58 protein-coding genes and 2 pseudogenes (1 of these 60 only partly in view) are annotated in these 52,645 nt (G+C 70.1%); 31 read left to right on the top strand and 29 right to left on the bottom strand.

Annotated elements, in window-relative coordinates; genetic code table 11:
- Positions 1 to 455 (top strand): annotated as a pseudogene (locus tag HUN58_RS01830) (integrase core domain-containing protein); the annotation flags it as partial.
- A gap of 13 nt (positions 456 to 468) precedes the next feature.
- On the opposite strand, the gene HUN58_RS01825 reads toward HUN58_RS01830, so the two are convergent.
- Together HUN58_RS01825 and HUN58_RS01820 are read right to left on the bottom strand one after the other, a co-directional pair.
- A complete protein-coding gene (locus HUN58_RS01825; RefSeq protein ID WP_180224689.1) occupies positions 469 to 1,287 on the bottom strand; it encodes an aldo/keto reductase in 819 nt (272 codons plus the stop codon).
- Positions 1,288 to 1,334: 47 nt separating this feature from the next.
- Positions 1,335 to 2,540: an MFS transporter gene (locus HUN58_RS01820; protein WP_058741110.1), complete on the bottom strand. Its 1,206-nt coding sequence runs from the start codon at positions 2,538 to 2,540 to the stop codon at positions 1,335 to 1,337.
- A gap of 415 nt (positions 2,541 to 2,955) precedes the next feature.
- Between HUN58_RS01820 and nrdH the strand changes: the two genes are divergently transcribed.
- From nrdH to HUN58_RS01790, 6 genes are all read left to right on the top strand, one after another.
- Positions 2,956 to 3,189: a glutaredoxin-like protein NrdH gene (nrdH, locus tag HUN58_RS01815; protein ID WP_058727719.1), complete on the top strand. Its 234-nt coding sequence runs from the start codon at positions 2,956 to 2,958 to the stop codon at positions 3,187 to 3,189.
- A 111-nt stretch (positions 3,190 to 3,300) separates the two neighbouring features.
- The gene (gene nrdI / locus HUN58_RS01810; RefSeq protein WP_058741109.1) at positions 3,301 to 3,717 is read left to right on the top strand and encodes a class Ib ribonucleoside-diphosphate reductase assembly flavoprotein NrdI; all 417 of its coding nucleotides are present in this window, start codon (positions 3,301 to 3,303) and stop codon (positions 3,715 to 3,717) included.
- Positions 3,718 to 3,734: 17 nt separating this feature from the next.
- Positions 3,735 to 5,840, top strand: coding sequence for a class 1b ribonucleoside-diphosphate reductase subunit alpha (gene nrdE, locus HUN58_RS01805; protein ID WP_180224690.1), 2,106 nt, complete (start codon positions 3,735 to 3,737; stop codon positions 5,838 to 5,840).
- Between the two features lie 108 nt (positions 5,841 to 5,948).
- A complete protein-coding gene (gene nrdF, locus HUN58_RS01800; RefSeq protein ID WP_058725585.1) occupies positions 5,949 to 6,950 on the top strand; it encodes a class 1b ribonucleoside-diphosphate reductase subunit beta in 1,002 nt (333 codons plus the stop codon).
- Positions 6,951 to 7,140: 190 nt separating this feature from the next.
- Positions 7,141 to 9,246 (top strand): ATP-dependent endonuclease, encoded by a 2,106-nt coding sequence (locus HUN58_RS01795; RefSeq protein WP_180224691.1) that lies wholly within the window; start codon positions 7,141 to 7,143, stop codon positions 9,244 to 9,246.
- A complete protein-coding gene (locus tag HUN58_RS01790; RefSeq protein WP_180224692.1) occupies positions 9,239 to 10,963 on the top strand; it encodes a UvrD-helicase domain-containing protein in 1,725 nt (574 codons plus the stop codon). The genes HUN58_RS01795 and HUN58_RS01790 overlap by 8 nt, the downstream gene beginning before the upstream one ends.
- 320 nt (positions 10,964 to 11,283) lie before the next feature.
- On the opposite strand, the gene HUN58_RS01785 is transcribed toward HUN58_RS01790, so the two are convergent.
- Positions 11,284 to 12,465 carry an FAD-binding domain-containing protein gene (locus HUN58_RS01785; RefSeq protein ID WP_180224693.1) on the bottom strand — a complete coding sequence of 394 codons (1,182 nt, stop codon included), beginning with the start codon at positions 12,463 to 12,465 and terminating at the stop codon, positions 11,284 to 11,286.
- 433 nt (positions 12,466 to 12,898) lie between these two features.
- Here HUN58_RS01785 and HUN58_RS01780 point away from each other — a divergent pair, with 433 nt between their 5' ends.
- Positions 12,899 to 13,213, top strand: coding sequence for a hypothetical protein (locus HUN58_RS01780; RefSeq protein ID WP_141862854.1), 315 nt, complete (start codon positions 12,899 to 12,901; stop codon positions 13,211 to 13,213).
- Between the two features lie 19 nt (positions 13,214 to 13,232).
- Positions 13,233 to 13,904, top strand: a complete 672-nt coding sequence (locus HUN58_RS01775) for a hypothetical protein (protein WP_180224694.1) — start codon at positions 13,233 to 13,235, stop codon at positions 13,902 to 13,904.
- A gap of 180 nt (positions 13,905 to 14,084) precedes the next feature.
- Here HUN58_RS01775 and HUN58_RS01770 read toward each other — a convergent pair whose 3' ends face one another.
- Positions 14,085 to 14,510: a PRC-barrel domain-containing protein gene (locus HUN58_RS01770; protein ID WP_180224695.1), complete on the bottom strand. Its 426-nt coding sequence runs from the start codon at positions 14,508 to 14,510 to the stop codon at positions 14,085 to 14,087.
- 68 nt (positions 14,511 to 14,578) lie between these two features.
- Here HUN58_RS01770 and HUN58_RS01765 point away from each other — a divergent pair, with 68 nt between their 5' ends.
- Positions 14,579 to 15,838, top strand: a complete 1,260-nt coding sequence (locus tag HUN58_RS01765; RefSeq protein WP_180224696.1) for an MFS transporter — start codon at positions 14,579 to 14,581, stop codon at positions 15,836 to 15,838.
- Between the two features lie 27 nt (positions 15,839 to 15,865).
- On the opposite strand, the gene HUN58_RS01760 is transcribed toward HUN58_RS01765, so the two are convergent.
- Positions 15,866 to 16,219 (bottom strand): SdpI family protein, encoded by a 354-nt coding sequence (locus HUN58_RS01760; protein ID WP_180224697.1) that lies wholly within the window; start codon positions 16,217 to 16,219, stop codon positions 15,866 to 15,868.
- On the opposite strand from HUN58_RS01760, the gene HUN58_RS01755 reads away from it, so the two are divergent.
- The 3 genes from HUN58_RS01755 to HUN58_RS01745 all read left to right on the top strand — a co-directional run bounded on the left by HUN58_RS01755 (position 16,218) and on the right by HUN58_RS01745 (position 18,509).
- Positions 16,218 to 17,087 carry a serine hydrolase gene (locus tag HUN58_RS01755; RefSeq protein ID WP_208745326.1) on the top strand — a complete coding sequence of 290 codons (870 nt, stop codon included), beginning with the start codon at positions 16,218 to 16,220 and terminating at the stop codon, positions 17,085 to 17,087. The two genes, HUN58_RS01760 and HUN58_RS01755, sit on opposite strands and share 2 nt — an antisense overlap.
- Positions 17,084 to 17,956 carry a hypothetical protein gene (locus HUN58_RS01750; protein WP_208745325.1) on the top strand — a complete coding sequence of 291 codons (873 nt, stop codon included), beginning with the start codon at positions 17,084 to 17,086 and terminating at the stop codon, positions 17,954 to 17,956. Before HUN58_RS01755 ends, HUN58_RS01750 begins: the two co-directional genes overlap by 4 nt.
- A gap of 103 nt (positions 17,957 to 18,059) precedes the next feature.
- Entirely contained in the window at positions 18,060 to 18,509 is a 450-nt protein-coding gene (locus HUN58_RS01745) for a hypothetical protein (protein ID WP_180224700.1), read from the top strand.
- Between the two features lie 60 nt (positions 18,510 to 18,569).
- On the opposite strand, the gene HUN58_RS01740 is transcribed toward HUN58_RS01745, so the two are convergent.
- Together HUN58_RS01740 and HUN58_RS01735 are read right to left on the bottom strand one after the other, a co-directional pair.
- A complete protein-coding gene (locus HUN58_RS01740; protein WP_180224701.1) occupies positions 18,570 to 19,619 on the bottom strand; it encodes a methionine synthase in 1,050 nt (349 codons plus the stop codon).
- Positions 19,620 to 19,639: 20 nt separating this feature from the next.
- Positions 19,640 to 20,692, bottom strand: a complete 1,053-nt coding sequence (locus HUN58_RS01735) for a putative oxygenase MesX (protein WP_180224702.1) — start codon at positions 20,690 to 20,692, stop codon at positions 19,640 to 19,642.
- Positions 20,693 to 20,764: 72 nt separating this feature from the next.
- On the opposite strand from HUN58_RS01735, the gene HUN58_RS01730 reads away from it, so the two are divergent.
- Entirely contained in the window at positions 20,765 to 21,706 is a 942-nt protein-coding gene (locus tag HUN58_RS01730; protein ID WP_058741093.1) for a LysR family transcriptional regulator, read from the top strand.
- 111 nt (positions 21,707 to 21,817) lie between these two features.
- On the opposite strand, the gene HUN58_RS01725 is transcribed toward HUN58_RS01730, so the two are convergent.
- Positions 21,818 to 22,558 carry an SGNH/GDSL hydrolase family protein gene (locus HUN58_RS01725; protein WP_254631595.1) on the bottom strand — a complete coding sequence of 247 codons (741 nt, stop codon included), beginning with the start codon at positions 22,556 to 22,558 and terminating at the stop codon, positions 21,818 to 21,820.
- A 94-nt stretch (positions 22,559 to 22,652) separates the two neighbouring features.
- A complete protein-coding gene (locus HUN58_RS01720) occupies positions 22,653 to 23,642 on the bottom strand; it encodes a nuclear transport factor 2 family protein (protein ID WP_180224704.1) in 990 nt (329 codons plus the stop codon).
- Between the two features lie 63 nt (positions 23,643 to 23,705).
- On the opposite strand from HUN58_RS01720, the gene HUN58_RS01715 reads away from it, so the two are divergent.
- Positions 23,706 to 24,089 carry a helix-turn-helix domain-containing protein gene (locus HUN58_RS01715; protein ID WP_141862828.1) on the top strand — a complete coding sequence of 128 codons (384 nt, stop codon included), beginning with the start codon at positions 23,706 to 23,708 and terminating at the stop codon, positions 24,087 to 24,089.
- Between the two features lie 31 nt (positions 24,090 to 24,120).
- Here the strand turns inward: HUN58_RS01715 and HUN58_RS01710 are convergent, their stop codons facing one another.
- The 3 genes and pseudogenes from HUN58_RS01710 to HUN58_RS20995 form a co-directional block, all read right to left on the bottom strand.
- On the bottom strand, positions 24,121 to 24,519 hold the full coding sequence (locus tag HUN58_RS01710) for a hypothetical protein (protein WP_058741089.1): 399 nt from the start codon (positions 24,517 to 24,519) through the stop codon (positions 24,121 to 24,123).
- Between the two features lie 95 nt (positions 24,520 to 24,614).
- Positions 24,615 to 24,965: a hypothetical protein gene (locus HUN58_RS20400; protein ID WP_254631594.1), complete on the bottom strand. Its 351-nt coding sequence runs from the start codon at positions 24,963 to 24,965 to the stop codon at positions 24,615 to 24,617.
- Between the two features lie 24 nt (positions 24,966 to 24,989).
- Positions 24,990 to 25,268: pseudogene (locus HUN58_RS20995) on the bottom strand (alpha/beta hydrolase); the annotation flags it as partial.
- A 33-nt stretch (positions 25,269 to 25,301) separates the two neighbouring features.
- Here HUN58_RS20995 and HUN58_RS20880 point away from each other — a divergent pair.
- Positions 25,302 to 25,424 (top strand): hypothetical protein, encoded by a 123-nt coding sequence (locus tag HUN58_RS20880; protein WP_257222048.1) that lies wholly within the window; start codon positions 25,302 to 25,304, stop codon positions 25,422 to 25,424.
- Positions 25,425 to 25,502: 78 nt separating this feature from the next.
- Here HUN58_RS20880 and HUN58_RS01700 read toward each other — a convergent pair whose 3' ends face one another.
- From HUN58_RS01700 to HUN58_RS01660, 10 genes are all read right to left on the bottom strand, one after another.
- On the bottom strand, positions 25,503 to 26,150 hold the full coding sequence (locus HUN58_RS01700) for a class F sortase (protein WP_141862822.1): 648 nt from the start codon (positions 26,148 to 26,150) through the stop codon (positions 25,503 to 25,505).
- On the bottom strand, positions 26,151 to 27,683 hold the full coding sequence (locus tag HUN58_RS01695; protein WP_141862819.1) for a tyrosine-protein phosphatase: 1,533 nt from the start codon (positions 27,681 to 27,683) through the stop codon (positions 26,151 to 26,153). It abuts the gene before it with no gap.
- Between the two features lie 132 nt (positions 27,684 to 27,815).
- Positions 27,816 to 28,244: a hypothetical protein gene (locus HUN58_RS01690; protein ID WP_141862817.1), complete on the bottom strand. Its 429-nt coding sequence runs from the start codon at positions 28,242 to 28,244 to the stop codon at positions 27,816 to 27,818.
- Between the two features lie 103 nt (positions 28,245 to 28,347).
- Entirely contained in the window at positions 28,348 to 28,815 is a 468-nt protein-coding gene (locus tag HUN58_RS01685) for a hypothetical protein (protein ID WP_141862815.1), read from the bottom strand.
- A 276-nt stretch (positions 28,816 to 29,091) separates the two neighbouring features.
- Complete coding sequence (locus tag HUN58_RS01680) at positions 29,092 to 30,147, bottom strand: BLUF domain-containing protein (protein WP_180224705.1); 1,056 nt, start codon at positions 30,145 to 30,147, stop codon at positions 29,092 to 29,094.
- A 118-nt stretch (positions 30,148 to 30,265) separates the two neighbouring features.
- A complete protein-coding gene (locus HUN58_RS01675; protein WP_141862811.1) occupies positions 30,266 to 31,012 on the bottom strand; it encodes an ABC transporter permease in 747 nt (248 codons plus the stop codon).
- The gene (locus HUN58_RS20390) at positions 31,009 to 31,716 is read right to left on the bottom strand and encodes an HAD family hydrolase (protein ID WP_167510142.1); all 708 of its coding nucleotides are present in this window, start codon (positions 31,714 to 31,716) and stop codon (positions 31,009 to 31,011) included. Before HUN58_RS20390 ends, HUN58_RS01675 begins: the two co-directional genes overlap by 4 nt.
- A 140-nt stretch (positions 31,717 to 31,856) precedes the next feature.
- Positions 31,857 to 33,464 (bottom strand): glyceraldehyde-3-phosphate dehydrogenase, encoded by a 1,608-nt coding sequence (locus HUN58_RS01670; RefSeq protein ID WP_180224707.1) that lies wholly within the window; start codon positions 33,462 to 33,464, stop codon positions 31,857 to 31,859.
- Positions 33,464 to 35,335, bottom strand: a complete 1,872-nt coding sequence (locus HUN58_RS01665) for a phosphoenolpyruvate carboxykinase (GTP) (protein ID WP_180224708.1) — start codon at positions 35,333 to 35,335, stop codon at positions 33,464 to 33,466. The genes HUN58_RS01670 and HUN58_RS01665 overlap by 1 nt, the downstream gene beginning before the upstream one ends.
- 26 nt (positions 35,336 to 35,361) lie before the next feature.
- Positions 35,362 to 36,804: a cation:dicarboxylase symporter family transporter gene (locus HUN58_RS01660; RefSeq protein WP_180224709.1), complete on the bottom strand. Its 1,443-nt coding sequence runs from the start codon at positions 36,802 to 36,804 to the stop codon at positions 35,362 to 35,364.
- A gap of 188 nt (positions 36,805 to 36,992) precedes the next feature.
- Between HUN58_RS01660 and HUN58_RS01655 the strand changes: the two genes are divergently transcribed.
- Positions 36,993 to 38,651 carry an ATP-binding protein gene (locus HUN58_RS01655; protein ID WP_254631593.1) on the top strand — a complete coding sequence of 553 codons (1,659 nt, stop codon included), beginning with the start codon at positions 36,993 to 36,995 and terminating at the stop codon, positions 38,649 to 38,651.
- On the top strand, positions 38,648 to 39,328 hold the full coding sequence (locus tag HUN58_RS01650) for a response regulator (RefSeq protein WP_180224711.1): 681 nt from the start codon (positions 38,648 to 38,650) through the stop codon (positions 39,326 to 39,328). Before HUN58_RS01655 ends, HUN58_RS01650 begins: the two co-directional genes overlap by 4 nt.
- Before the next feature lie 87 nt (positions 39,329 to 39,415).
- Here HUN58_RS01650 and HUN58_RS01645 read toward each other — a convergent pair whose 3' ends face one another.
- The 3 genes from HUN58_RS01645 to HUN58_RS01635 form a co-directional block, all read right to left on the bottom strand.
- The gene (locus HUN58_RS01645) at positions 39,416 to 40,183 is read right to left on the bottom strand and encodes an SDR family NAD(P)-dependent oxidoreductase (protein WP_180224712.1); all 768 of its coding nucleotides are present in this window, start codon (positions 40,181 to 40,183) and stop codon (positions 39,416 to 39,418) included.
- A gap of 228 nt (positions 40,184 to 40,411) precedes the next feature.
- Positions 40,412 to 40,792 carry a hypothetical protein gene (locus HUN58_RS01640; RefSeq protein ID WP_180224713.1) on the bottom strand — a complete coding sequence of 127 codons (381 nt, stop codon included), beginning with the start codon at positions 40,790 to 40,792 and terminating at the stop codon, positions 40,412 to 40,414.
- A gap of 140 nt (positions 40,793 to 40,932) precedes the next feature.
- Entirely contained in the window at positions 40,933 to 41,349 is a 417-nt protein-coding gene (locus HUN58_RS01635) for an HIT family protein (RefSeq protein WP_180224714.1), read from the bottom strand.
- 33 nt (positions 41,350 to 41,382) lie between these two features.
- Between HUN58_RS01635 and HUN58_RS01630 the strand changes: the two genes are divergently transcribed.
- Both HUN58_RS01630 and HUN58_RS01625 read left to right on the top strand, forming a co-directional pair.
- Positions 41,383 to 41,859, top strand: coding sequence for a GNAT family N-acetyltransferase (locus HUN58_RS01630; RefSeq protein ID WP_180224715.1), 477 nt, complete (start codon positions 41,383 to 41,385; stop codon positions 41,857 to 41,859).
- A 79-nt stretch (positions 41,860 to 41,938) separates the two neighbouring features.
- Complete coding sequence (locus tag HUN58_RS01625) at positions 41,939 to 42,289, top strand: VOC family protein (RefSeq protein ID WP_180224716.1); 351 nt, start codon at positions 41,939 to 41,941, stop codon at positions 42,287 to 42,289.
- 21 nt (positions 42,290 to 42,310) lie between these two features.
- Here HUN58_RS01625 and lepB read toward each other — a convergent pair whose 3' ends face one another.
- The gene (gene lepB, locus HUN58_RS01620; protein WP_254631592.1) at positions 42,311 to 43,024 is read right to left on the bottom strand and encodes a signal peptidase I; all 714 of its coding nucleotides are present in this window, start codon (positions 43,022 to 43,024) and stop codon (positions 42,311 to 42,313) included.
- 173 nt (positions 43,025 to 43,197) lie between these two features.
- Here lepB and HUN58_RS01615 point away from each other — a divergent pair, with 173 nt between their 5' ends.
- The 4 genes from HUN58_RS01615 (at position 43,198) to HUN58_RS01600 (ending at position 46,097) form a co-directional block, all read left to right on the top strand.
- Positions 43,198 to 43,353: a hypothetical protein gene (locus tag HUN58_RS01615; RefSeq protein WP_180224717.1), complete on the top strand. Its 156-nt coding sequence runs from the start codon at positions 43,198 to 43,200 to the stop codon at positions 43,351 to 43,353.
- A gap of 283 nt (positions 43,354 to 43,636) precedes the next feature.
- Complete coding sequence (locus HUN58_RS01610; protein ID WP_180224718.1) at positions 43,637 to 44,398, top strand: phosphatase PAP2 family protein; 762 nt, start codon at positions 43,637 to 43,639, stop codon at positions 44,396 to 44,398.
- The gene (locus HUN58_RS01605) at positions 44,395 to 45,435 is read left to right on the top strand and encodes a sensor histidine kinase KdpD (protein ID WP_180224719.1); all 1,041 of its coding nucleotides are present in this window, start codon (positions 44,395 to 44,397) and stop codon (positions 45,433 to 45,435) included. Before HUN58_RS01610 ends, HUN58_RS01605 begins: the two co-directional genes overlap by 4 nt.
- Entirely contained in the window at positions 45,432 to 46,097 is a 666-nt protein-coding gene (locus tag HUN58_RS01600) for a response regulator transcription factor (RefSeq protein WP_180224720.1), read from the top strand. Before HUN58_RS01605 ends, HUN58_RS01600 begins: the two co-directional genes overlap by 4 nt.
- Positions 46,098 to 46,157: 60 nt before the next feature.
- Here the strand turns inward: HUN58_RS01600 and HUN58_RS20875 are convergent, their stop codons facing one another.
- Positions 46,158 to 46,280 carry a hypothetical protein gene (locus HUN58_RS20875; RefSeq protein WP_257222049.1) on the bottom strand — a complete coding sequence of 41 codons (123 nt, stop codon included), beginning with the start codon at positions 46,278 to 46,280 and terminating at the stop codon, positions 46,158 to 46,160.
- A gap of 108 nt (positions 46,281 to 46,388) precedes the next feature.
- Between HUN58_RS20875 and HUN58_RS01595 the strand changes: the two genes are divergently transcribed.
- From HUN58_RS01595 to HUN58_RS01580, 4 genes are all read left to right on the top strand, one after another.
- On the top strand, positions 46,389 to 46,958 hold the full coding sequence (locus HUN58_RS01595; RefSeq protein ID WP_180224721.1) for a DUF2127 domain-containing protein: 570 nt from the start codon (positions 46,389 to 46,391) through the stop codon (positions 46,956 to 46,958).
- Entirely contained in the window at positions 46,955 to 47,581 is a 627-nt protein-coding gene (locus tag HUN58_RS01590; RefSeq protein ID WP_180224722.1) for a DedA family protein, read from the top strand. Before HUN58_RS01595 ends, HUN58_RS01590 begins: the two co-directional genes overlap by 4 nt.
- Positions 47,578 to 48,318: a phosphatase PAP2 family protein gene (locus HUN58_RS01585; RefSeq protein ID WP_114851381.1), complete on the top strand. Its 741-nt coding sequence runs from the start codon at positions 47,578 to 47,580 to the stop codon at positions 48,316 to 48,318. Before HUN58_RS01590 ends, HUN58_RS01585 begins: the two co-directional genes overlap by 4 nt.
- Positions 48,319 to 48,445: 127 nt before the next feature.
- Positions 48,446 to 50,041: an MFS transporter gene (locus tag HUN58_RS01580; protein ID WP_208745324.1), complete on the top strand. Its 1,596-nt coding sequence runs from the start codon at positions 48,446 to 48,448 to the stop codon at positions 50,039 to 50,041.
- Positions 50,042 to 50,207: 166 nt separating this feature from the next.
- Here the strand turns inward: HUN58_RS01580 and HUN58_RS01575 are convergent, their stop codons facing one another.
- Complete coding sequence (locus HUN58_RS01575; protein ID WP_208745323.1) at positions 50,208 to 50,429, bottom strand: PLDc N-terminal domain-containing protein; 222 nt, start codon at positions 50,427 to 50,429, stop codon at positions 50,208 to 50,210.
- A 124-nt stretch (positions 50,430 to 50,553) separates the two neighbouring features.
- On the opposite strand from HUN58_RS01575, the gene HUN58_RS01570 reads away from it, so the two are divergent.
- Positions 50,554 to 51,015, top strand: coding sequence for a GNAT family N-acetyltransferase (locus HUN58_RS01570; RefSeq protein WP_058740535.1), 462 nt, complete (start codon positions 50,554 to 50,556; stop codon positions 51,013 to 51,015).
- Positions 51,016 to 51,026: 11 nt separating this feature from the next.
- On the opposite strand, the gene HUN58_RS01565 is transcribed toward HUN58_RS01570, so the two are convergent.
- Positions 51,027 to 51,683: an NAD(P)-dependent oxidoreductase gene (locus HUN58_RS01565; protein WP_208745322.1), complete on the bottom strand. Its 657-nt coding sequence runs from the start codon at positions 51,681 to 51,683 to the stop codon at positions 51,027 to 51,029.
- Positions 51,684 to 51,743: 60 nt separating this feature from the next.
- Here HUN58_RS01565 and HUN58_RS01560 point away from each other — a divergent pair, with 60 nt between their 5' ends.
- Both HUN58_RS01560 and HUN58_RS01555 read left to right on the top strand, forming a co-directional pair.
- Positions 51,744 to 52,343: a TetR/AcrR family transcriptional regulator gene (locus HUN58_RS01560; RefSeq protein ID WP_208745321.1), complete on the top strand. Its 600-nt coding sequence runs from the start codon at positions 51,744 to 51,746 to the stop codon at positions 52,341 to 52,343.
- A gap of 25 nt (positions 52,344 to 52,368) precedes the next feature.
- Positions 52,369 to 52,645 carry the 5' portion of a DUF1349 domain-containing protein gene (locus HUN58_RS01555; RefSeq protein WP_208745320.1) on the top strand. Its footprint extends 341 nt past the window's final position, so the window shows 277 of its 618 coding nt (coding positions 1-277); it begins with the start codon at positions 52,369 to 52,371; its stop codon lies off the right edge, out of view.

Raw genomic sequence — 52,645 nt, 5'->3', positions numbered from 1 at the left:
AGTTCCGGGGGCGCGGCATCGGGTTCGACTACGTCCACGCGGCCGTCGATGATCACACTCGACTCGCCTACGCGGAGATCCACCCAGATGAGAAAGGCGCGACCGCAGCAGCGTTCCTGACACGCGCGGCGGCCTACTTCGCTTAGCACGGCATCGCAACGATCGAGCGCGTGATCTCGGACAACGCGTTCGCCTACCGGCACTCGGCCGCGTTCAAGGACGCCGTCGCCGCGCTCGGGGCGAAGCAGAAGTTCATCAAACCCCACTGCCCATGGCAAAACGGCAAGGTCGAACGATTCAACCGGACCCTCGCGACCGAGTGGGCCTACCGGCAACCTTTCACCAGCAACCAAGCACGCGCCGACGCGCTTGCGCCCTGGATCGAGCACTACAACACTGGCCGGACCCACTCAAGCCACGGACTCACACCTGCAGCCCGAGTGTCACCAACCTAACGGCCTAGTACAGCTAGGACACGCTGTCCGGGTGGGAGCCGGTGCGCTGCCCGGACTCGAGCGTGGCGATCGCGGCGAGGTCGTCCGCGGTCAGCACGAACCCGTCGACGTCCAGGTTCGACCGGATCCGCGCAGGCGTCACCGACTTCGGCAGCACCACCACGCCCTGCTGCACGTTCCACCGGACGAGCACCTGCGCGACACTGACCCCGTGCGCGTCCGCGATGCCCGTGAGCACCGGTTCGTCGACGAGCCGGCCGCGTCCGAGCGGTGACCAGGCCCCCGTGGCGATGTCGTGCTGCGCGTGGAACGCGATGAGCTCGCGCTGGGGCAGCCACGGGTGCCGTTCGACCTGGTTCAGCGCGGGGACCTCGCCCGTCTCGTCGATCAGCCGCTGCAGGTGCGACACCTGGAAGTTCGAGACGCCGACGCTCCTCGCACGGCCCTGCTCGCGCAGCTCGACCAGCGTCCGCCAGGTCTCGACGTAGCGGTCGTTCGCCGCGGCCGGCCAGTGGATGAGGTACAGGTCGACCGTGTCGGTCCCCAGCCGCTCGAGACTCGCGTCGAACGCCCGCAGCGTCGCGTCGCGCCCCTGGTGGTCGTTCCACACCTTGGTGGTCACGAACACGTCGTCACGGTCGAGCCCGGAGGCGCGGATCGCCTTCCCGACACCGGCTTCGTTGCCGTACATCTCGGCGGTGTCGACGTGCCGGTAGCCGGCGTCGAGCGCGAGGCCGACCGCCGTCTCGGCCTGGGCGTCGTCGACCTTGTAGACGCCGAAGCCGATCGCGGGGATGCTGCGGCCGTCGCGGAGGGGGATCGAGGTGACCATGCACCCATCCTGCCGTTCGTGGCGGGGGCGTGCCCTGCCCCGCGGCGTCAGCTCGGCAGCGTCACCGGCTCGGTGTCGGGGATGGGACTCGCGTCACGGCCGCGCAGGTCGGGCAGCCACCGCTTCGCGACGAGCGGCAGCACCACGCCGGCCGCCGCCATCACCGCGCCCACGGTCATGCCGCCCGAGGGCCCGTTCGCGTCGATGAGGAACCCGGCCACCGCAGAGCCGCCCGCGGCGCCGATGAGCTGCCCGGTGCCCATCCAGCCGTAGGCCTCTGCCGTGTCGGAGAACTTCACGGTCGCGGACACCGAGCCGAACATCACCGCGAGGGCCGGGGCGATGCCGGCGCCGGCGATCACGAGCGCCAGGCAGAGCCACCAGAAGTCCGTGCCGCCCACGGCCAGCGCGAGTCCGACGAACACGATGCACATGCGCGCCCACAGGGTGTTCGGGGAGATCGGACGGTGCCCGAGCGCGAGCCCTCCCGCGAGCGACCCGACGGCGAACACCGCGAGGACGATGCCGGCGTTCGGGCTGCCCTCGCCGAAGACGCTCGTGACACTGGCCTCGACCGCGGCGCACGCACCGATGAGCAGCAGGCCGGTCAGGGTCGCCACGACGACCGAGGGGCGGCGCAGCACGACGCCGAACGCACGCTTCGAGCGGGGGATGCGGACGCGGCCGAGCTCGGGGGAGGCGATGAACCACACGCCGCCGACGACCAGGAACACCATCGCCACGACGATCGCCTGCACGGTGCCGACCTGCGTCGCGACGAACGTCGTGATGACCGGGCCGGCCACCCAGATGAGTTCCTGCGCGCTGGCGTCCAGGGAGAACAGGGGCGTGAGCTGCGACGACGTCACCATCTTGGGGTAGATGGTGCGCACCGCGGGCTGCACGGGCGGGACCGCGAGGCCGCCGAGGAACCCGACGACCACGTACGCCCAGAGCGGCATGGTGGCGAACGCGACGACACCCATGCTCAGCAGCGCGACGATGCTCGTCAGCACCAGGACCGGGCGCATGCCCCAGCTGCCCATCCACCTGCTGGTGAGCGGACCGGCGATGGCCTGACCGATGCTCGTCGTGGCGAGCACGAGCCCCGCGGCGCCGTACGAGTGGAAGACGTGCTCGACGTGCAGCAGGTACGCGAGCGAGAGCATGCCGAACGGGAACCGCGCGGTGAGCTGCGCTGCGATGACGCGACCGACTCCGGGGGTCTTCAGCAGGGGTCCGTAGGCACTCACGAGACGAGTGTACGGACCGGACGGACGGGGCCGTCACCCGTCCGGGGGTGCTGTGGACGAGCGGCCTCCGGAGGCCCGTGTGGAGGACCGTCCGCGACACGCCGACGCGCTGATTCCACACATGTGGATCGAGGCTGTCCACCGGTGTGGGGAAGTGTCGGTGGTGGGCCGCAGACTGGCGTGATTCCGGGCCTCCCGGGAATCCACAGACTGTGGAGGGCGTTGTGGAGAACTACACGGCTGTAACACTTCCTCTTGTGGTCGGTGCCTCGGCCAGCCACTAGATGTAGTGTGGAGCCACCGCAGCGGCCCCTTCCCGGACACGTCTGCGCAGGTGCCAGCGGGCAGGTGCAAGCGGCACCCGACACCAGCACCACTCCACAGCACGAACAACCAGCAAGAACCAGGGGAGATCATGGCCGTCACCGTCTACACCAAGCCGTCCTGCGTCCAGTGCACCGCGACGTACCGCGCGCTCGACAACAAGGGCATCCAGTACGAGGTGCTCGACGTCTCCGCCGACGAAGCCGCGCTCGAGCACGTCAAGAGCCTCGGCTACATGCAGGCCCCCGTCGTCGTCACCGACGACGACCACTGGTCGGGCTTCCGTCCCGACAAGATCGCGACGCTCAGCGCCGAACTCGCGTGAGCCGTGCGGGTCCCGTCCCGGGACCCGCACCTCCGCCGGCCTGGAGGCACGCAGCGCCTCCGACAGGCCACTCCTGATCTGCTGTCCGCACCTCTCACAAGGAGCGCGCACATGAGTCGCCTCGTCTACTTCTCGAGCGTGTCCGGGTACACCGCACGCTTCGTCGAGAAGCTCGGCCGTGACGCGGACCGCATCCCGCTCTACCCGAACGAACCGTTTCTGCGCGTGGACGAGCCGTACGTGCTCGTCCTGCCGACGTACGGCGGCGGCAACGGGCAGGGCGCTGTGCCCAAGCAGGTCATCAAGTTCCTCAACGACGAACAGAACCGCTCGCTCATCCGCGGAGTGGTCGTCGGGGGCAACACGAACTTCGGCGAGGCCTACGGCCTGGCCGGGGACGTCATCGCACAGAAGTGCGGCGTCCCTCTCCTCTACAGGTTTGAACTCTTCGGAACGCCGGACGACGTCCGCGCGGTCAACTCAGGATTGGATGCATTTTGGACGCAGCAGTTGCAGACGTCGATCTGACGTCGCCGCAGACGGGGATGGACTACCACTCCCTCAACGCGATGCTCAACCTCTACGACGCGGACGGGAACATCCAGTTCGACAAGGACCGTGAGGCCGCGAAGCAGTTCTTCCTGCAGCACGTCAACCAGAACACCGTCTTCTTCCACAACCTGAAGGAGCGACTGGACTACCTGGTCGAGAACGAGTACTACGAAGCGGCGACGATCGAGCAGTACTCGCTCGAGTTCATCCAGAAGCTCAACGACCTGGCGTACTCCAAGAAGTTCCGGTTCCAGACGTTCCTCGGTGCGTTCAAGTACTACACGAGCTACACGCTCAAGACGTTCGACGGCAAGCGCTACCTGGAGCGCTTCGAGGACCGCGTCGTGATGACGGCCCTCGGCCTGGCGCAGGGCAACGAGCAGCTCGCGATCGACCTCGTCGAGGAGATCATCGCCGGCCGCTTCCAGCCCGCGACCCCGACGTTCCTCAACACCGCGAAGGCACAGCGCGGCGAGCTCGTCTCCTGCTTCCTCCTCCGCATCGAGGACAACATGGAGTCGATCTCGCGCGGCATCAACTCCTCGCTGCAGCTCTCGAAGCGCGGCGGCGGCGTGGCCCTGCTGCTCTCCAACATCCGCGAAGCCGGCGCCCCGATCAAGCAGATCGAGAACCAGTCCTCGGGCATCATCCCCGTGATGAAGCTGCTGGAGGACTCCTTCTCGTACGCGAACCAGCTCGGTGCGCGTCAGGGTGCCGGTGCCGTCTACCTGTCGGCCCACCACCCCGACATCATGAAGTTCCTCGACACCAAGCGCGAGAACGCCGACGAGAAGATCCGTATCAAGACGCTGTCGCTCGGCGTCGTCGTGCCGGACATCACGTTCGAGCTCGCGAAGAACAACGAGGACATGTACCTGTTCTCGCCGTACGACGTCGAGAAGGTCTACGGGATGCCCTTCGGCGACGTCCCGATCTCCGAGAACTACCGCGCGATGGTCGACGACTCGCGCATCAAGAAGACGAAGATCAAGGCGCGTGACTTCTTCACGACCATCGCCGAGATCCAGTTCGAGTCGGGCTACCCGTACATCGTGTTCGAGGACACGGTGAACAAGGCCAACCCGATCAAGGGTCGGATCAACATGTCCAACCTGTGCTCGGAGATCCTGCAGGTCAACACGCCGACCACCTTCAACGAGGACCTGTCCTACAAGGAGATCGGCAAGGACATCTCCTGCAACCTCGGCTCGCTGAACATCGCGCTGACGATGGACTCGCCGGACTTCGGCAAGACCATCGAGACCGCGATCCGCGGCCTGACCTCGGTCTCGCAGATGTCGCACATCTCGTCGGTCCGCTCGGTCGAGGACGGCAACGACAAGTCGCACGCCATCGGCCTCGGCCAGATGAACCTGCACGGCTACCTGGCTCGTGAGCGCGTCTTCTACGGCTCCGAAGAGGGCATCGACTTCACGAACATCTACTTCTACACGGTGCTGTTCCACGCCCTGCGCGCCTCGAACACCATCGCGATCGAGACGGGGGAGACGTTCGACGGCTTCCGCGACTCGAAGTACGCGTCGGGCGAGTTCTTCGACAAGTACACCGACCAGGAGTGGACGCCGGCGACCGAGCGTGTCCGCGAGCTCTTCGCGAACGCGAACGTGACGATCCCGTCGCAGGACGACTGGAAGGCGCTGAAGGCGTCCGTCCAGGAGCACGGCATCTACAACCAGAACCTGCAGGCCGTCCCGCCGACCGGTTCGATCTCGTACATCAACCACTCGACGTCGTCGATCCACCCGATCGCGTCGAAGATCGAGATCCGCAAGGAAGGCAAGCTCGGCCGCGTCTACTACCCGGCGCCGTTCATGACGAACGACAACCTGGACTACTACCAGGACGCGTACGAGATCGGTGCCGAGAAGATCATCGACACCTACGCCGCGGCGACGCAGCACGTCGACCAGGGTCTGTCGCTGACGCTGTTCTTCAAGGACACCGCCACCACCCGCGACATCAACAAGGCCCAGATCTACGCATGGCGCAAGGGCATCAAGACGATCTACTACATCCGTCTGCGCCAGCTCGCCCTCGAGGGCACCGAGGTCGAAGGCTGCGTCAGCTGCATGCTGTAGCGGTCGGTCGCTGACGCGACTGCCGACATCCTGGAGGCACGGGGCGGGCCCCGCCCCGTGCCTCCAGTCCGACACCAGATCACCATCTCGAATCCGGAAGACGATCCCATGACCCTCACCGACCCGGTCCACGCAACGGGCAAGTCCATCCCGCTGATCAGCGCGGTCAGTGCCATCAACTGGAACCGCATCCAGGACGACAAGGACGTCGAGGTCTGGAACCGGCTGGTCAACAACTTCTGGCTGCCCGAGAAGGTGCCGCTGTCGAACGACGTGCAGTCGTGGAACACGCTCACGCCCGAGGAGCAGCAGCTGACCATGCGGGTGTTCACCGGCCTGACGCTGCTCGACACCATCCAGGGCACCGTCGGCGCGATCAGCCTGATCCCCGACGCGATCACCCCGCACGAAGAAGCCGTCTACACGAACATCGCGTTCATGGAGTCGGTGCACGCGAAGAGCTACTCGTCGATCTTCTCGACGCTCGCCTCGACGCCCGAGATCGACGACGCATTCCGCTGGTCCACGGAGAACCCGAACCTGCAGAAGAAGGCGCAGATCGTCCTCGACTACTACACCGGTGACGACCCCCTGAAGCGCAAGGTCGCGTCGACGCTGCTCGAGTCGTTCCTGTTCTACTCCGGCTTCTACCTGCCGATGTACTGGTCCTCGCGGGCGAAGCTCACGAACACCGCCGACCTGATCCGCCTGATCATCCGCGACGAAGCCGTCCACGGGTACTACATCGGCTACAAGTTCCAGAAGGGCCTGGAAGGCGCTTCCGAGGAGCGCAAGCAGGAGATCAAGGACTACACGTTCAACCTGCTGTTCGAGCTCTACGAGAACGAGGTGCAGTACACGCAGGACCTGTACGACGGGGTCGGCCTGACCGAGGACGTCAAGAAGTTCCTGCACTACAACGCCAACAAGGCGCTGATGAACCTGGGCTACGAGCCGATGTTCCCGAAGGAGACGACGGACGTGAATCCGGCGATCCTGTCGGCCCTGTCGCCGAACGCGGACGAGAACCACGACTTCTTCTCGGGGTCCGGCTCGTCGTACGTCATCGGCAAGGCGGTCGTGACGGAGGACGAGGACTGGGACTTCTGATCCTGGTCTGACTCGTGTGGGGACGCCCCGTCGGCTTCGGCCGACGGGGCGTTCTTTTTGGCCACTGGAAGTGGTGGTAGAAGGCGCTAGTGTGAGTCGCACTGGCATCACAGGCAACTGTCGTTAAGCCGGAGTAAATCTTCGATGGGTGAGGACGATGACATCTAGCAGTGAGCCCGATGGCGCGATCATGGCGGCCGACGATCAGGAAGTCATAGAGTCACAGACAAACGGCTCTAGTTCAGCGGTGGAGCAGTCGGAAGAGCCGCCAATGGGCATCAGCCAGCTTGCGGTGAAGAATTTCCGGCTACTCCACGACGCGCGGATTCATCTCGATGAGATAAGTACCGTGCTCGTGGGTAAGAATAACACCGGCAAAACGACGCTGACCGAGATCGTGAAACGTTTCCTCGATGAAAGACCCCTGAAGCTCGAACTTGCCGATTTCTCGAGTAAATGCTACGCCGAGTTTCACGAGGCTTGGAAAGCATATACGGATGAGGGCGACGAGCTGCGAGCGCTCGAACTTGTTCCGGAGGTGGCTCTCCGTCTCGGGATCAAATACTCGAAGGAGCTTGACGCTTACGGAGCGCTCAGCCCGTTCATTGTGGACCTCGATCCTGAGTGCTTCGAAGCAGTCATCGTCTTCCGCTATAAGCTGCGCGCAGGATCGATTTCCAACTTGTTCGCGGGCGTGTCACCAGCGGATGGTGAGGCAGTCGTCAATACTCGTCGTCTTCTTCAAGTGCTCGGGCCACGAATCGCTAAGTATTACGAGCGGGTGATCTTCGCGGAGGATCCCGAAGACCCCTCAAATACTCGTGCCGTCAGCATTCAGGATGCCCGAGCGCTGGTTCAGGTTCATACCCTTGAAGCGCAGAGGGGCCTTGATGACGAGAAAGAGCGACCGAATGATTTGATAGGCAAGGTGTTCCAACGGCTCTTCGAGTCAGCGAATCGCGATCCGGCGGGGGGTTTCCAGAAAGCCGCTGTTGACGAGTTGAATGAGGCGGTTGCCGAGTTCGAGAAGTCGCTGGGCGCGAAGGTCGGATCGATGATGAAGAATATCGCGCCGGCTCTGCTCCAGTTTGGCTACCCAGGGCTTCAAGATCCAGGGATAGAGTCGTTCGCGAAGCTCAGTGTGGAGAAGGTTTTGGGGAGCCACACTTATGTCCGGTACGCCGGGGTCGAGGGTGTCCCGCTCCCCGAGTCCTACAGCGGGCTTGGATCGCGAAACCTGATCTTGATCCTTCTCACACTCCTGAGCTTCTACCGCGAGTTCATATCAACAGATGGAGATCCCAAGCTGCATCTCGTCTTCATCGAGGAACCGGAGGCTCATCTTCATCCGCAGATGCAGGAAGTCTTCATCGCACAGCTCGCGGCCATCCGAACCCTCTTCCCGAACTTGGATGGGCGACCAGGCGCCTGGAACCCACAATTTGTCGTCTCAACTCACTCGCCGCACGTCGCGAATCGAGCCAAACTCTCAGCAATCAGGTATTTCAAGTCAAGTCGGGAAAAGTCAACACCAGAACTTATATCCTCGACGGTCAAGGATTTGAGTCGCGCTGAGAACATGGATGCGAATTTCTTGCATCAGTATCTCACGTTGACGCGTTCCGATCTTTTCTTCGCAGATAAGGCTATCCTTGTTGAGGGGACGACCGAGCGCCTGATGGTGCCCGCGGTGATCAAGGCGCAAGTCGACGAACTGAGTCGTCAGTACGTCACAATGATGGAAGTAGGTGGCGCGTATGCTCATAAATTCTTTCCACTCCTCGACTTCATTGACCTACCGGTTCTGATAGTCACGGATTTAGATAGTGTTGCTCCGACGGGGGCCAAGGGTGCTCTGCAAAAGTGTGTGGTGAGCAAAGCGTCCGCCACGACGAACGCCACGATCAAGGACTGGTATCCGGACAAGGAAGATCAGAGACCGTCCAGCTTGCTTGCCGCTTATTCGAAGGGTTCGAACGTGCGTGGGGCTAGGTGCCTCGCACACCAAGTGCCGGAGACCGAAGGTGGTCCGTGCGGACGAACCTTCGAGGACGCTTTCATCCTTGCCAATTCGGCCCTCTTTGAGTTGAGTGCTAGCGGCATCCCAGAGGTGATGGAAGAGTCCGCGAAGAAGCTGGCGGATGCGCAGAAGAAGAGTGAGTTTGCCCTCCGTTTTGCTATCACCGAAGATTCTTGGGTCGCTCCAAGGTATCTGCTCGATGGGCTGAGGTGGCTCGCTAGCGAAGAAGACGTTCGCACAGAGAAGATTGAATCGTCAGGAGCGGAGAATGAATAAAGCGCTTCTGGCATCGGCGGAATCGGAGTCGCAATCCGCTTTCGCGCAAATTGTCGATGCCCTGCAGCAGAAAAAGTCGTTCAAACTCGAAGCTGGCGCAGGGGCCGGAAAGACCTTTTCGTTAGTTCAGGCGCTGGATCGCATCTTGAGCGACAGGCAGGCCTTCTTGCCCTTGCCCTATCAGAGAGTGGCCTGTCTCACATACACGAATGTAGCTCGTGATGAAATTCGGGCCCGCGTGGGCGTCGACAATGCGATCCTCGTTGACACTCTCCATGGCTTTCTGTGGGAGATGATTGCTCCTTTCCAGAAGCCCATGTTGGAGCGCCTGAGGTCTCTCGGTCGAACTCAGTTCGATGAGGTAGACGCCGATGAGCTTGTCGCTGTTGAATACACGCTAGGTATCCCAGCGGTTCGGGACAAGGTTGCCAGTTTGCATCACGAAGATGTTCCTTCTCTGGCGGCGGAATTGTTTCGTGAAAAGAAGTTTGTGAAAGTCATTGCCGATCGCTTTCCGGTAGTGTTTGTAGATGAGTACCAGGACACGCCGGAAGGAGTTTTAGAGGCAGCGCTCGTGGGGTTCGACGGTCTTGAACGTCCGCCTATTGTGGGTCTCTTCGGCGACGCTTGGCAGCAGATTTACGACGACACTTGTGGATCTATTGAGCATCCAGGGCTCTCTGCGATTCCGAAGAAGGCGAATTTTCGATCGGATCGTGCCATCGTCGATTTGCTGAACAAGCTCCGGCCGTCTCTGCCACAGGCTCCGAGTGACAAAGCCATGGATGGCTCGGTGACGATCTTCCACACCGACCATTGGGTGGGCGAGCGACAAAAGGGGCAGTGGAAGGGACAGATTTCGGAGGAGGCCACTTCAGAGTCGCTCGCTCAGGTTCGTGAGTGGTTAGTGGAGAACGGCATCACTGACGGACTCGACGATGTGAAAATATTGATGCTCACGCATTCGAGTATCGGTAATGAGCTCGGATACCCCTCTTTATCGCGCGTTTTCCGTTACAATGACTCATTCGTCAAAAAGCAGGATCCAACCATCGAGTTCTTCACCGATTCGCTCGAGTTGGCTTTGGAGGCGTATGAACAGCGTCGTTTCGGACTCATGTTCTCGGTGCTCGGAGGTCGGGGGCCCTTGCTTCGGGGTGCAGGGGACAAGCTCCGATGGGCTGCGGGGTTGGCGTCTCTGACGGCGGTCTGTGCGACTGGCACAGTCGGCAAAGTTCTCGACGCAATTCAGGACGTCAATCTATTTGCGCTCCCATCGCGAGTAGCCGCTAGAGAGGCGGACTCGAGGCGCGCCGCAGATGCGGCCGACCCGCGAAGTCTGATTGAACACAGGAAGCTGCGGGAGGTCTCCTACTCCGAAATACGAGCACTGAGGTCCTATCTCGCGGAACAATCCGTCTTCTCAACAAAGCATTCCGTCAAAGGTGCTGAGTTCGATAACGTGCTGGTCGTGGTTGGACGTGGTTGGTCAAAGTACGACTTCGGGAAGATGCTCGCAACCGACCCGGACGCTGATATGAACGAGAAAGAACGTGCGGGCTTCGAGCGCGCTCGAAACCTCTTCTACGTGGCCTGTTCCAGGGCGAAGAGAAATCTTGTGTTGTTATTCGTGCAAGAGTTGGACGCTCCGGCCAAAGCGCGGCTTCACGAATTCGTCGGGCTGAATAACATTCACGAGGTGAATTTCTCGCATTGAAGGAGGAGGTCAGTTGTGCTTGGTCGAGTCGATGTAAGTTTTTGATTATACGTGCCGCCTAGCCGCGGACATCGGTCCGGGGATCTCGTGGCCTCTCCTTAGTAAATTTGTAATTGCGACGCCAGGCGGAGTGTTTCTGATCTTCTCGCCGGCGTGGTCCGTGATAGCAGAAGCTAGCCCTAATCGCTCCCGTCGTCACGTTCGGCCGGTCTCAATGTGGGCGGCGTCCTGCTGACGGAAGCGAGTCGCCCCCTCCACTTAGCGGTGGATCGGAGACCCGTCCACGACGATTCGAAGAACGGGCCTGCGGCTCGGTTCCTCTACCTTCCGCGTACCAACCCCGGGATCCGCTCCCGGAACGGGAAGAACCCCCGCGACGCGTACGGCCACGCCCGCCCGTCCCACCGCCGGCGGACGGTCACGAGCGAGACGCCCTCCGCGCCGAGCCGTGCGCGCAACAGGTCGAGGCGCTCCCGGACGGGACCGACGGGCGCGTAGGGGACGACCACCGTGTCCAGGTCTGCAGCGTCCGCCCAGTCGAGGACGGCGGAGGGCTCGACCGAGTCGAGCACCGTCGCGCCGGTCGTCCGCGACGCCGCGTCTGCGACCGCACCGGCGGTGAAGGCCTCGACCGCGGGCGACACCTCGGCGGGGGAGCGCTGCCCGGGGTCCGCGGCCACGGCGACTGCGCGGATCGACGCCGCGAGGGACGGGTGCTCCCCGAGCAGGCTCTCGGGCTCCAGGTCCTCCTCGTGCAACAGCAGCCCGACGCGCTCGCCGATGCGGCCGTCGACGTCGTCGGACGGCACCGGGACCGCGGCCGGGAAGGGCTCCTCGTCGAGCGCTCGGGCCTCGGTCGCGAGGCCGGTCGGCGCGAAACGGCCGTCCGTGTACCGCGCGATGTTCTCCGTCGTCGCCAGGTACGTCTTCCCCCTGGTCTGCAGACCGGCGACCCAGCGCCACGACAGGGTGTTGGAGGCGGCGTCACCGTCGAGCAGGTGTCGGGAGAAGAAGTCGGCACCGAGCTGCCACGGTAGCTCGAGGGTGAAGACCCAGATGCTCGCGAACCACATCCGCGTGTGGTTGTGCAGGTAGCCGGTCTCGACGAGCTCACGCACCCACGCGTCCATCGCCTCTATCCCGGACCGCCCGGCGACCACGTCCTCGTAGTGCGCGGGCAGGTCGCCGGCGAGCAGGTCACGGACCTCTTCGCGGTAGCGGCGCCAGACCTCGGGACGCTGCTCGAGCCACCCCTTCCAGTAGGTGCGCCAGAAGACCTCCTGCACGAACTTCTCCGCGGTGTGCAGGCTGTGTCGCTCGAGCACGGCGTCGACGACCTCCTGCTCGGTGACGAGCCGGTGCCGGATGTACGGCGACAGACCCGACACGTTCGTCCGCGCGGGACCGGTGTCGTGGTTGCGGTCGCGCCGGTAGTCGGCGCCGGCGTGCGGGACGAACGCGCGCAGGGCGTCGAGGCCGGCGGCGCGGGTGGGTGTGATCACCTCGTCATCCTGCGCCTGGCGGCGCCGGGGGAGCCGTGTGCCGGGGTGACACGGCTGGAAGGTGAGCGGCGGGGCGGACGGCTGCCGTGCCTCCAGTCCGGCCTGGAGGCACGCATCCCGCGGGCGCGACGGCTCACGTCCGTCGCGTGGTCGCAGGACCGAGTCGCGTCGAAGAATTCCTGGAGTCACCGCCGCCGATCCCGGACCCTGTTCGGGGGGCAGCTCCTGTGCGGTTTCACATTGTTCGACGCGTCACTGCGCCATATGTTTCCATCAACCAAGGAGTTGCTGAATGCGAATGCGATCGGCTGTTGCCGCAATGTGGGCGCTTGTTTGTGACGCAACGCTGTTCCTCACGGGTTGCACAAATGACACGAACACGACTGCAGATCCCACGTCGAGTGCTCGTGCATCGCGGGCTCTCGTGGACCCGATGGTGCAGCTGCGCGACAAGTCTCACGACTTCTACACGGACGCAACACCGGTTCTGCACGAGTCCGGGACCGGCACGACGACGTTCACCGTCTCGAACATCCCGGCCGGGACGAAGCAGATCACCTACTACGTGTCATGCTCGCCAGTGAGCCATTACACGGTCACCATGGGCAAGCACTTCGAGGGCCCTTGCACGTACATCGTCTCCAACAGCGGCGGTATCCCGATCGCGTCTGCGGCCGACACCTCCGTCACCATCACGCTTCCAGCGTCCACCCGTTTCTGGATCGTTGGAATTCCTGATAGCAACTGATGCCCAATCTGGGGGGAAAATGAAGAAAACAATTGCGACGCTGGTTCTGGCGACAGTCCTGGTCGGCACCGGCGGCACGATGGCTTTCGCTGATGAGAGCGGACCGGACACGCCGATCTCGACCGATGCCACCGAGAACGGGATCGTCTCGGAGGACGGTTCCCCGCGGTCTGTCGATGAAGGCGGCACCGGAACTGGTGCCGGATCGGGGAGCGGTGGAGGTCTGCAGCATTCTCCGGTGAGCAGCCCCAGCAGCCTGTGCGAGGGCGGCCGGATCGTCTACACCGCGCGTGACGCGTCGACCGCATTCACGGTTGCGAGCGGGAAGGACGCAACCGTGAGTGGCGAGTCCGACATCACGCTCTCGATCAGTCGGAGCACCACGTTCTCCGTCGGTGGCTCGATCACGAGCACGACCGGAGTATCCGTCTCTGCCGGTGTCGCGGCAGTGAAGGAAGACATCGGTGTCACCATCTCGGCGAACTACTCGGGTACCAGCTCGAGCAGCGGCTCCTGGAAGGTCCCGCACAACTGGAAGCTCGGTCGCCTCGAGATCGGTTCGATCAAGCACACCGGCAGTGTGCAGCGATACGTCGAGAACAAGGCATGCAAGCTGGTCGCCTCTGGTGACCCGCTGCGGTACAAGGCGCCGGAGCGGGGTTGGAGCTTCCGGCACGTGCACGTCTCCTGACGCGGACATGACAAGCGGGGTCTCGGTCGCGCCGAGACCCCGCTTCCTTCTTGCTGATGAGGGTCGTCACTGCTCTGCCTCTCAGCATCGGCGCCCCTCGTCCAGATCTGAACATCGTGCCCACTCGTCGGCAGAAGATCGAACGTGGCATGTCGAATCGTCGGCTGCGCACCCCGTCGCTCAGGCCGGCGGCGTCGTGCCCGCGCCCTCGGTGTCGTCTGCGCCGGCCGGGCCGGTGCCCGCCTGGTCGAGGTTCTCGTGCGGGTCGCCCATGTCGCCGGTGGCCTTGCCGGCGGGGGACAGTCCAAAGTGCTTGCGTGCGGCGTTCTCGTCGGCGAGGGACAGGGTGTTCCCGGCACTGGCGGACGGTGCGTCCTTGATCGCGCGCTTCGTGTACCCGACGTGCAGGTCCGAGCCGTCGAACGTGGCGTCCTCGACCGGGACGAGCACGGCGTGGCTGCCGAGGAGTCCGGTCGCGACGCTGATGAAGGCGGCGCTGCCGTCTTCCCCGGAGGGGAACACCTGCGCGACCTTGCCGACGGATGCGCCGTCGCGGTCTCGGACGGTCGCGTTCTCCACTTCGTGGATCTGGGCCTTGGTGATCATGTCTGCATTCAACGCCCTCGGCCTGACGCACCCTGTACGGCGGGACCTCGATCTGCCAACGTTGGCCCATGGGTGAGGACGCGACGACGCTGCGTCGTGTCGCCGGCTTCCGGTCGTACTGGTCGGCGGCGACCGTCTCGTCGTTCGGGTCCGCCGTGAGCGCCGTGGCAGTGCCGGTCCTCGTGGTGACCGTGCTGCACGCGACGCCCTTCGAGGTGGGCTTGGTCAACGCTGCCCAGTTCCTGCCGTACGCGATCTTCGGGCTGGTCGTCGGGGCGTACGTCGACCGCTTCCGTCGGAAGCCTCTCCTGATCTGGTCCAGCGTGGGGCGTGGCCTGAGCCTGGCCGTGATCCCGGTTTCCTGGGCGTTCGGAGTGCTCGATCTCTGGGTCACGGCCGGCGCGTTGTTCGTGTTCGGCGTCTTGTCCGTCGTCGGCTTCGCCGCGACCCAGTCGCTCCTGCCGCGGATCGTGCCCCGACCGCTGCTCCTGGCGGCGAACGCACGGATCGACCAGAGCGACGCAGCCGCGCAGACCGTGGGACCTGCGCTGGGCGGTGGGCTCGTGAGCCTCGTGACGGCGCCGTTCGCGATCGCGCTCGACGCCGCAAGCTTCTTCATCGACGCTGTCCTCGTCGCCCGCGTCCGGGTCGACGAGCGCGTGCCGACAGGACGCGCACGTCCGCGGTTGCGTCGCGACATCGCCGACGGCCTGCGGTGGACGTACGGACACGCGATGCTCGCCCCGCTCGCGTTCTCCACGCACCTCTGGTTCCTCGCCAACGCCGCCGGGCTGACGGTGTTCGCGACCCTCGCACTTCGGACGCTCGCGTTGCCGCCAGTCGTCTACGGGGCCGTCCTCGCGGTCAACGGTGTCGCGATGCTCCTCGGCGCCACCGCGGCACCGCGACTCGGCAGCCGCTTCGGGGCTGGGCGCACGATCATCGCCGCTCGCGGTGTGTACCCGGTCGCCTGGGCCGGTATCACGGTCGCGACCACCGTGCTCGGGCAGTCGATGCCGACGGCGAGCACCATCGTCCTGTTCGCTGCGTTCGCGGTGCAGGGCGTCGCTGCCGGGTGCGAGAACGCGAACGAGATGAGCCTGCGCCAGACAGTGACGCCGGACGAGCTCCTCGGACGCATGAACAGCACGATGCGCAGCGCGAACCGGACGCTCGCAGCGGTCGGAGCGATCGGTGGCGGAGCCCTCATGACCGTCGCCGGCGGAGAGGCGGCGCTCCTCGTCGTGACGGTCGTCTTCGTGGCCGCTGCGGTCGTCGCCGTTCGTTCTCCGTTGCGCATCGCACAGCTTCGACAGCACGGCGTGTGATGGAGGTCGGTCAGGTCCGTCGCCGCATCAGTCCTCGGATTCCGCTCGACGTACCGCGCGGTGGGCTGCAGGGATGGAGAGGAGTGCGCCGCCCAGGAGGATGACCGACATGACGATCACCGACGCGGGGGTGCGGAGCGCGGGCACAAAGATGCACACCGCGCAGCAGAGGATCGTGATCGCGCCCGAGATCAGCGTCGGGGGCAGCGCCGCTCGGTGCCCGGTCCGCCAGGCTTCGTCGCTGGACATCGTGACCCGCGTCCGGATGCCGGCGAGGTCGTTCCGGCCCAGCTGCCCGTTCGCAGCTCGCCACGTCAACCACATCACGAGGACCGCTCCACCGATCTCGATGACGAGTGTGGACACCATTGCTCCAGGCATGGTGACGACGCTAACGTGCTGGTACATGAACGGCAATGTTCCACGTGGTCAATGGCGGGCGAGCGTTCGGACGACCGACGGCTGGCAGTCCGTCCGCGAGCCCGCCGGACGGTACGCCGAGGCATCCTTGCTCGAGTGGGGGAGCATCACGAAGGGGCTCGTCGGGACGACGGCCGCGGTCACGCTCGAGCTCGAACGGCCGGTCGCGTCGTACCTGCCCGGCGTGCCCGACAGTGAGATGACGGTCGGTGATCTCGTCCGCCACACCTCCGGGCTGGCCCGGGTACCACCGACGATCCGTGACAGCCTCGTCCGTGACCCGTACCGACCGGCCGTCGGGGTGCCGCTGGACCTGACGACCGCGGTGCCCCTGACGCCGAGGGGGCAGTACGTGTACTCGAACCTCGGGTACGCGCTCCTCGGGGCGGTCCTCGACGCGGCGTACGGGAGCTGGTTCGACGCCGTGCAGGAGCAGGTCCTGCGGCCGGCGGGCATCGATTCCGCGACACTGGTGCCGGCTGCATCGGAGCGCATCATGCCGAGGTTCCTCGGTCGCGCGATCTCGCCGTGGGCGCTGGGTGCGTCCTCGTTCGCGGCGGCCGGCGGGCTCTGGTCGACCTTTGACGACCTCTGCCGCTACGCCGACTGGGCGCTGGAACCGGGTGCACCGCCCTCCCGCACGGTCAGCTGGCAGCGCGACGAGGGCACTCGCTGGATCAACGGCGAAGTCCGGGCCGCGGGGGCGGTGATCGCCCGGGCAGCGGGAGTGACCGCCGTGGTGCACACGCTCGCGAAGGCACCGTACGCGGCCGATGCGATCGCGGCGGCGCTCGTCGAACGGGAAGCGCTGCGCGCGAGAGACGCATGATCCCGATCAACGCGACCGACCCGTCGAGGTCGAGGCAGCTGGACGGACGGGCGCGTCGGTCATTGAGTAGTGTCGGGAACCAGCTTGCGAGCGACACGGGGGTGTGCGTGACGACGGTGTTCGATGACAGGGCGAACGACGCCCCCATCGCTGCTGCAGACGGGACGTCCGGGGACCTGCGAATGCATCGCTCCCGTCCCCGACCGCGCGGCGCGATCGTGACCGTGCTCGCGGCCGTGGTGCTCGCGACGACCGGATGCGCCTCGGACGGCGGAGGCGGACAGGACGCGCGAGACGCGGCAGGCAGGACGCAGGCGCAGGTAGCCGATCTCTCGTTGCAGGACGAGTTCGAGCTGGCTGGCGAGCGGTACGAGCACGGGCAGGCCGTGCTCGCAGCCGCACAACGACAGATCTCGGATGGCACGTGGTACTGGAACGGCGGAGACGTCCGTCCTCTGCCCGCAGGCGATGACGCGTTCGGCGAGGCGCCGGAGGGTGCGACCGCGGAGAACTCCTACAAGTTCCGAGCCGTGCGGATCATCGAACCGGAGGGTGCTACCGGCGCGGCGCAGGACCTCGAGCCGATGCAGCGCTACTTCGACGAAGAAGGGTGGCGCGGGAGCAGCGCGAAGGTCGGTACGGATCACGAGGTCCGGGCCGACACCGGCGACGGATGGTGGGTGACCTGGAACGTGCGACCGAACGGGCAGTACTCGCTCGGCGTGTACAGCGAGGCGTTCTGGGCACACGATGCTTCGGAGCTCATCAAGGCGATCGCACTGCGGGACCCCGCCGACTTCCCCGATGCATCCGAACCGGGTGTCTCGGAGCCGTTCCCGAGGTGGAGCGACCCTGTCCGGCAGCGCTGATCTCCGGACGAGGGAGTCCCTCGCAGACGCCGACCGGTCTGCGAGGAACTCCCGCGCGGAACCCGCTCGGTGGAGGGCCGTCACCGGACTCCGAGCCACCGCAGTGGCGCTGCTCGCCGCGGTCGTGCTCACCGGCTGCAGCGCCGGCATCGGGAAGACCCCTGAGCAGGCGAAGCAGTCCGTCGTCACGTTCGTCGAGGAGTCCACCGACGTCGTCGGCGACGGCTGGGAACCGAGCGAGGGTCCGGGACTCGGGAAGTGCGGCCTCGCCCCCGGGGTCGGTGGCGTCCGGTACGTCTACGCCGTGGTCCGGTCCGCGAGCGCCGACCCGAAGGCCGACGTCGGGGCGGTGGAGCAGCACTGGAAGGACCTCGGGGTCACGACCGAGCGCTACCAGACCGGCGGCGAGGACCCGATCCTCGGCGTCCGGGGTAGGGGCGGCCCGGTGAGCTCGTCGGACTTCCGCGCCGACCCCCGCGGCTACACGATCGACAGCAGTTCGCAGTGCTTCGTGGGCGACTTCGACCGGATGAGCCTGGACGGGCAGGACTGACGGACGTGACCCGCCCGTCGGGGCCGAGCCGAGCCTCCAGGCCGGTCTGGAGCCGCGCCGCTACCGCCCAGCCGGCACCGCGACGTTCGCCAGTTCCGCGCGCACGATGTCCGCACCCGCGGACAGCGCACTGAGCTTCCCGAGCGCCGCACCCCGCGCCAGCGGCGCCATCCCGCAGTTCGAGCTCGGGATGAGCTTGTCCGCGTCGACGAACTCGAGCGCCCGGCGGAGCACCTCGGCGACCTCGTCCGGGGTCTCGACGGTCTCGGTGGCGACGTCGACCGCGCCGAGCATGACCTTCTTGCCGCGGATCAGCTCGACGAGTTCGAGCGGGACGTGGGAGTGGATGCACTCGAGCGAGACGATGTCGATCGAGGACTGCTGCAGGAGCGGGAAGGACTGCTCGTACTGCCGCCACTCGGCGCCGAGGGTCTCCTTCCACCGGTTGTTCGCCTCGATGCCGTAGCCGTAGCAGATGTGCACGGCGGTCTCGGCGTGCAGCCCCTCGGCAGCGCGCTCGAGTGCGGCGACGCCCCAGTCCTGCACCTCGTCGTGGAAGACGGTGAAGGCGGGCTCGTCGAACTGGATGACGTCGACGCCGGCGTCCTGGAGCTCGCGGGCCTCCTGGTTGAGGATCGTGGCGAACTCCCACGCGAGCTTCTCGCGGCTCTTGTAGTGCTGGTCCGACAGGGTGTCGATCATCGTCATCGGGCCGGGGAGCGCCCACTTGATCGGCCGGTCGGTCTGCGCGCGGAGGAACTTCGCGTCCTCGACGAAGACCGACTCCGGACGGCTGACCGCGCCGACGACGGTCGGCACGGCGGCGTCGTACCGGTCGCGGATGCGGACGGTCTCCTTGCGCTCCTGGTCGATGCCGTCCAGGTGCTCGATGAACGTGGTGACGAAGTGCTGGCGGGTCTGCTCACCGTCGCTGACGATGTCGATGCCTCGGCGCTCCTGCTCGTGGACGGCGGAGCGGAGGGCGTCCTGCTTGCCCTCGGTCAGCGCGTCGCCCTCGAGCTGCCAGGGGGACCAGAGTCGCTCGGGCTCGGCGAGCCAGGACGGCTTCGGCAGGCTGCCGACGATGGCGGTGGGGAGGAGGGTGCTCATGCGGGCGGGGTTCCAGTCGTTCAACGGGTCGGGACGGCGGTGTCGGCGGCGAGACGTGCCAGGAGTTCGCGGTGTGGCTTGACCAGGTGCTCCTCGGTCCAGCGGCCCTGCGTGACGCCGAGGCGGCTCCGCTCCTCGCGGTCGTAGGTGACGGGCGGCACGGCGAAGTCGGTGTGCTCCAGGGTCGGGCGGTAGGTGGCCGGGGCGACGACGTCCGCGTTGTAGATCTCCGGGCGGTAGATCTTCTGGAACGTCTCCATCGTCGCGATCGTGCCGATGAGCTGCAGGTCCGAGTAGTCGTGCAGCAGGTCGCCGCGCGTGTAGAACGCGAGCGGGGCCTTGCCACCCGGGGGCATGAAGTAGCGGACCTGCATGCCCATCCGGCCGAAGTAGTCGTCGGTCAGCGAGGAGTGCTCGTGCGCGTACTCGGCGCCGAGCACGGGGTGGACCGTCGCGGTCTGGCGGTAGGTCTGGCTCGTGGAGACGCTGATGCAGACGACGGGCTCCTGGTCGAACTCGGACCGGAAGGCGTCGGACTCCAGGAAGCGCTGGAACAGTCGGCCGTGCAGCTGCCCGAAGTCGGCGGGTATCCCGGCGGACTTGTCGAGCGTGGGCAGCAGCACGGAGAAGTCGTAGTCGCGCAGGTACGACGAGAAGTTGTTGCCGAGGATGCCGTGGTGGCGCTCGCCGGTGTGCTGGTCGACGATCGTGACGTCGAGCATCTCGAGCAGCGGGAACGCGACGTCGGTCGCCCCGTCGTCGAACTCGGCGGTGACCGAGACGATGTCGAGCTCGACCGCGTAGCGACGCGTGACACCAGCAGGCGACGCCGACGACGCGTGCGAAGCCGACGTCGCCGTCGCCGACGCCGACGTCGCCGCCGCCGACGCCGACGGCGCGGCCAGGTCGTTCGCCCGCTCGTCGATCATGCCGAGCGCGTTCCGGAGGTTCTGCTGGCGGTGCTCACCGCGCGCCAGGTTGGCGAAGTTCGTGGTCAGCCGGGAGCTGTCGGCGGGGGAGTAGTCCTCGTCGAAGCGGGTCCGGGTGATCCGGAAGGTCAGGTCGTTCGCCATCCCCCGATCATGACCGCGGGCGCGGGTCATCAGGTAATCCGTAGTTGCTATGCGGCGGTATAGCCTCTGCCTATGGCCCGCGTGTCGAACGACATCACCCTGCAGCAGCTCCGGTACTTCATCGAGGTCGCGACGGAGGGGTCGATCACCGCCGCGGCCGACCTGCTCTACGTCTCGCAGCCGACGATGTCCGCGGCGATGAAGGACCTGGAGACCCGGATCGGCCGCCCGCTCTTCACCCGGTCGGCCCGAGGGGTCGTGCTCACCGTCGACGGGGTCGAGTTCCTCGGGTACGCCCGGCAGGTCGTCGAGCAGGTCTCCCTGCTCGAGCAGCGCTACGTCGGGCGGCAGGCCTCGCGGCGGCTGCTCGGCGTCTCCGCGCAGCACTACTCCTTCGCGGTGGAGGCCTTCGTCCGCATGGTCGAGGCGGCGGCCGCGGACGAGTACGAGTTCTCGCTCCGGGAGACCCGCACGTGGGACATCATCGAGGACGTCCGTACCCTGCGCAGCGAGGTCGGCATCCTGTACCGCAACGACTTCAACCGGCAGGTGCTCGGGAAGCTCATGCGCGACGCCGGGGTGGTCTTCACGCCGCTGTTCGTGGCGCAGCCGCACATCTTCGTGGCCAGACGGAACCCGCTGGCGTCGCGGGAGCGGGCGACGCTCGAGGACCTGGCCGACCTGCCCCGACTGACGTTCGACCAGGGCGCGAACAACTCCTTCTACCTGGCCGAGGAGATCCTGTCGACGATGTCGAGCAAGCGGGAGATCCGGGTGTCGGACCGGGCGACGATCTTCAACCTGATGATCGGTCTCGGCGGGTACACGATCTCGACGGGGCTGATCAGCGACGACCTGGACCCGGAGATCGTCGCCATCCCGCTCGACGTCGACGAGCGCATCGAGATCGGGTGGATCGCGCACGCGTCGGTGCCGCTCACGGTGCAGGCGCAGGCGTACCTGGATGAGCTGCGTGCGGTGGTCGTCAGCTACGGGGTCGAGCCGCTGGGCTGAGCCCGGCGGGCGGCGGCCCGGCAGGCGGGCTTGCGTCGTCCGTGTGGGTGGTGGCCGGCCTGGAGGCGCGACCTGCGTCCGTCACCTGGGTCGCGCCTCCAGGCCGGTTCCCTACTCGCGGACCGGACCCAGCGTCGCGCTCTTGGGGGTCCGCCCGTCCCCGGACGACCGTCCGGTGAGGCGTCTGCCGACCCACGGCAGGACGTGGACGCGGAGGTGTTCGATCGTGGACGCACGCTCCGCGAGCCGGACGGCCCCGTCCCAGGTCGGCGCGGGGACGCCGAGGGCGGTCAGGACGTTCGCCGCGACCCGCCGGTGGCCGAGGGTGTTGAGGTGGAGCCGGTCCGGCGCCCAGAGTGCGAGGTCGTGGAACCCCGCGTCCGTCCAGTTGTCGACCACGGTGACGTTCGGCCGGTCCGCCCATGACCGGATGTGGTCCGCGTACTCGTCCCCGCGTCGGCGGATGAGCCGGCCGAGCGGCAGGTGCCGGGTCATGTCCGCGACGGTGACGAAGAGCACGTCGGTGCCGGTGCGCACGGCGGCGTCGAGTCCGGCCGTGATGCGTCGGGCGTTGGCGGCGATCGACACCCGCGGGCGCAGGATGTCGTTGTTGCCGCCGCTGATGCTCAGCAGGTCCGGCCCGAGGCGCAGGGCGGCGGGAAGCTGGTCGTCGAGGATCGGCGCGAGCAGCTTGCCGCGGATCGCGAGGTTGGCGTAGGTGCACGTGCGGTCGGAGGCAGCGGCGAGGCCACCGGCCACGAGGTCGGCCCACCCCCGGGGCGAGCCGTCGGGCCACTCGTCGCCGACCCCCTCGGCGAAGCTGTCGCCGATCACCGCGAACTTGGTGTGCATCGTCGCCATCCTCCCACCGTCACCCGAGCGCGGTCCCGGGCGCGGTGCGCGCCCCCGGGACCACGCTCGGCGCGCCTGCGCCAGCTCCCGGCGCTCAGCTCGTCGGCACCACGTCCCAGTGCTCGCGGATCAGCCCGCCGTCGACGCGGAACAGGTCGGCCGCGAGCAGCGGCGCGTCCGGTGCCGCCCCGACCGGCTGCGAGAACGTCCACACCAGGTCGCCGTCCGCGAGCGAGATGACCGACTGCTGGGCGGGGAACTGCGCGCCGCTGCCGAACAGCTGCTCGAGGGCGGCCGTCCCGTTCGGCGCGACGGGGTTGTGCTGCAGGTACGCGGGGTCGAAGTCGCGGTCGAGGACGGACACGTCGTGGTCCCGGAACAGGGTGTCGTAGGCGGACACCGCGAAGGTCCGGTTGCGCTCCTCCTGGCGTTCGCTCGGGGGCGGCGTCGGTCGCGCCGGGCGGTACAGGTCGCTGAACATCGTGTTCGTGTTGCCGCTGGCGGGCTTCCCCGTCGCGATGGCCTGGTCGAGGGACCAGTGCTCCACGACCCGGCCGTCCCGCAGCCGGAACAGGTCCACTGCCGCGTCCCCACGGCGCTCGTCGTGGATGTCGGGTGCGACCTGCCAGTGCACGGCCACCAGGTCACCGTCCGCCGCGACGTGCTTCACGACCGCGTGGGCGCCGGGGACGCGGGCGCGGTCGGCGGCGAACTCGGCCAGGACCCCGGCGGGGCCGGCGCTCGCCCCGTTCGTGTGCGTCACGGCCTCCGGGGCGACGAGCGTCTGCGCCAGGCGGCGGGCCGCTGGGCTGGTCGGGTCCACGAACGTCCGGGTCAGGAGCGTGACGACCGCGCAGCGGTTCCGGCGTTCGGTCGCGGTGTCGAGACGGGAGGCGGTGGTCCCGCCGTCGGCGATCGTGGCCGACCGGGAGGCGCGGGTCACGTCCGGTGCGGCGCTGGCGGTCGCGGGGACGCCGAGTCCGGCGAGCAGGGCGGCGCCGGTGACCAGGGCGGCGCCGCCCACGAGGGCGGCGCGGCGGCGGGTGCGGTGCTTCGTCAGCGGGTGCTTCGTCGTGGGCTGCATGGCGACGACGGTAGGTCGGGCGTGCACTGGCCGGAAGGAGGCACTTCTCCGTACGGTACTGACATGGACGTCGGAATCGCGGTCCCGGACGGAACGCACGACACCCCTGCGGACGGACCGGTCCGGTTCCCCGCGGCGTGTCCGACGCGAGTGGTGCTCAGTCACGTCACGAGCCGGTGGGGCGTCCTCGTCCTGCTCGCACTGCGGGACGGGCCGGTGCGGTGGGGTGCGCTGCGCCGGACGATCGAGGGCGTGAGCGAGAAGATGCTCGCCTCGACGCTCCGGACGTTGGAGCACGACGGCATCGTGCACCGGGACGTGCAGCCGACGGTGCCGCCGCGGGTCGACTACTCGCTGACGGGTGCCGGGCAGGAGCTGGCCGAGCGGCTCGTGCCCCTGATGGACTGGATCGTCGAGCACGCGGACGCGATCGTGGACGGTCGATGACCGCTCCTGTCCCGCACCGCGGCGGCCGCTGTCAGTTCTCGAGTCGCTGCTGGTCGGGCATCCCGTCGGAGCACTTCGACGTCGCCGACATCTGGTAGTTCCCCGGGTAGGCGTCGAAGCTCGCCGACACGACCGGCCCACCGCGCCCGCGGACTCCCGGTACCGGGTCGGGGCCACCGCTCTGGTACTCGTCGACGTCGACTCCGGCGTCCCGCCAGTGCTTGCTCACCGCTTGCACGTCGACTCGGGCATCAGCGCCAGAGGTGTCAGCCCGCTTCATGACGTAGACGAACATCGTGCCGGGTGCACCGGAGTCTTGCTCGCACTCTCGGACGCCGGGACCGCTGAGGTGCTCCCAGGTGCCGCCGGCGGCGGTCGTCGACTGCTCGACGAATTCGATCACGGACTGCTTCGCTTCCGAAGGCTTCATGGTGGGTTCTCCAGGGTCGTGGGCGCAGGCCGCCAGGATGAGTGCGGACCCGACCAACAGCGCCGTCACCGACGCCGGTTGCGATCGTCGCGCCGTCACGGGACCTGTTGCATCTGTTTGAGCACGGTCTTCTCGTACCACGTCATCCCCTTGGGTTCGTGCTTGGTCATCGCCTCAGGGTGGCCCGTCGTGGCCTGCCCGATGTTGTAGAGCGGCTCCGTGTCGGGGTCCAGGTACCCCCGCATCTCCTTGGTGTGGACGTTGTGGTCGTCCACGGAGAGCTTCTCGTCGTCGCCGGGGACGCCGTCCGTTCCGAACGCGGTGGCGTCGAAGTCGGGGTCGGTGGGATCTTGACCGTGTGACCAGCTCAGCCTGCCGGTCTGTGCCCATCGGTCGCCTCGTCCTGGCTCGAAGACCCAGATGTTCTGGGCCTGTCCGGCGTACACGTGGTCCGCGTGAAGGTCCGATGCGTTGTCGACGGAGTCGGGGAGGCCTGCCGAGCCGATCGTCGTGAAGGTGTCGACGTGGATGTCCGGCTTCGTCAGCGTGTACGCAGCGGTGGTCGAACCGTACGAGTGGGCGACGATGTTGTTCGAGTACGAGTCGTCTCCGCGCGACGCCTTCAGCCCGCGCAGCGCGTTCGCGAGCTTCTCGCTGCCGTCCCTCGCGTACTTCGTGCCGAGGACGCCGAAGTCGAGTTGCCCTTGGATGACGGGTTGCGGCGGTGTCGAGTAGCCGACCCAGGAGATGACGGCACGGTCAGCTGGTCCGGTGAGGCCCTGTTGCCGCCGAGCACCTTCACCGTGCCGGTCGACGCCCAGGACGTCCTCGACGGCGGGGCGCTCGCGGCGGGGTCCGAGCTGTCGCTCGGGGCCTGGGACGTGCGGGTGGTGGCCGTCCGGTAGACGCGACCACAGGACGGACGGGAGGCGCGGTGCCAGCTGGCACCGCGCCTCCCGTCCGGTTTGCGGTCGCGTGCCGCCTCAGACGCGCGTCGCCTCGATCACCACGTTGTCGACCGAGGGTCGACCGTCCGGCCGCTGCAGGCAGGTGACGACGACGAGGCGGTCGGGAGTGTCCGCCCAGACGGTCGCGTCCGTTGCGATGTCGCCCTTCCGGACGGTCTCGGTGCGCGTCACGCGGTAGGTGACGTCGTCGACCGTGATCGTGGCACCGGCGGCGATCCGCGCCCGTCCGTCGGCGACGTCGATCAGGGCGTTGCCCGGACCGACACCCCCGCCGCGCAGCGAGTGCATCGCGACGAAGACCGTGCCACGAGAGGCCGCGGACGGCTCGACGCCGAGGTTGCGGACCCAGTACGCGGACGTGGACCCGGGCGGTTCGATGACCCCGTCGGCGACGTCCAGTGCCCCGAGCGGAACGTCGAGCCCGACCGAGGGCACCACGAAGCGACCGTGCCCGGACGGCGTCGCCGAGGCCGCTGCCGGCGGCGGCGGACCGTCGAGCTGCACGGCGTTGCCGGCGAGGTCGACGCTCGACGTCGTACCGGAGCCGTGCGGGTGCGGCGTGAGGAGCTCGACGCCCGCGACGGCGATCATCGCAGCCGCCGCGGCCCCCGCGACGGCGGTGAGGCCCACGCCCCACCGCCGTCGCTGCGCTGTGCTCGGCACTCAGCGCCCCGTCCGGAGGCGCGCGCGGAGCCGGAACGCGCCGAGGCCGCCGAGGACGAGGGCGCCGAGACCGCCGAGGGCCAGCCACGGGGCGTCGTCCCGACCGCCGACGACCGTGCCGCCCGTCGCGACCGACGGCCCGACCGCTGCCGTGGTCGTCGCGCCGGTCGAGGTCGCACCCGTCGTGGTCGACGCCGTGATGGTGGCGGTCACGGTGAGGGCGAGCGGGTCGCTGACCGCGTCGCCGGCTGCGTCGGCGAGGAACAGCGTGTGTGCACCGGGGACGAGGTCGGCGGGCAGCGTCACCGAGGCGCGGACGGAGCCGTCCTGGGCCGCGGTCACGTGGCCGAGGACCTGCGGCGTCGAGTGCACGACGACCTCGTACACGGAACCGGGCGTCATGCCACCGGCGTCGACGGTGACGGTCGACCCGGGCGTGAGCGTGCCGTGCGCCGCGAGCGTCAGCGTCGGGCGGGCGACGGTCACCCGGTAGGTCCCGGTGGTGGTGCCGTCCTCGGCCGTGACCGTGACGACGGCGGTGTCGCCCTGCACGTCGACGGTCGAGCGGGCTGCCGCGTTCGTCGTCGTGACGTGCACGTCGCCGCTCGTGAGCGTCGCGACCGGCGCGGTGACGGTCGCGCCCGCACCGGAGGACGCGGCGGCGAGCGGGACGGTGACACCGTCGACGGTGATCGCCGACGCGGAGGCGTCGTTCGAGACGAGGAAGCGGCTCCGCAGGGCCGCCGCCTCGGCCGGGGTCACGCCGATCGTCTTCGACAGGTAGGAGTCCATGCCGGCGTACTTGGTCGCGATGTCGCTCTCGAAGGTGCCCTGCAGCAGCGCGGGCGTCGCCCACGTCACACCGAGCTGCGTGTTCGAGAGCAGGTAGTCGTGCAGGATGTCCGCGCTGTCGACGCCGAGGACGCGGTCGAGCAGGTCGACCACGGTGCCCGTGCGGTCCATGCCGTGCGAGCAGTGGATGAGCACGGTGCCGCTGGTGTGGGTCGCGAGGATCTGCAGGACCTGCGCGTACGCGCTGATCATCGGTCCGCGGTCCGATGCGTCGACGTAGCCCTTGTCGACGAGGTCGTGGTACATCGCGGTGTCGTCGCTGTAGTTGCCGTCGGCACCGAACATCGAGATGTCGACGTCCTTCGCGCCCGGGATGGCGACGTCGGGCTTCGCGGCCACCTGCGTGGGGGTGCGCAGGTCGATGACGAGGTCGACGTGGTACTTGCTCGCGAGCGTCTGTGCGCCGGCGGCCGTGACCTTGTCCAGCGACTCCGAGCGGATGAGGCGGGAGGCGTCCACCCGCTGCCCGCCGAGACCCGTGAAGGCACCGAGCTCGCGACCGTTCACCATCCCGGGGACGTCGGTGATGGCGTGGTCCTGCGCGGTCAGTGCCGGCTGGGCACCGGCGTCGGCGTGGGCGGCGGTGGACGAGAAGGCGACTGCGCCGAGGACGGCGGCAGCGGCGACGGCGGTGGAACTCGCGCGGAGGAACGCGGACGAGCGGGCGGGACGGCGGGACACGGGTCTCCTCGGGGACGGGGCAGCGATGTCGGTCGTCCGGTCGTCCGGGCGGCCCGCGGAGCAGCGTGCCGACGTCGCCGGTCCCGTCCGTGAACGGGTCGGGGCGGTGGGGTTACCGGGAGGTGAGGTGGGTCACAGGTCCGGGGTCGTGTCCCGCTGGCGCCCGCGCACGACCGACGCGGCCACGAGCGCCGCGCCGACGATCGCGGGGTACGCGCTGACCGCGGAGTACCCGACGGCGTCCGTCGGGCTCCACCACTGCGTGGTCCCGGTCGTCCAGGCAATCCGCTGCGTGACCGCGAACACGGTGACGAGGAGCACGACGGCCCCTGCGGTGGTGCCGACCGTCGGCCAGCGCGTGCCCACGGCCACGGCGGCCGCGCCCACGACGGCGAGCCCCGCGAGCACAAGTGGGTTCGTGGTCGAGCCGCCGCCGAGCGGTGCCGTGGCGATCACCGCGACCACGTACACGGTGACGAGGCCGACGAGGACCCCGGTGCCGAGCCGCGCGGCGATCCGGTTCGGGTGCTGACGGGTGGTGGTCTCGGACGTGGTCGTCATGGTGTCCCCCTCGACCGACACGACGGCGTGTCGGGGCCCCAGCGTCGCACGCCGACCGGGCGCCGTCCAGCCGCTGGCGTCGCGCCGGCTGCGCTCCGGCAGCTCAGGCGCGTGGACGGGGCTGTTGCGCGCTCGCTCGCCCCGCGGCCGCCCCGTACAGGAGCGCCCCCTGCAGCGCGACCCCGGCGCCGAGGACGAACACGATGATCCCGGCCGCGATCGCCCTGACCGAGCTGCCGACCGCGCCCGAGACGATGCCGAGGGCGGCATCGGCGAAACCGGTCAGGAACGCCGCGATCGTGAGCGCCTGGAACGTCCGGGGGCGCGGCGCGGTCGTCGGGCCGACGGCGAACCGTCGAGCCGCGACCGCGATGGCCGCGCCGATCGCCGCGAGGGCCAGGTGTGCGACCGCCGGGCCGGACAGCGGTGGTTCGGTCGTCGCCACCCAGATCCAGGCCGCCGCCAGGACGAGCGACGCGACAGCGGCCACCCAGCACACGGCGGCGTTGACAGCCGGTCGACGTGTCCGGAAGTCGGTCACGCCGTTCCGCTCGTTGCCCTGGTGCGTCATGTGGTCCCCCCCCCCGTCGCCCGGTCCGCGCTGCTGGTCAGCGCCGTGCCCAGCACGTTGTCGTGCCCGGACCCACCATCCCACGCTGCACGGCAGAGCGACCGGCCGCTCGCCGCCACGGCAGGACGGCAGGATCGAGGTGCGTCAGCGACGCTCGTCCGGCGGGCGCACGGTCACCGGGGCGAGCCACCGCGACAGAGGTGTTCGACATGGTGGAGCGCCACGGCGGCGCGGACGACGGCTGGGTCGGCGAGGTGGAGACGCCCGGCGACTGCGCTACCCTCGGGCCCCGGCGACCGGGATGTCCCAGTACGTCGGCTGCTCGTACTGTTCCGACCAGCCACGACGCATCCGCGTCGCAGCCCGGTCGAACGCGTCGACGAGGTCGGTGTCGGTGGTGAGCAGCGCCTGCAGCCGCAGCCCGTCGTACAGGGCCAGGAGCTGTTCGGCACCGCGGATCGGGTCCATCGTCTCCGGCTCGCGACCCGCGCGCACGTCCTCCGCGAGTCCGTTCCGGACGGACTCCCGGAAGCGGCGGTAGATCGATCGGTAGTAGTCGGCCCCGTCGACCGTCGGGTCCGCCGCGGAGACGAGACTCGCGGCGAGGAGCTCCACGAGCCCCGGTTCCTCGGTCTGCGCCGCGAGGAGCGCGTGCAGGTACGCGACCGTTCCCTTCTCCGCCATCAGTGGCGTCAGCGGCGTCGAGATCGCCAGGGTCCACCGTTCCACCGTGGCCGCGAGCAACGCGCGCTCGGTCGGGAACGCTGCGCGCACCTCCGTCGGGGTCATCCCGGCGTGCGCTGCGGCGACCTCGAGGCTGAACCGCGTCACCCCGCCGTCGTGGAGCGCGAGGATCGCACCGTTGATCGCCCGCGTGCGCGGTGCCTCGTCCGCGTCGGCGCTCCGGCTCGTCAGGGGCGCGAGCGGGTGCTTCCGGAACCACTCGAGCAGACCGCGAGCGCGACTGAGGCCCGCGGCCGGATCGAGCGGACGGCCGGGTGCGAACAGGTCGCTGAACCCTGGGACATGCTCCATCAGCGGGTCGATCGGCTGGAACGCCATCGACCAGTCCGGGAAGGCCCGCCGCTCGATCGACTCGTCCATGAGGACCCGCACGTTCGTGTGCCGCGGATCGGTGCGGACCTGTTCGAAGCGCGCACCGACGACGGCGTCGTCGCCCTCGAGGATGCCGAGGCAGTTGTCGCCCTTGTGCGCCAGGATGCCGGTCACCCCGAGCACGGTGTTCTTCTCGCGGCCGACCGCGAGGATCTGGGCGAGCTCGGTGTCCGTGATCGGACGGGTCTGCGTGCTGGTGTACACGATCGAACGCATGGAACGGGGTCTCCCTTTCTCACCGGGGTACGGCGTCCCTCCGAGTGAACCGTTCGGTCCACTGCGCCACAACCCCCAGATCGGCCGGGTCCGCGCCGGCCTGGAGGATCGCGGTGCGTCAGCGACGCCCGTCCGTCGGGCGCACGGTCACCGGGGCGAGCCACCGCGTCAGGCACACGGCCGTGCAGGCCCCGGCGGTCGCGATGGCGGCGAGCACGACGATCTGGAAGCGCCCGGCCTCGAGCGGGGAGAGCCCGCCGAACACCGCCCCGACGAAGGCGCCAGGCAGGGTCACCAGTCCCGTCGTCTTCGTCTGGTCGACCGTCGGGACGAGTGCTGCACTGACGGCACGGCGCACCAGGGTCTCGGTCGCACGGCGCGGGGGAGCGCCGAGCGCGAGCCACCCCTCGACGGTGTCCCACTGGTCGACGAGCAACTCGCGGAAGCGGCGACCACTGATCGTCGCGATGGTCATCGCGTTGCCGATCACGATCCCGCCGACGGCCAGCGCGTACCGCGGGCTCAGCTCGATCGCCCCGGTGCCGAACACCACCGCACCCGTGACGACGATGCCGATGGCCATCGAGACACCGACCGGGAGCGCGGACTCGCGCAGCGTGCCGAGCCGTCGGGCAGCCGTGACCACCGCGACGGAGAACATCACCACGAGCGCGACGGCGATCAGGACGGGTGAGCGGATGATGCCGGACAGCACGAGGCTGATCACCGCGAGCTGCGCTGCGCCGCGCAGGATCGCGACGGCGGGTGCCCACGGGGCCTCGGCCCGGGTCGCGAGCAGGACGGCCATGGCGACCGCCACGAGCAGCAGCACGCCGACGAGCGTGTGCAGCAGCGAGTCGGTCACGCCTCGAACAGTACGGGGCGGCCCGGCTCCAGGGCGCTGAGGACGGCCACCCGCACGGCGTCCGGGCTGGTGGCCTCGCGGTCGACGAGCAGCCCCCGCATCCCGGCCCGACGGGCACCGGCGACGTCCCGCTCGGGGTCGTCGCCCACGAACAGGCATGCGGACGGGGCGAACCCGAGGGCGCGCGCGATCCCGGTGAAGGCCCGCTCGTCCGGCTTCTGCAGGCCCGTCCGCCCCGACGCGTGGACGACGTCGAAGGCCTCGCTGAGCCCGGTCCGCGCGAGCTTGTCGCACTGTTGTTCCGCGTCGCCGTTGGTCAGGAGCCCCAGGCGGTACCCACGGGACCGGAGTTCGTCGAGCAGGTCGCGGCTCCCGGGGAACGCTCGCCACGCGGCTCGGTACCGCCGGAGGTAGTCCGCGAACAGGTCGTCGAGTGCCGCGGTGTCGTCGAGGTCGAGTGGGTGTCCGAGCGCCGGCAGCACCGTGCGCAGACGCTCCCGCCGCTGCTCGGCGAACCCGATCTCGCCCGACCGCCACCGTTCGAAGTGCTCGTCCTCGGCAGCTGCCCACCGCCCCAGGGCCGGCGCAGAGGCGGGCAACCCGAGGTGCGTGAGGAACGCAGTGGCACCGGTCCTCGCCGCAGCGCGGTGATCGAAGAGCGTCCCGTCGAGGTCGAACACGACCGCCTGCAGGTGCTCCGCCACGTCAGAACATCGTGTCGGCGTTCGCTGCCTCCGGCTCGCCGGCGGCGGACGCCGGTTCGGAGGGCCCACGGACGAACTGCGCGTTGTGGGTGGCTGCCATCGTGTCCTCATCGTGCGGTGCTGGCTCGGTGCGCCAGAACCTACTCGCCCGGACGGGCGGCGGTCGCGACGGGCTGCTCCGGAGCGGTGAGTGCGCCCGCCGGAGCAGCGGGGCGGACTGCTGCGCGCCTCCCGGCCGGGGTGGCGGGGAGTGCCGTCGGACGGCCACCCGCCATCTCCTGCAGGATCCGGTGGACCTGCCGACTGTAGCCGGACTCGTTGTCGTACCAGACGTACAGGACCACGTGCTCGGAGCCGTCCGCGATCGTCGCGAGCCCGTCGACGACGCCCGCGCGGCGGCTGCCGAGGAAGTCCGTCGAGACGACCTCGGGGGACTCGACGTAGTCGATCTGGCGGCGGAGCGACGAGGTGAGCGACGCGTCGCGGAGCAGCCCGTTCAGGGCGTCGCGCGTGACGGGCCGGGCGAGGGTCAGGTGCAGGACCGCGAGCGACACGTTCGGCGTCGGGACGCGGACGGCGTTGCCGGTGAGTCGACCCCGCAGCTCGGGCAGGGCCTTCTCGGCGGCGCGCGCCGCACCGGTGGCGGTGATGACCATGTTCAATCCCGCCGCCCGACCGCGCCGGTCGGCGGGGTGGTAGTTGTCGACGAGGTTCTGGTCGTTCGTCGCCGAGTGCACGGTCTCGACGTGGCCGTGCACGACGCCGTACGCGTCGGACACCGCCTTGAGGACGGGGACGATCGCGTTCGTCGTGCACGAGGCCGCGCTGACGACCGGGGCGTCACCGACCTGGTCGTGGTTGATCCCGTGCACGACGTTCGGCACCCCGCCCGTGCCCGGGGCGGTGAGGAGCACCCGGGCGGCTCCGGGGGCGAGCAGGTGCTGCTCGAGGCCCTCGGCGTCCCGCCAGCGGCCGGTGCTGTCGACGACGATCGCGTCCTCGATGCCGTGGGCGCGGTAGTCGACCGCGCTCGGGGCGTCCGCCGAGAGGAACTGGATCAGCGTGCCGTTCGCGGTGATCGTGTCGTGCTCGGGGTCCACCGTGACGGTGCCGGCGAACGGGCCGTGGATCGAGTCCCGGCGGAGCAGGCTCGCGCGCTTCACCAGGTCGTCGGGACCACGGCGACGGACGACGACGGCGCGGAGCGCGAGGGGCGCGTGCTCGCCGGCGCGTTCGAGCAGGATCCGGGCGAGCATCCGGCCGATGCGCCCGAAGCCGTACAGGACGACGTCGCGCGGGGCGGGGCGGGGACCGTCGGGGCCGTCGTGCGGTGCGGCGCCGCGGGCGAGGAAGAGTTCGTCCTCGAGGAACTCGCGGAGCGGCGTGCCGAGCGGATCGGCACGGTGGCGGGCGGCGAGGTCGGCGAGGTCGACGGACGCCGAGGACAGGGTCATGGCGTCGAGCTCGGTGAGGATCGCCAGGCTCTCGGTCACGGGGAGCTCGGTCTCGTCGACCCGGCGCGTGGAGCGGTGCGCCTTGACGATCCCGATCGGGGACTCGCCGACGAGGGGCCGGCCGTAGACCGAGGTGACGACGTCGTCCCGGCGGTACAGGCGTCCGATGAGGGGGACCATCGCCTCGGCGGCGGCGAGCTTGTCGGTCCAGGCGCGCTGCAGTCGTGCGCGGTCCGCCGCGGACGGCGGCGCGCTGGGCTGCGCGCTGGGTGTGGTGCTGGGCGAGGTCGCCATCAGACGACCTGCGGGGTGCGGGCGGGGGCGGCCGCGGCGGCGTGCAGGGCTGCCCGCCGCTCGTCGAGGACGGCGGTGAAGACCGCGGGGGAGCGGCCGGCGAACTCGTCGAGGAACTCCTCGGTGCGGCGGCACTCCTCGAGCCACGAGTCCGGGTCGACGGCGAACAGGGCGTCGAGCTGCGCGTCCGAGATCGCGAGCCCCCGCACGTCGAGGTCCGCGACGTCGGGGAGCAGGCCGACCGGGCTCTCGACCGCGGGGACGGCGCCCTCGACCCGGCGGGCGATCCACTCCAGCACGCGGGCGTTCTCGCGGAAGCCCGGCCACAGGAAGCTGCCGTCCTGGTCCTTGCGGAACCAGTTCACCTGGAAGACCGCGGGGGCCCCGGCGCCGAGCTGCTCGCCGATGTCGAGCCAGTGCGACCAGTGCTCGGCCATGTCGTAGCCGCAGAACGGCAGCATCGCGAACGGGTCGCGGCGGAGCTCGCCGACCGTCCCCTCGGCCGCGGCGGTGCGCTCGGACGACACGGTCGCGCCCATGAACACGCCCTCGGCCCACGTCGGCGCCTGGGCCACGAGCGGCACGTTCGTCGAGCGTCGGCCGCCGAACACGACGGCGTCGATCGGCACGCTTGCGTCGACGTCGGCCGCGAGCGACGGGCAGCGGTCGAGCGCGACGGTGAACCGGGCGTTCGGGTGCGCGGCCGGGGTCCCGCTGGCCGGGGTCCAGTCCGCACCCGTCCAGTCGACGAGGTGCGCGGGCGGCTCCGGCGTCAGACCCTCCCACCAGACGTCGCCGTCGTCGGTCAGGGCGACGTTCGTGAAGATCGTGTCGGCGGCGATCGTCTCGACGGCGACCGGGTTCGTGTCGGCGCCGGTACCGGGTGCGACGCCGAACAGTCCCGCCTCGGGGTTGATCGCGTGGAGCCGGCCGTCGGGAGCCGGGCGCAGCCAGGCGATGTCGTCGCCGATGGTCTCGACGGACCACCCGGGCAGCGCGGGCTGGAGCATCGCGAGGTTCGTCTTGCCGCAGGCCGACGGGAACGCCGCTGCGACGTGGAACGCCCGGCCCTCCGGCGAGGTCAACCGGATGAGGAGCATGTGCTCGGCGAGCCAGCCCTCGTCGCGGCCCATCACCGACGCGATCCGGAGCGCGAAGCACTTCTTCGCGAGCAGCGCGTTGCCGCCGTAGCCCGAGCCGTACGACCAGACCTCCCGCGTCTCGGGGAACTGCACGATGTACTTCGTCTCGGCGCAGGGCCACGCCACGTCCGGCCGCTCGCTGCCGGCCTCGTCGCGCAGGGGCATCCCGACGCTGTGCACGGTCGCGACCCACGGCACGCCGGCCCCGATCGCGCGGAGCACCTCCGGCCCGAGGCGCGTGGTCTTGCCCATGCTGAGCACGACGTACGCCGAGTCGGTGACCTCGACCCCGAGCTGCGAGATGGGACCGCCCACCGGACCCATCGAGAACGGCACGACGTACATCGTCCGGCCGCGCATGCTCCCGGCGAACAGGCCGTCCAGCTCCGCACGCATGGCGTCCGGGTCCCGCCAGAGGTTCGTCGGGCCGGCGTCCTCCGGGGTGCGGGAGCACGTGAAGGTCCGACCCTCGACCCGTGCGACGTCGTCGGGCGCCGAGCGGGCGAGGTAGCTGTTCGGTCGGCGCTCCGGGTCGAGGGCGATCAGCTTGCCCTCGTCGACGAGCTGCTGCGTGAGGCGAGCGGTCTCGTCCGGTGACCCGTCGCACCAGACGACGGCGTCGGGGCAGGTGAGGGACGCGACCCGGGCGACCCACGCCTCCAAGGCGACACGGGGTGAGCCGGGGACGGTGGCGGGGGCGGGCGTCGTGTGGTTGGGGTTCGTGATCATCGTCGATCTCCTCGTGTCGGGGGGGACTACCGGCGGGTGGCGGCCTGGCGCTCGGGCTCGACGATGGTGCGGACGGCCTCGGTCGAGATGCGCTCCTGCTGGTCCGCCGCCGACGCCGACGCCGACGCCGACGTGGCCGGTGCGCCGTGCTCGTCGGCGGACATCGTCCGCTCGTCGAACGGCGCGGCACCGGACAGCACCCGCTCGACCTGCTCCTTGTCGATCTGGCGCGTCCAGGTGCCGACCAGGACGGTCGCGACGGCGTTGCCGGTGAAGTTCGTCAGGGCGCGGGCCTCGGACATGAACCGATCGATGCCGACGATCAGCCCGACGCCGTTCACCAGGTCGGGACGGTGCGCCTGGAGACCGCCGGCGAGGGTCGCGAGGCCGGCGCCGGTGACGCCCGCCGCACCCTTCGAGGCGATGATCATGAAGACCAGGAGCGAGATCTGCTCCGGGATGTTCAGCGGGGTGCCGAGGGCGTTCGCGATGAACAGCGACGACATCGTCAGGTAGATGGCCGTGCCGTCGAGGTTGAACGAGTAGCCGGTCGGCACGGTGACGCCGACGACGGGCTTCGAGACGCCGAGGTGCTCCATCTTCGCGATGAGGCGGGGCAGGCTGACCTCGCTCGAGGACGTCGACACGATGAGCAGGTACTCGCGGCCGAGGTACTTCATGAGCCGGAAGATGTTGACGCCGGTGACGAGCCGGAGCAGGAGCCCGAGCACCCCGACGACGAAGACGATGCAGGTGATGTAGAAGGCGACCATGAGCGTGCCGAGCGCGACGAGCGCCGCGACACCAGTGGCACCGACGACCGCGGCGATCGCTCCGAAGGCGCCGACCGGCGCGACCCACATCACCATCGCGAGGATGCGGAACACCAGGGCCTGCAGATGCCGGATCCCGGTCAGGATCGGCGCACCCTTCTCGCCCATCGCCTGGAGCGCGAAGCCGACGAGCAGGGCGACGAAGAGCGTCTGCAGGATGCTGCCGCTCGTGAGCGACGACACCAGGGTCGCGGGGATGATCCCGAGCAGGAACCCGGACGTCGACGACGCGTTCTCCTCGGTGCCCGCGGGCAGCTCGTACGTCGCCTTGGACATGTCGAGGTGGTCGCCGGGGTGGATCAGGTTGCCGACCACCAGGCCGATCGCGAGGGCGAACGTGGACATCGCGATGAAGTACCCGAGCGCGAGCCCACCGACCTTGCCGACCGTCGCCGCCTTGGCGATCGAGCCGACGCCGAGGACGATCGTGCAGAAGATGACGGGGGCGATCATCATCTTGATGAGGGCGATGAAGCCGTCCCCGATGGGCTTGAGGCCGACCGCGAACGTCGGGGCGGTGAGCCCGACCACGATGCCGGCGAGCACGGCCACGATGACCGCGATGTAGAGCCAGTGCGAACGGTCCAGCCCGCGCCGCCGGACGGGGCGTGCGGTGGACGAGTGCGTCGATGCCATGAGACTTCCTTGTCGTCAGGACCGGGGCGTCGTCACCTCGGTCGGCTCGTTCCCCGGGGGGACGGGCCCACCCTGCCGCGGACCGTGGGCCGGGCGTGACTTGCGTTCATTGCGTTCACGGATGCCCCCACACCGCCGTGCGGTGTCGCAGAATGGTGGTCCCGCGACGAGGCGAGGAGGGTCGGACCGTGGCACCGAGACGGTGGAGCATCGCCAGACGGCTCTTCGCGCTGCAGCTGCTGTTCGTCGTGGTCGGCGTCGCGGTGGGCGGCGCGTGGAGCTGGGCATCGGCGCGGGCGGACCTGCAGGCCGACGCCGCCGAGAAGAGCACCGCGCTCGCCGTGTCGATCGCCCGGAACCCGTTCGTGGTCGAGCAGGCGGCCACCGCCGATCCCTCGGCGCGGCTCGAGCCCTACGCGCTCGACCTGATGCGCCGCACGCACACGGACTTCATCACGATCATGGCGCCGGACCGCACCCGGTGGACGCACCCGGACCGTGCCGAGATCGGTCGGCCGTTCCGCGGGACGATCGCCCCGGCGCTGGACGGGCAGACCTTCACGGAGACGTTCGCCGGGACGCTCGGCCCCTCCGTCCGGGCCGTCACGCCGATCACCGACCAGGACGGGAAGGTCGTCGGGCTCGTCGCCGCGGGCGTCACCGTCGCGAACATCTCCACCGCGCTCGTCCCGCGGCTCGGGTCCGTCGCGGTGCTGGCCCTGGCCGTGGTGGCCGTGTCCGCGATCTTCTCGTGGCTGCTCAGCCGGTACCTCGGCCGGGTGACCGCCGGCCGCGGGCCCGAGGAGCTCGCGCGGGTCTTCGCCTCGTACGAGGGCGTGCTCCACTCGGTGCACGAGGGACTCGTCGTGATCGACCGGAGCGGGGCCGTCGTCCTGCACAACGACCGCGCCGCCGAGCTCCTGCACCTGCCCCCGCCCGCCGAGCGTCAGGAGCCGATCCCGCTCGCCGCGCTCGACGTCCCGGACGGGCTCCGCACGCTGCTTGCGTCGGGGGCCCTCGCCGTCGACGAGACCCACGTGACGGCGGACCGGGTGCTCGTCGTGAACCAGGAGCTGGCGTTCCCGCGGGGCTCCGCGAAGCCGATCGGCACGGTCGCGACGATCCGCGACCAGACCGAGCTGCTGCACCTGTCCGGCGAGCTCTCGGCGACGCGGACGCTCACCGGGGCGCTCCGGTCGCAGACGCACGAGTTCGCGAACCGGCTGCACACCGTCGTGGCCCTGCTGGAGCTCGGGCGGGTCGACGAGGCGATCCGGTTCGCATCCGACGAGATCGACCGGCACCAGATCGACCGGCACCAGGTCGACCGGCATGGGGTGGAAGCACCGGCTCCGCAAGGGCACCCCGACGACGGCCCCTTGGCCGTGACGCCCGAGGTCCTCGCCGCCGTCCTGCACGCCAAGCGCGCGCAGGCCCACGAGCGCGGGGTCGTGCTCGTGGCCGACACCGACGGCCTGCACGCTCCGGTGGCCGCGCCGGCGAGCGACGTCATCACGGTGCTCGGGAACCTCGTCGACAACGCCGTCGACGCGGTGGCCGAGCACCCCGGCGGTCCGGGTGGGCCACGGGTCGACGTCACCGTCACGACGCAGGACGACGGACGCACCCGGATGGTCGTCGCGGACAACGGCCCCGGCATCGCCGACGTCGCCGCCGCCGCCGAGCGGGGCTGGTCGACGAAGCCGTCCGGGCCGGAGGGGCGCGGCCTCGGACTCGACCTCGTCCGCTCCGCGCTCGCCGACATCGGCGGGACGATGACCGTCGACTCCGGCCCGACCGGCAGCACCTTCGTGGTCGACCTCGAGCCGCGGCAGGTGGCCGCGTGACGGACACGATCCGCGTCCTGATCGTCGAGGACGAGCCGCTCACCGCGGAGGCCCACGCCGCGTACGTCGGCCGCGTCGACGGCTTCACCGTCGTCGCGTCCGCGGCCACCGGTCGGGAGATGCTCGCCGCGGTCGCAGCGGAGAAGCCGGACCTGGTGCTGCTCGACTTCAACCTGCCCGACGCGCACGGACTCCAGCTCGTCCGCGCGCTGCGCACCGCCGGCTCCGCCGTCGACGTCATCGCCGTCACCGCCTCGAACGACGTCCGGGGCGTGCGGAACGCGATCGCACTCGGGATCGTGCAGTACCTCGTCAAGCCGTTCAGCTTCCGCACCTTCGCGGACCGGCTCACGACGTACCGCGAGTACCGCCGGGGCTTCGAGGACCGGCGGTCGCTCACGCAGGCGGACATCGACGCGCGGCTCGGGACACTGCGACCGGCTGCGCCGGCCGAGTCGGAGAAGGGCATCGCCCCGGAGACGCTCGAGACGGTCCGGTCCGTGCTGATCAGCGTCGACGGAGGTGCGTCCGCCACCGAGGTCGCGCAGGCCACGGGGACCTCGCGCGTCACCGCGCGGCGGTACCTCGAGCACCTGATCGCCGCCGGCCAGGTCGACAAGGACGTACGGCACAGCGGGCCGGGTCGGCCCGAGTACGAGTACCGCTGGTTGCGCTGACCCGACGCCGGCGCTGACGCGCCACGGGACGGACGGGAGGATCGTGGCGGCGCCGCCACGATCCTCCCGTCCGTCGTGCGGTCCCGTCTACAGACCGACGCTGCCCTGCGAGATGCCGCCGTCGATCGTGACGGTGGTGCTCGTCATGTAGGCGGCCTTGCCGGAGGCGAGGAAGACGACCACCTCGGCGATCTCGTGCGGCTTCGCGGGTCGACCGAGCGGGATGGCGTCATCGAGCTGCTTGAGCTTGTCGGGGTCCGAGGTCGTCGCCGTGTTGATCGGGGTGTCGACGGCGCCGGGGGCGATGTTCACGATCCGGACGCCGTGCGGGCCGAGTTCGACGCCGCCGCTCCGGGCGAGCATGCGCATGCCGCCCTTGGCGACGCAGTACGCCAGGTTGCCGGGCATCGGCCAGTCCTCGTGGACGCTCGAGATGTTCAGGACGAGGCCGCCGTTGCCCTGCGCGATGAACTGCTTCGCGGCCGCCTGGGTGCCGAAGAACGCGCTCTTCATGTTCACGGACATGACCTTGTCGTAGCCGTCCTCGGTCTCCTCGAGCAGCGACTTCCGGTCCTCGATCCCGGCGTTGTTCACGAGGACGTCGAGCGAGCCGAAGGCGTCGACGGCCTTCTGGACCATCCGGTGCAGGTCGTCGGCGCGGGTGATGTCCGCGTCGACGCCGACCGCGTGACCGCCCGCGTGCTCGATGCGGTTGATCAGGGACTCGGTCTCCTCGGGGTGGGCGACGTAGTCGATGACGATGTTCGCGCCCTCGGCTGCGGCGGCGAGGCAGACCTGCTCGCCGATGCCGCTGTTGCCGCCGGTGACGACGATGGTCTTGCCCTCGAGCAGCATGGTTCCTCCTGGTGGGGCGGGGTCGTGGTGCCCCCCACGGTGCTCCGGACCGGCTGGCGGGGTCCGGCGGATGTGCTGAGGTCTCGCGCAGGGTGAGCGGCGTCTCGTCGCCGGGGCCGGGCGCCGGGGCCGGCGCCGGGGCCGGGCGCCGGGGCCGGGCCGGGCCTGGCCTGGCCGTCGATGGAGCAGAAGACGTCGGGTCGCCCGAGCACACCCGACGTCGTCTGCTCACTCGACGGGCGGCGGGGCCACGAACGAGCGGTTGAAGGCGCCGGAGTCGTACCGGACGAGCCAGCGGCTGGTGCCGTCGAGGAACGCCGGGAGCTCCGACAGGGGCAGCCACGTGCCGTCGACCGGCTCCGGGGCGAACACCCCGTCCTCCCCGCCGCGCAGGAGTGCCTCGACGGCGCCGCCGCTCGGGTGGAAGCTCTTCGACACGTGGACGTCGCGGCCGCCGAGCGCCCGGACACGGTCCAGCGCGTCCCGCTTGCCGTCCGCGACGAGCACGACGGAGACGATGAACGGGTCGAACACGGTCACCTCCACCACGGTGCGGCCGTCGGGCAGCCGCGTGGCGAACTGCGCGAAGGGCTTGCCGGAGCGGGACACGGTCCGATCGTACGGCCGCGCGGGCCCTGGGCGGCCGTCGATGGAGCAGACGACGTCGGGTCGCCCGGCCCCACCCGACGTCGTCTGCTCACCCGACGGGACGGGACTGGGCAACGAACCCCCGCGACGCGGACCCCCGGCTACTCGAACATCTCGGCGAGGGCCGCGTGCGGGTCCCCGTCGAACCGGTGGGCCGACGGCGGCGAGGACCAGTGGATCAAGCCGTCGTCCGGCCAGCAGGGAACCACGTGGACGTGGAGGTGCTCGACGCTCTGGCCGGCATCCGCCCCGGAGGCCTGCAGCAGCACCGTGCCCGTGGCCCCCAGTGCGCCGCGCATCGCCCGGGCGACCCGCTGCGCGAGCGCTGTCGTCGCGGCGAGGGCGACCGGCCCGGCGCTGAGCAGGTCCCGGGTGTGCTCGACCGGGACGACGAGGGTGTGCCCGGGCGCGATCGCCGAGTCGGGCAGGGGAGCGAAGGCGACGGCGTGCTCCTCGCGTTCGACCCAGACGGCGGGTGCGGAGCCCTCGATGATGCGGCAGAACGGGCACGGGTCCATCGGCCCAGTCTGCACGTCCCCTACGCTCCCCACGTGGTCACCATCGCGCGGGTCAGCCCCTCCGACGCCGTCGCCGGCACGATCGTCCGCGCCTACCTGACCGACGTCGCCTCCCGCTGGCACGGCCGGACCGCGAGCGAGGCCGAGGTCGACGAGGCGCTCGCCGATGAACCGTTCGGCGACCTGGTCGAGCCCACCGGCGTGCTGCTGGTCGCGTCCGACGGAGGCCACGCCGTCGGGTGCGCGGGTGCGCGGTTCCTCGGGGACGTCGCGGAGCTCACGAAGGTCTTCGTGTCGCCGACGCACCGCGGGAAGGGCCTGGGCGCCGCACTCCTGCGCGCGGTCGAGGCCGCCTGCCGAGAACAGGGCGTCGCGGTGCTCCGCCTCGACACCCGCGCCGCGCTGGCGGAGGCGTGCGCACTCTACGAGCGCTCGGGATTCGAGCGGGTCGCGCCCTTCAACACGGACCCCTACGCGGACCGGTGGTACCGCAAGGTGCTGGAGCCGTGACCGACGGCCGGACGGGAGGCACGTGGCGGGCCCGCCACGTGCCTCCCGTCCGCTCGTGTCGGCGGGGACGGTGCGGACCGTGACGGTGACCGGGATCGGTGGGCTCTTCTTCCGCAGTCGCGACCCGGAGGGTCGCGCCGCGTGGTACCGCGAGCACCTCGGGATCGACGCGGGGTCGGACACGGTGTGGCAGCAGGAGGCGGGTGCGACCGTGTTCGCGCCGTTCCCGGCCGACAGCGGGTACTTCCCCGCCGACAGCCCCTTCATGCTGAACCTGCGCGTGACCGGCCTCGACGACCCGGTGGCGCGGCTCGAGGCCTCGGGCACCGAGGTGGAGCGCCGACCGGAGTGGGACACCGAGTACGGGCGCTTCGTACGGATCCACGACCCGGAGGGGCTCCCGCTCGAGCTCTGGGAGGCCGCCGGCTGACGAGCCCCGTGGCCAGGGGGACTACCCGCCCTGCTCCTCGCGCGTGACACCGGCGAACACCTCGGGGTGGTCGTCGAGCCACGACCACCGGGCGACCGGCCACGTCACGACCACGGCCCGCCCGACGACGTCGGACTCCCGGACGAACCCCTTCGAGGGCAGGTCCTGGTGGGAGCGCGAGTCGGCCGAGCCGTACCGGTTGTCGCCCATCACCCACAGCCGGCCGGCGGGGACCGTGACGTCGAACGGGACACCGGACGCGGGTTCGCCCTCGGGTGCGAGGACGTACGGCTCGACGAGCGGGACGCCGTTCACCGACATCCGCCCCTGCGCGTCGCAGCACTCCACGTGGTCACCCGGCAGTCCGATGAGCCGCTTGACCAGGTGGCCGTCGGTGTCCGGCCCGAAGCCGACCGTGCTGAGCGTCCGGCCGAGGAGCGTCGGCGTCCGCGCGGCGACCCGCTCAGGGGCGCCCGGCACGTCGAGCCACCCGTCGGCGTCCCGGAAGACGACGACGTCGCCCCGGTGCAGGCCGGCGAGCTCGTTCACGACGACGTGATCGCCCACCTGCAGGGTGTTCGTCATCGAACCGGACGGGATCGAGAAGCTGCGGATGACGAAGGTCTTGACGAGGAACGACGCGAGCAGGGCTGCGAGCAGGATCACCACCATGTCCCGGAGGAACCGCAGCACCCCGTTCCGCGGTCCCGCGCGTCGTGCCATCCGTTCCCCCATGCGAGCAGCGTAGGGCAGCGCGCAGCAGGTCGGCTGACGCGACCAGCCCGCCTGCGTGACGTGCGCGTCGGGCGCGCACCGCGCTTCCAGGCCGCCTGGGAGGCACGGATCACCGCCGGCCGACGCGTGCGGTGGGTGCAGATGGCCGGTACGTTCGGTGCAAGGGGGTCGCGATGCGCTTCATCAACTGGCTGGTCGGGGTGTTGGGTGTGGTCGCGCGCGGCGTGGACGCGAGCAACGGGGCGGGACCGGGTGTGCCGCCGAACGCGGCGAGCTGGCTCGCGGCCAACGAGAGCGACCACCAGCGGCGGCGCGACTACCGGCCCTGACGCGCGCCCCGGAGGGCCCGCAGGTCGCGGCCCGACAGGGCGTCGCTCCACGTCGCGGTGTCGCCACCGCCGCCCGCGCAGTGCAGGCCGGCGTGCCCGGCCTCCCGCTGGCACCGCCAACGGTCGAAGGTGCTCGGGCACGGTCCCGTGGTCCGGTCGGTTCGGTCGGTCCGGGGGTCGCGTGAGGTCCTGATCGCACTCATGACACTGCTGGGACGAGTCGAGCGCCCGGATCGTCACGCTTCTTCGACGTTTCTTGGGGCATCTGCCGTCGGATGTCCGAGTGACCACCCCACTGCCCGTGTCCCCAGCCCGTCCGACCCGGCGTCGCATCGTCGAGCGGGCGGTGGTCGTCGTCGTGCTCCTCGTGGGCGTCGGCTTCGTCCTCCGTGCGCACCCGGTGGACGCCGGCCTCGCCCGAGCGCTCAACAGCCTGCACGTCGGGGCCCTCGGCGCAGTCGGCTCAGCGGTGTACACCCTGTTCGAGCCGGTGCCGGCGGTGCTCCTGACCGTCGTCCTGACCGGGCTCGTGTGGGCTCGGACCCGCCGCCTGGTGACGGCGGCGGCGTTCGCCGGCGTCGTCGCGCTGACGTGGATCCCGTCCGACCTGCTCAAGGTGGTCGTCGGGCGGCCGCGACCCGACGGGTCCCTGCTGCCGCACCCGTTCGTCCCCGTGCAGCCCGACGCGTCGTTCCCGAGCGGGCACACCGTCTTCGTGGTGGCGCTCGTGCTCGCCGGGCTCATGCTCGTGCCGGCAGGTCCCCGCCGCCGGGTGCTCGCGGTGCTCGGCGGGGTCGTCGTGCTGGTCGTGGCGACGGCGCTCGCCGTGGACGGGGTGCACTGGCCGACGGACGTCGTCGCGTCGGTGGTGTGGGCGCTCGCGGTGGCGCCGGTCGCCCGGATCGTCTGGGTCGACCTGGTGCTGACGCGGGTGGTGCTGCGCGGAGCGGCCCGCGTCGAGCGCTTCCGGACGCCGGACGAGCGCGCGGCGGTCGTGGGGGAGCAGACTGGGCGCCATCGCGCGGACGAGGAGGACGCTTCGTGAAGCCCTGGCTGACCCGGATCGGCACGGCGGTCGGCCTCGGCTCCGACCAGGACCCCGACCGCCGCGAGTACCGACGGTCCGCCGTGCGCATCGGCCTGCGGGTCGCGGTCGTCTCCGCGGCGCTCGTGGTGTCCGTCGTCGCGCTCGTCGTGGCCTACGTGGCGTGGCAGCTCACCCCTGCGCAGCAGCTCGAGCGGCACGGTGCCGAGGACGTCCACGTCTACCTGGACACCGTCGACCTGCTCATCGCCGTCCTGGTCGTCGGCGGTGCGGCCGTCGTGCTCGCGGGTGTGGCGACCTGGCTCATCGCCGCGCGTGCGGTCCGGCCGCTGGCCGAGGCCTACCGGCTGCAGCGGACGTTCGTGGCGGACGCGAGTCACGAGCTGCGGACGCCGCTGACGGTGCTGAGCGCCCGGGTGCAGCAGCTCCAGGTGATGCTCCCCGCGACGAGCACCGAGCGAGCGGTCGCGGACGAGCTCCGCACGGACACCCGCGCCCTCGCCGAGGTCGTCGAGGACCTGCTCGCCACCGCGGCCGGCCGGACCGACGAAGCCGCCGTGGCGGAGCTCGACGCCGGTCTCGCGGCGGCGGCGAACGACATGGCGGTCCTGGCCCGCGACCGGCAGGTGCACCTCGTGGTCACCCCGGGCGAGGGCGTCCTGGCCGTCACGCCGACGCAGCTCCGGCGGTGCCTCGTCGCGCTCGTCGACAACGCGGTCGGGCACAGTCCGACGGGCGGCGCGGTGTGGGTCGAGAACGAGGTCGTCGGCGATCGCGTGGTGATCCGGGTCCGCGACGAGGGGCAGGGCATCACGGGGATCGCCCCGCGGCGGGTGTTCGACCGGTTCGCCCACGGCGACGCCCCGGCCACCGGCGGGCCGACCCGGACGAGCAACGGCATCGGACTCGCGCTGGTGAAGGACGTCGCCGTCCGCGCGGGCGGCGACGTGCGGGTGGAGCGCACCGGTCCGTCCGGCACCGTGTTCGCGCTGACCCTGCCGCTCGCCGGTGTGACCGGACGGCGGCGGCGCGGATGAGCGGCGGCGGACGGGTCCTGCTCGTCGAGGACGACCCGCGCCTCGGGCCGATCGTGCGGGACGTGCTGTCGGCCTCGTGGGACGTCGAACTCGTCACCACGCGGGTGGACGCGCTCGAAGCCGCGCTGCACCGGCTGTTCGACGTGCTCGTGGTCGACCGTCGCCTGCCGGACGGCGACGGCCTGGACGTGGTCCGGGAGCTCCGGCGCTTCCGGGTCGCCACCCCGGCGCTCGTGCTCACCGCGCTCGGCGAGGTGCACGACCGGGTGTCCGGGCTCGACGCCGGCGCGAACGACTACCTGGTGAAGCCGTTCGACTTCGACGAGCTGAACGCCCGGCTCCGTGCGCTCACCCGCGCGCCGGTGGACCTCGGGCCCGCGTTCGAGATCGGCGGCTGGTCGTTCCGGCCGGACGACCACACCGTGCACTCGCCCTACAGCGGCCGGGTGGCCCTGACCGACCGGGAGTCCGACCTGCTCGCGGTGCTCGCCGCGGAGCCGGACCGGGTGTTCTCGCGCGAGCAGCTGCTGTCCGCGGTGTTCGAGCACGGCGAGCAGCTCGGGACGGTCGACACGTACGTGCACTACCTCCGGAAGAAGACCGAGCGGGACCTCATCGCGACCGTGCGGGGCAAGGGCTACCGGCTCGGCACCCCGGCCTGACGCGGAGCGGACGGGGCCTGCGCGTCCGCGGGGCCCTGCGCCCGGTGCCCGGCACCCTCGTCACTCGGGGTCGAGCAGCCCCTCGCGCTCCGCCTCGACCGCGACCGCGAGCAGGGCGGCCCCCGCACTCACCACACCGAGCACCGCGATCCCCGCCGCTGCCACACCGATCCACACGCCCATGACGCCTCCTCGTCCGACAGCGTGGAACGGAACGGCCCAGAAAGCAGCAAGGCTGCACGGATCGTCAGCCTTGGTCGTTCCTGGGAGACCCGGTCCGACCCTGGTGGCATGCGCACCACACCACCGACCCGCGAGCGTTGGTACGACCTGGTCTTCCTGGTCGGCTTCGCGCTCAAGGCGGTCGACGGGCTCGTCGAGCTCCTCGTCGGCCTGCCGCTGCTCGTGCTCCGGCCGGCGCAGGTCGAGGCCGTCGCCCGGCTCCTGACCGCGGGGGAGCTCCGCGAGGACCCGGGCGACCCGGTCGCGCACCTCGTCCGCCACGGGGTCGCGGCGCTGAGCACGGACGCGACGCTGTTCGCCGCCGTGTACCTGGTCGTGCACGGCCTGGTGAAGCTCGGCATCGTCGCGGCGATCTTCCGCGGGTCGCGACGGCTGTACCCGTGGGCGATCGCGGCGCTCGGCGGCTTCGTGGTCTGGCAGGGCGTCGAGTTCGTGCAGCACCCCGGCGTCGGACTCGCGCTCCTGACCCTGTTCGACGTCGTCATCGTCGCGCTCACCGTGCGCGAGTGGCGGCACCACCGGAGCCTCGGCGACGCCGTGCGCAGCGTGCTCGGACGGAGTGCCCGTCGAGCCCCGTCCGACCGATCCACCGACCCCGCCTGGAGGACCGCCCAGTGATCCCCGCAGCCCTGCACCTGTTCGACGCCGCCTCGGTCCTGCACGCCTTCGGGCCGTGGGTCCTGGCCGGGATCGCACTCCTCGTCGTCGTGGAGTCCGGCGTCCTGTTCCCGTTCCTGCCCGGGGACTCGCTGCTCGTCACCGCCGCGATCCTCAGCGCCACGCTCGGGGTCACACCCGGCGAGGTCGCGCTCGTCGCCGTGACCGCCGCCGTCGTGGGCGACTTCGTCGGGTACGCCCTCGGCGCGCGTGTCGGCCGGCGGCTGTTCCGCCCCGGCGCGCGGCTGCTCACCCCCGCGCGGCTGCACGAGTCCGAGGCGTTCTTCGCCCGCTGGGGTGCCGCGTCGCTCGTGCTCGGCCGGTTCGTCCCGGTGGTCCGCACCTACGTCCCGCTCGCCGCCGGCACCGCGCGCATGTCGCTCGGGCGCTTCGCCACCTGGAACGTCGTCGGCGCCGTGGCCTGGGCCGGGGTGCTCGTCACCGCCGGGGTCCTGCTCGGTGGCGTCCCGCTCGTGGCGGACCACATCGACGCGGTGATGATCGTCGTGGTCGTCGTCTCGGTGCTCCCGCTCGTCGTCGGAGCCCTCGTCCGCCGCCGTCGCACAGCCCGGGTCGAACGGTGACCGCCGCGACGCAGGCACCCGGCTGGTGGCACACGAAGTTCACCCCGGAGCGCCGGACCGTCGGGCGTACCGAGCGGGCCGTCCTGCTCCGCGGGGCCGTCGTGCTCGCCGTCGTCGGGTCCGCCGTGTTCTCGGCGATGCTCGTCGGGGTGCTCGGCCACAGCGGCGTGCAGCACCTGGACCGACCGGTCGAGCAGTGGTTCGACGCGCACCGCGACCGGGACCTGACCGGGGTGTCGGCGTTCTTCGCGACCGTGTTCGGGCCGGTCGGGATGCCGATCATCGTGCTCGTGGTCACCGTGGTGTGGGCGCTCCTCGCGCGGCACGCGTGGCGGGCACTGCTGCTGGCGTGCGGGATGGTGCTCGGCGTCGCCACCGCGCAGCTGCTCGCGCCGATCGTGCGGCACCCGAGGCCGCCCGTCGGGCTGATGCTGCTCGCGCCCGACCACACGTTCTCGTTCCCGTCCGGGCACGTGCTCGGGGCGAGCGACTTCTTCCTGATCGGGGCGTTCCTCGTCGCCTCGCGGACCCACCGTCGGTGGGTCACGGTCCTGTTGTTCGCGCTCGCGGCGTTGATGATCACGGCGCAGGTCGTCACCCGGCTGTACCTGGGCTACCACTGGCTGACAGACACGCTCGCGTCGGTCGGGTTGTCGATGATGATCACCGCGCTGGCGATCGCGGTGGACACGCACGTGACGGTGCGCGTCCCCGAGCTGGCGGACGCGACCCGCTGACGGCCCGGAGGCCCGTGGCGGGCCCGCCACGTGCCTCCAGTCCGTCGCCTGGTCGCGTGGACGGGGGACAAGCCGCGGACCGCACGCTCCGGACCCCGCAGGGGCCGGAGCCTAGCGTGGGCGTGTCATGGCAGCCGAACACCGCAAACCCGTCGAGCCCGATGCGGCTCCCTCCGTCGCACACCACGGCGCGCACCACGCCGCCACCGCCGCACCCACGGCTACCCCACCGGAAGCCCCGAAGGACACCGCCCCGGACCGCGCCCGCCCGTCGGGCGGCGGTGGCGGTCGCGACGACTACCAGCCGGACCCGAACCGCTGGAAGGCGCTCGTCATCTGCCTGCTCGGCGGCGGGATCGTGCTGCTCGACGTGTCGATCGTCAACGTCGCGCTGGAGTCCATCTCGAGCGGCCTGCCGGGTGCCTCGCCCGAGGCCGTGCAGTGGATCCTGTCCGGCTACGCGCTCGCGTTCGGCCTGCTGCTCGTGCCCGGAGGCCGGCTCGGCGACGCTTCCGGCCGGCGACGGATGTTCATCGTCGGCGTCGCGCTCTTCACGCTCGCGAGTGCCCTCTGCGGCTTCGCGCCGAACGGCCTCGTGCTCGTGATCGCGCGCCTGGTGCAGGGCTTCGCTGGTGGTCTGCTCACGCCGCAGGTCACCGCGCTCATCCAGCAGCTGTTCCGCGGGAAGGAGCGCGGCACCGCGTTCGGCCTGTTCGGAGCGACGGTCGGCATCGCCACGGCGATCGGCCCGCTCGTCGGTGGGCTGCTCATCACGGCGTTCGGGACCGAGAACGGCTGGCGGTTCGTCTTCTTCGTGAACCTGCCCGTCGGACTCGTCACGATCCTCCTGTCCTTCCGCTACCTGCCCGCCACCGTGAAGGCCGAGCGCGGGCGGAAGCACGACTTCGACCCCGTGGGGATCGTCCTGCTCGGCGCCGCGGTCGTCGCGCTGCTGCTGCCGTTCGTGCAGTCCGAGGAGTGGAAGAGCAACGCGAAGTGGTGGCTCGTCGTCGCTGCGGTCGTGTTCGCCGTGCTGTTCGTGCTCTGGGAACGGCGGTACGCGCGGACGAAGGAGCCCGTGATCGACCTCGGGCTGTTCCGCCGCCGGTCGTTCTCGCTCGGTGTCGGGCTCGCCACCGTGTACTTCGCCGGCTTCACCCCGCTGTTCTTCGTGCTGACGCTCGCGCTGCAGTCCGGCCTGCACTACTCGGCGCTGCTGGCGGGGGCGTCCTCGGTGCCGTTCGCGATCGGGTCCGGCGTCGCGTCGACGATCGGCGGACGGGTCGTGTCCCGGTTCGGACGGCAGCTCATCGTGTTCGGCACGATCCTGGTGCTGCTCGGGCTCGGCGGCGTGATCTGGGTGGTCGCGAACCACTACGGGCCGTCGCTCGGCTGGTGGCTCGTGGTGCCGCTGCTCGTCGCGGGCGTCGGCTCCGGCCTGACGATCTCGCCGAACCAGACCCTGACGCTGTCCGAGGTCCCCGTCCAGCAGGGCGGCTCGGCCGGTGGGCTCATCCAGGTCGGTGCCCGGGTCGGGTCGGCCATCGGGATCGCGGCCGTGGGCAGTGTGTTCTACTCGGCGCTCGCCAGCTCGAAGGGCGACTACGCGCAAGGGCTGCCGCTCGGGCTCGGGGTGTCGCTCGCGTTCGTGGGGGCGGCGCTGCTCGCCGGGATCGTGGACGTCGTCGTGGGGCGGGTGCGGGGGACGCAGGCGTCGGTGTGAGGCGGGGCGGCGGCGACACTCGGCGCTCGGCTGGTCGGCGCTCGGCTGGTCGGCTGGTCGACTGCCGCGGTGACCTTTCGCGCTGAGCGACAGGTCACGCGCGCCGCTGCCCGTGACATGTCGCTGGGCGCGTGAGGTCGGGCGACGGCGACCGCCACCGACCGCGCTACCGGGACCGGTCGAGCGCGGCGGCGGCGCGTCCGAGCAGCCAGGTCACCGCCCAGCCGACGACGCCGATCACCGGCACCGCGACGATGACGACGGTCCACACGGCCTTGACGACGTCGCTCCGACGACGATCACGCCACACCTGAAGGAGCGCCACCACGTCGAGCGCCAGGATCACGACGATCACCAGCAGGTGCGCCCCACTCATGTTCTGCAGCACGGCTGCCTCTCCTCCTCGCACGGTCGTGCGACGGTTCCCACGGTAGGTCGGCGCTCGGGCCCGGGGCGTCAACCGGGAGGACGACATCCCAGCGTCCCGACACCGCCACCCCTACGCTGACGGGATGGCACCCCGCGTCCGACCCGTCCGACCGTCCGACGAGCAGGCGTGGGCGGAGCTGTACGCCGGGTACCGCGCCTTCTACCGTCTGCCGGACGACCCCGACGCCGTCGCTGCGACCTGGCGATGGGTGTCCGGCGGCGAGCACGGCCTGCTCGGGCTCGTCGCCGTGGACGACGACGACCGCCCGGTCGGGCTGGCGAACCTGCGGCGCTTCGCGCGTCCGTCGACCGCCACGATAGGGCTGTACCTCGACGACCTGTTCACCGCACCGACCGCCCGGGGAGCGGGTGTCGCGACGGCACTCCTGCACGAGGCCGCCGCCGTCGCGGCTGCCGAGGGGGCGAGCGTGGTGCGGTGGATCACCGCGCAGGACAACGCGGCGGCACGACGGGTGTACGACGCCGTGGCCACCGCGACGCCGTGGGTGACCTACGACCTCGCCCCCGGTTCCCCGCGCGACTGACCGGCGTGGGCTCAGCGCCCCCGGGCGTACGCGCTGCCGTCCCACGTGTGCACGGCGTCGTCGTCCCAGAGCATCCGGAGGTCGTACGCAGCGCAGTCGACGAACGTCCCGATGCTGATCCAGTGCCGCGAGCGGCGGAGCTCGCCGCGCGACGGCCCGTCCGAGCCGATGCCGGCCCGGTGCACCATCCACTCCAGGTCCCGGGCCTGCTCGTCGAGGTACCGCATCACGGCCTCGTTGTCCCGGTGCTGACCGTCGTAGGACTTCGCGATCGTGCGACGGACGATCCGGAGCGGCAGGGCCAGACGTCGCCCGGGCATCGCGCTGAGTCCGCCCGCCTGGTACAGGAACCGCCGGGTGCCACTCCGGCGCATCGCGGGCACGAGGCGCTGCACGAACTCGGTGTTCACCAGGCGGTCCTGCTGTGCCACCCGGTCCCCGAGCATCGCGACGACGCCGTCGACCCCGTCGAGCAGTCGGTCGAGGTCGAGGTGGTCGTCGGTGATCGACCCGGCGACCACCTCGAGTCGGTCGTGGCGGACCGCGAGCTTGGCGGGCGTGCGGGCGAGGGCGCGCACGTGGTGGCCCTGCTCGAGCGCGAGGCGGGTGAGGTGTTGCCCGGTCTGCCCGGTGGCGCCGAGCACGAGGAGGGATCGTCCGTTGGTCATGTCGACAATCTAGACACTGACTACTATCTAGTCAATGCCTGGTTTGGGTACGATGGCGGCATGACCGAGCGGCCGTTCCACCACGGGAACCTCCGCGCGGTGCTCCTGGACGAGGCCGTCGCCGTCCTGCGCGACGCGGGTGTGGAGGGGCTGTCGCTCCGGGACCTCGCCCGCCGTGCCGGGGTCAGTCACGGTGCGCCGCGGAGCCACTTCGTCGACCGCCAGGCGCTCCTCGACGCCCTCGCGGTGGTCGGCTTCGAACGCCTCCGGACCGCGGTCGAGCGGGCGATGACGGCGTCGACGGACCTGCCCGACCGCTTCCGCCGCGTCGCGCACGCCTACGTCGACTTCGCCGTCGACGACGCCGCCCTGATGGACCTGATGTTCCAGGCGAAGTCGAGCACCCGCACCGGTGCCGTCGGGGAGGCCGCCGGGGCACTGTTCGGCCTGCTCGACCAGGCGGCGGGGCCCCGGGATGCCGACACCGACGAGGCCGCACGCGAATCGTTCAAGATGCTCTTCGCCGCCACGATGCAGGGCCTCGCCGCGCTCGTGGTGTCCGGGCGGATCCCGCGTGCGCAGGGCGAGCGGCTCGTCGACGACGCCGCCGACATGATGCTCGCCTCGGACCTGGCGCGACGCTCCGTCACCGACCGCTGACGGTCAGGCCCGGTAGCGTGCGACCATGAGCCCCGCTGCGCCGGACCTGCCCGGCCTCCCGCCGTTGTCCTGGACGGGCGTCGACGGTGTCGCCATGTACGACGACCGCACCGGCGCGCTGACGCTCGAGTCCGCGCCCGGCGTCGACTGGACGAACGACGCGGGCGGCGGCCCGCAGCAGCACGGCGCCACCGCGCTCGCGTTCGCGGCTCCGGACGGCGACTTCGTGCTGTCGGCCCGGGTCCGCGTGCCCGGCGAGCGGACGACCTTCGACGCCGGCGCGCTCGCGCTCTGGGCGGATC

It is taken from the genome of Curtobacterium sp. Csp1, from assembly GCF_013347185.1.
Note: the sequence above shows the minus strand (reverse complement) of the source record. Positions and strands in the feature narration are given on the sequence as shown.

Excerpts from the sequence above, each read along its gene's own strand:
- HUN58_RS01570 (WP_058740535.1), top strand. The coding sequence starts at position 50,554 with ATGGCACCCCGCGTCCGACCCGTCCGACCGTCCGACGAGCAGGCGTGG.
- HUN58_RS01760 (WP_180224697.1), bottom strand. The coding sequence starts at position 16,219 with ATGCCTGGAGCAATGGTGTCCACACTCGTCATCGAGATCGGTGGAGCG.
- HUN58_RS01670 (WP_180224707.1), bottom strand. The coding sequence starts at position 33,464 with ATGGCGACCTCGCCCAGCACCACACCCAGCGCGCAGCCCAGCGCGCCG.
- HUN58_RS01725 (WP_254631595.1), bottom strand. The coding sequence starts at position 22,558 with ATGCACACCAAGTTCGCGGTGATCGGCGACAGCTTCGCCGAGGGGGTC.
- HUN58_RS01665 (WP_180224708.1), bottom strand. The coding sequence starts at position 35,335 with ATGATCACGAACCCCAACCACACGACGCCCGCCCCCGCCACCGTCCCC.
- HUN58_RS01690 (WP_141862817.1), bottom strand. The coding sequence starts at position 28,244 with ATGACGACCACGTCCGAGACCACCACCCGTCAGCACCCGAACCGGATC.
- HUN58_RS01635 (WP_180224714.1), bottom strand. The coding sequence starts at position 41,349 with ATGGACCCGTGCCCGTTCTGCCGCATCATCGAGGGCTCCGCACCCGCC.
- HUN58_RS01660 (WP_180224709.1), bottom strand. The coding sequence starts at position 36,804 with ATGGCATCGACGCACTCGTCCACCGCACGCCCCGTCCGGCGGCGCGGG.
- HUN58_RS01795 (WP_180224691.1), top strand. The coding sequence starts at position 7,141 with ATGGCGGCCGACGATCAGGAAGTCATAGAGTCACAGACAAACGGCTCT.
- HUN58_RS01595 (WP_180224721.1), top strand. The coding sequence starts at position 46,389 with ATGCGCACCACACCACCGACCCGCGAGCGTTGGTACGACCTGGTCTTC.
- HUN58_RS01775 (WP_180224694.1), top strand. The coding sequence starts at position 13,233 with ATGAAGAAAACAATTGCGACGCTGGTTCTGGCGACAGTCCTGGTCGGC.
- nrdI (WP_058741109.1), top strand. The coding sequence starts at position 3,301 with ATGAGTCGCCTCGTCTACTTCTCGAGCGTGTCCGGGTACACCGCACGC.
- HUN58_RS01710 (WP_058741089.1), bottom strand. The coding sequence starts at position 24,519 with ATGAAGCCTTCGGAAGCGAAGCAGTCCGTGATCGAATTCGTCGAGCAG.
- HUN58_RS01720 (WP_180224704.1), bottom strand. The coding sequence starts at position 23,642 with ATGCAGCCCACGACGAAGCACCCGCTGACGAAGCACCGCACCCGCCGC.
- nrdE (WP_180224690.1), top strand. The coding sequence starts at position 3,735 with ATGGACTACCACTCCCTCAACGCGATGCTCAACCTCTACGACGCGGAC.
- HUN58_RS01645 (WP_180224712.1), bottom strand. The coding sequence starts at position 40,183 with ATGCTGCTCGAGGGCAAGACCATCGTCGTCACCGGCGGCAACAGCGGC.
- HUN58_RS20875 (WP_257222049.1), bottom strand. The coding sequence starts at position 46,280 with ATGGGCGTGTGGATCGGTGTGGCAGCGGCGGGGATCGCGGTGCTCGGT.
- HUN58_RS01560 (WP_208745321.1), top strand. The coding sequence starts at position 51,744 with ATGACCGAGCGGCCGTTCCACCACGGGAACCTCCGCGCGGTGCTCCTG.
- HUN58_RS01825 (WP_180224689.1), bottom strand. The coding sequence starts at position 1,287 with ATGGTCACCTCGATCCCCCTCCGCGACGGCCGCAGCATCCCCGCGATC.
- HUN58_RS01755 (WP_208745326.1), top strand. The coding sequence starts at position 16,218 with ATGGTGACGACGCTAACGTGCTGGTACATGAACGGCAATGTTCCACGT.
- HUN58_RS01715 (WP_141862828.1), top strand. The coding sequence starts at position 23,706 with ATGGACGTCGGAATCGCGGTCCCGGACGGAACGCACGACACCCCTGCG.
- HUN58_RS01730 (WP_058741093.1), top strand. The coding sequence starts at position 20,765 with ATGGCCCGCGTGTCGAACGACATCACCCTGCAGCAGCTCCGGTACTTC.
- HUN58_RS01565 (WP_208745322.1), bottom strand. The coding sequence starts at position 51,683 with ATGACCAACGGACGATCCCTCCTCGTGCTCGGCGCCACCGGGCAGACC.
- HUN58_RS01750 (WP_208745325.1), top strand. The coding sequence starts at position 17,084 with ATGATCCCGATCAACGCGACCGACCCGTCGAGGTCGAGGCAGCTGGAC.
- HUN58_RS01770 (WP_180224695.1), bottom strand. The coding sequence starts at position 14,510 with ATGATCACCAAGGCCCAGATCCACGAAGTGGAGAACGCGACCGTCCGA.
- HUN58_RS01735 (WP_180224702.1), bottom strand. The coding sequence starts at position 20,692 with ATGGCGAACGACCTGACCTTCCGGATCACCCGGACCCGCTTCGACGAG.
- nrdF (WP_058725585.1), top strand. The coding sequence starts at position 5,949 with ATGACCCTCACCGACCCGGTCCACGCAACGGGCAAGTCCATCCCGCTG.
- HUN58_RS01600 (WP_180224720.1), top strand. The coding sequence starts at position 45,432 with ATGAGCGGCGGCGGACGGGTCCTGCTCGTCGAGGACGACCCGCGCCTC.
- HUN58_RS01615 (WP_180224717.1), top strand. The coding sequence starts at position 43,198 with ATGCGCTTCATCAACTGGCTGGTCGGGGTGTTGGGTGTGGTCGCGCGC.
- HUN58_RS01740 (WP_180224701.1), bottom strand. The coding sequence starts at position 19,619 with ATGAGCACCCTCCTCCCCACCGCCATCGTCGGCAGCCTGCCGAAGCCG.
- HUN58_RS01780 (WP_141862854.1), top strand. The coding sequence starts at position 12,899 with ATGGTGCAGCTGCGCGACAAGTCTCACGACTTCTACACGGACGCAACA.
- HUN58_RS01765 (WP_180224696.1), top strand. The coding sequence starts at position 14,579 with ATGGGTGAGGACGCGACGACGCTGCGTCGTGTCGCCGGCTTCCGGTCG.
- nrdH (WP_058727719.1), top strand. The coding sequence starts at position 2,956 with ATGGCCGTCACCGTCTACACCAAGCCGTCCTGCGTCCAGTGCACCGCG.
- lepB (WP_254631592.1), bottom strand. The coding sequence starts at position 43,024 with ATGGGGGAACGGATGGCACGACGCGCGGGACCGCGGAACGGGGTGCTG.
- HUN58_RS01680 (WP_180224705.1), bottom strand. The coding sequence starts at position 30,147 with ATGCGTTCGATCGTGTACACCAGCACGCAGACCCGTCCGATCACGGAC.
- HUN58_RS01580 (WP_208745324.1), top strand. The coding sequence starts at position 48,446 with ATGGCAGCCGAACACCGCAAACCCGTCGAGCCCGATGCGGCTCCCTCC.
- HUN58_RS01790 (WP_180224692.1), top strand. The coding sequence starts at position 9,239 with ATGAATAAAGCGCTTCTGGCATCGGCGGAATCGGAGTCGCAATCCGCT.
- HUN58_RS01685 (WP_141862815.1), bottom strand. The coding sequence starts at position 28,815 with ATGACGCACCAGGGCAACGAGCGGAACGGCGTGACCGACTTCCGGACA.